This window comes from Paracoccus sp. (in: a-proteobacteria) (assembly GCF_030604785.1).
Lineage (GTDB): Bacteria > Pseudomonadota > Alphaproteobacteria > Rhodobacterales > Rhodobacteraceae > Paracoccus.
Genome location: NZ_JAUVVF010000004.1, coordinates 57,672 through 114,143 on the forward strand (window position 1 = coordinate 57,672; position 56,472 = coordinate 114,143).

Annotated in this window: 50 protein-coding genes (2 of these 50 running past the window's edge); 15 read left to right on the forward strand and 35 right to left on the reverse strand. The window is 68.1% G+C overall.

The window, feature by feature from the left end:
- The 3 genes in view from QAR72_RS02355 to QAR72_RS02365 are tightly spaced (at most 28 nt apart) and all read right to left on the reverse strand, a layout consistent with a single transcriptional unit that may run on beyond the window.
- Positions 1-1,871, reverse strand: the 5' portion of a protein-coding gene (locus QAR72_RS02355; RefSeq protein WP_304615756.1) for an exostosin domain-containing protein. The gene continues 1,432 nt to the left of window position 1, outside the view; 1,871 of the gene's 3,303 nt are visible here — the first part of the coding sequence; it begins with the start codon at positions 1,869-1,871; its stop codon lies beyond the left edge, outside the window.
- Between the two features lie 28 nt (positions 1,872-1,899).
- A complete protein-coding gene (locus QAR72_RS02360; RefSeq protein WP_304615757.1) occupies positions 1,900-5,061 on the reverse strand; it encodes an efflux RND transporter permease subunit in 3,162 nt (1,053 codons plus the stop codon).
- Positions 5,058-6,209, reverse strand: coding sequence for an efflux RND transporter periplasmic adaptor subunit (locus QAR72_RS02365; RefSeq protein ID WP_304615758.1), 1,152 nt, complete (start codon positions 6,207-6,209; stop codon positions 5,058-5,060). The genes QAR72_RS02360 and QAR72_RS02365 overlap by 4 nt, the downstream gene beginning before the upstream one ends.
- 170 nt (positions 6,210-6,379) lie before the next feature.
- Here QAR72_RS02365 and QAR72_RS02370 point away from each other — a divergent pair, with 170 nt between their 5' ends.
- Positions 6,380-7,012 carry a TetR/AcrR family transcriptional regulator gene (locus QAR72_RS02370; protein WP_304615759.1) on the forward strand — a complete coding sequence of 211 codons (633 nt, stop codon included), beginning with the start codon at positions 6,380-6,382 and terminating at the stop codon, positions 7,010-7,012.
- Positions 7,013-7,021: 9 nt separating this feature from the next.
- On the opposite strand, the gene ligD is transcribed toward QAR72_RS02370, so the two are convergent.
- From ligD to QAR72_RS02410, 8 genes are all read right to left on the reverse strand, one after another.
- A complete protein-coding gene (gene ligD, locus QAR72_RS02375) occupies positions 7,022-9,454 on the reverse strand; it encodes a DNA ligase D (protein ID WP_304615760.1) in 2,433 nt (810 codons plus the stop codon).
- Position 9,455: 1 nt separating this feature from the next.
- Positions 9,456-10,292 (reverse strand): non-homologous end joining protein Ku, encoded by an 837-nt coding sequence (ku, locus tag QAR72_RS02380; RefSeq protein WP_304615761.1) that lies wholly within the window; start codon positions 10,290-10,292, stop codon positions 9,456-9,458.
- 197 nt (positions 10,293-10,489) lie between these two features.
- Positions 10,490-11,257, reverse strand: coding sequence for a maleate cis-trans isomerase family protein (locus tag QAR72_RS02385; RefSeq protein ID WP_304615762.1), 768 nt, complete (start codon positions 11,255-11,257; stop codon positions 10,490-10,492).
- Between the two features lie 28 nt (positions 11,258-11,285).
- Positions 11,286-12,008 (reverse strand): GntR family transcriptional regulator, encoded by a 723-nt coding sequence (locus QAR72_RS02390; protein WP_304615763.1) that lies wholly within the window; start codon positions 12,006-12,008, stop codon positions 11,286-11,288.
- 56 nt (positions 12,009-12,064) lie between these two features.
- Positions 12,065-13,606 carry an amidohydrolase family protein gene (locus QAR72_RS02395; RefSeq protein WP_304615764.1) on the reverse strand — a complete coding sequence of 514 codons (1,542 nt, stop codon included), beginning with the start codon at positions 13,604-13,606 and terminating at the stop codon, positions 12,065-12,067.
- A gap of 44 nt (positions 13,607-13,650) precedes the next feature.
- Positions 13,651-14,466, reverse strand: coding sequence for an ABC transporter ATP-binding protein (locus QAR72_RS02400; RefSeq protein ID WP_304615765.1), 816 nt, complete (start codon positions 14,464-14,466; stop codon positions 13,651-13,653).
- Entirely contained in the window at positions 14,456-15,382 is a 927-nt protein-coding gene (locus QAR72_RS02405) for an ABC transporter permease (protein ID WP_304615766.1), read from the reverse strand. The genes QAR72_RS02400 and QAR72_RS02405 overlap by 11 nt, the downstream gene beginning before the upstream one ends.
- Entirely contained in the window at positions 15,382-16,455 is a 1,074-nt protein-coding gene (locus tag QAR72_RS02410; RefSeq protein ID WP_304615767.1) for an ABC transporter substrate-binding protein, read from the reverse strand. The genes QAR72_RS02405 and QAR72_RS02410 overlap by 1 nt, the downstream gene beginning before the upstream one ends.
- Positions 16,456-16,823: 368 nt before the next feature.
- On the opposite strand from QAR72_RS02410, the gene QAR72_RS02415 reads away from it, so the two are divergent.
- The 6 genes from QAR72_RS02415 (at position 16,824) to QAR72_RS02440 (ending at position 23,640) form a co-directional block, all read left to right on the forward strand.
- On the forward strand, positions 16,824-17,600 hold the full coding sequence (locus QAR72_RS02415; protein WP_304615768.1) for an aspartate/glutamate racemase family protein: 777 nt from the start codon (positions 16,824-16,826) through the stop codon (positions 17,598-17,600).
- Complete coding sequence (locus QAR72_RS02420; RefSeq protein WP_304615769.1) at positions 17,597-18,649, forward strand: serine hydrolase domain-containing protein; 1,053 nt, start codon at positions 17,597-17,599, stop codon at positions 18,647-18,649. The genes QAR72_RS02415 and QAR72_RS02420 overlap by 4 nt, the downstream gene beginning before the upstream one ends.
- A complete protein-coding gene (locus QAR72_RS02425) occupies positions 18,646-20,019 on the forward strand; it encodes an amidase (protein ID WP_304615770.1) in 1,374 nt (457 codons plus the stop codon). Before QAR72_RS02420 ends, QAR72_RS02425 begins: the two co-directional genes overlap by 4 nt.
- Positions 20,009-21,397, forward strand: coding sequence for a dihydropyrimidinase (hydA, locus tag QAR72_RS02430; RefSeq protein WP_304615771.1), 1,389 nt, complete (start codon positions 20,009-20,011; stop codon positions 21,395-21,397). Before QAR72_RS02425 ends, hydA begins: the two co-directional genes overlap by 11 nt.
- A gap of 239 nt (positions 21,398-21,636) precedes the next feature.
- Positions 21,637-22,647 (forward strand): hypothetical protein, encoded by a 1,011-nt coding sequence (locus QAR72_RS02435; protein ID WP_304615772.1) that lies wholly within the window; start codon positions 21,637-21,639, stop codon positions 22,645-22,647.
- 63 nt (positions 22,648-22,710) lie between these two features.
- A complete protein-coding gene (locus tag QAR72_RS02440; protein WP_304615773.1) occupies positions 22,711-23,640 on the forward strand; it encodes an alpha/beta fold hydrolase in 930 nt (309 codons plus the stop codon).
- On the opposite strand, the gene QAR72_RS02445 is transcribed toward QAR72_RS02440, so the two are convergent.
- The 9 genes from QAR72_RS02445 to QAR72_RS02485 all read right to left on the reverse strand — a co-directional run bounded on the left by QAR72_RS02445 (position 23,613) and on the right by QAR72_RS02485 (position 31,740).
- A complete protein-coding gene (locus QAR72_RS02445; RefSeq protein WP_304615774.1) occupies positions 23,613-24,185 on the reverse strand; it encodes a DedA family protein in 573 nt (190 codons plus the stop codon). The genes QAR72_RS02440 and QAR72_RS02445 overlap by 28 nt on opposite strands.
- A 76-nt stretch (positions 24,186-24,261) precedes the next feature.
- On the reverse strand, positions 24,262-24,606 hold the full coding sequence (locus QAR72_RS02450; protein ID WP_304615775.1) for an NfeD family protein: 345 nt from the start codon (positions 24,604-24,606) through the stop codon (positions 24,262-24,264).
- A gap of 3 nt (positions 24,607-24,609) precedes the next feature.
- Positions 24,610-25,464, reverse strand: a complete 855-nt coding sequence (locus tag QAR72_RS02455) for an SPFH domain-containing protein (protein WP_304615776.1) — start codon at positions 25,462-25,464, stop codon at positions 24,610-24,612.
- A gap of 136 nt (positions 25,465-25,600) precedes the next feature.
- The gene (locus QAR72_RS02460) at positions 25,601-26,266 is read right to left on the reverse strand and encodes a nucleoside/nucleotide kinase family protein (RefSeq protein WP_304615777.1); all 666 of its coding nucleotides are present in this window, start codon (positions 26,264-26,266) and stop codon (positions 25,601-25,603) included.
- A 14-nt stretch (positions 26,267-26,280) separates the two neighbouring features.
- Entirely contained in the window at positions 26,281-27,135 is an 855-nt protein-coding gene (locus tag QAR72_RS02465; protein ID WP_304615778.1) for a sugar phosphate isomerase/epimerase family protein, read from the reverse strand.
- A 42-nt stretch (positions 27,136-27,177) separates the two neighbouring features.
- Complete coding sequence (locus tag QAR72_RS02470) at positions 27,178-28,167, reverse strand: ABC transporter permease (protein WP_304615779.1); 990 nt, start codon at positions 28,165-28,167, stop codon at positions 27,178-27,180.
- A gap of 11 nt (positions 28,168-28,178) precedes the next feature.
- A complete protein-coding gene (locus QAR72_RS02475; protein ID WP_304615780.1) occupies positions 28,179-29,189 on the reverse strand; it encodes an ABC transporter permease in 1,011 nt (336 codons plus the stop codon).
- Positions 29,182-30,687 (reverse strand): sugar ABC transporter ATP-binding protein, encoded by a 1,506-nt coding sequence (locus QAR72_RS02480; RefSeq protein WP_304615781.1) that lies wholly within the window; start codon positions 30,685-30,687, stop codon positions 29,182-29,184. Before QAR72_RS02480 ends, QAR72_RS02475 begins: the two co-directional genes overlap by 8 nt.
- Before the next feature lie 57 nt (positions 30,688-30,744).
- Positions 30,745-31,740, reverse strand: a complete 996-nt coding sequence (locus QAR72_RS02485) for a substrate-binding domain-containing protein (protein WP_304615782.1) — start codon at positions 31,738-31,740, stop codon at positions 30,745-30,747.
- Positions 31,741-31,867: 127 nt separating this feature from the next.
- Between QAR72_RS02485 and QAR72_RS02490 the strand changes: the two genes are divergently transcribed.
- Positions 31,868-32,896 (forward strand): LacI family DNA-binding transcriptional regulator, encoded by a 1,029-nt coding sequence (locus tag QAR72_RS02490; protein ID WP_304615783.1) that lies wholly within the window; start codon positions 31,868-31,870, stop codon positions 32,894-32,896.
- Here the strand turns inward: QAR72_RS02490 and QAR72_RS02495 are convergent.
- The 8 genes from QAR72_RS02495 to QAR72_RS02530 all read right to left on the reverse strand — a co-directional run bounded on the left by QAR72_RS02495 (position 32,893) and on the right by QAR72_RS02530 (position 41,257).
- Positions 32,893-33,993, reverse strand: coding sequence for a Gfo/Idh/MocA family protein (locus QAR72_RS02495; protein ID WP_304615784.1), 1,101 nt, complete (start codon positions 33,991-33,993; stop codon positions 32,893-32,895). The genes QAR72_RS02490 and QAR72_RS02495 overlap by 4 nt on opposite strands.
- A gap of 3 nt (positions 33,994-33,996) precedes the next feature.
- On the reverse strand, positions 33,997-35,067 hold the full coding sequence (locus QAR72_RS02500; protein WP_304615785.1) for a sugar phosphate isomerase/epimerase family protein: 1,071 nt from the start codon (positions 35,065-35,067) through the stop codon (positions 33,997-33,999).
- Positions 35,068-35,080: 13 nt separating this feature from the next.
- Complete coding sequence (locus QAR72_RS02505) at positions 35,081-36,229, reverse strand: Gfo/Idh/MocA family protein (protein WP_304615786.1); 1,149 nt, start codon at positions 36,227-36,229, stop codon at positions 35,081-35,083.
- A gap of 3 nt (positions 36,230-36,232) precedes the next feature.
- Entirely contained in the window at positions 36,233-36,988 is a 756-nt protein-coding gene (locus tag QAR72_RS02510) for a sugar phosphate isomerase/epimerase family protein (protein WP_304615787.1), read from the reverse strand.
- A gap of 18 nt (positions 36,989-37,006) precedes the next feature.
- Complete coding sequence (locus QAR72_RS02515) at positions 37,007-38,119, reverse strand: ABC transporter ATP-binding protein (protein ID WP_304615788.1); 1,113 nt, start codon at positions 38,117-38,119, stop codon at positions 37,007-37,009.
- A gap of 3 nt (positions 38,120-38,122) precedes the next feature.
- Positions 38,123-38,968, reverse strand: coding sequence for a carbohydrate ABC transporter permease (locus QAR72_RS02520; protein WP_304615818.1), 846 nt, complete (start codon positions 38,966-38,968; stop codon positions 38,123-38,125).
- Positions 38,969-39,065: 97 nt separating this feature from the next.
- Positions 39,066-39,959, reverse strand: coding sequence for a carbohydrate ABC transporter permease (locus QAR72_RS02525; protein ID WP_304615789.1), 894 nt, complete (start codon positions 39,957-39,959; stop codon positions 39,066-39,068).
- Positions 39,960-40,018: 59 nt separating this feature from the next.
- Positions 40,019-41,257, reverse strand: coding sequence for an ABC transporter substrate-binding protein (locus QAR72_RS02530; RefSeq protein ID WP_304615790.1), 1,239 nt, complete (start codon positions 41,255-41,257; stop codon positions 40,019-40,021).
- A 176-nt stretch (positions 41,258-41,433) separates the two neighbouring features.
- On the opposite strand from QAR72_RS02530, the gene QAR72_RS02535 reads away from it, so the two are divergent.
- On the forward strand, positions 41,434-42,462 hold the full coding sequence (locus QAR72_RS02535; RefSeq protein ID WP_304615791.1) for a LacI family DNA-binding transcriptional regulator: 1,029 nt from the start codon (positions 41,434-41,436) through the stop codon (positions 42,460-42,462).
- A 35-nt stretch (positions 42,463-42,497) separates the two neighbouring features.
- Here QAR72_RS02535 and QAR72_RS02540 read toward each other — a convergent pair whose 3' ends face one another.
- A complete protein-coding gene (locus QAR72_RS02540; protein WP_304615792.1) occupies positions 42,498-42,980 on the reverse strand; it encodes a GNAT family N-acetyltransferase in 483 nt (160 codons plus the stop codon).
- Between the two features lie 176 nt (positions 42,981-43,156).
- Between QAR72_RS02540 and QAR72_RS02545 the strand changes: the two genes are divergently transcribed.
- Genes QAR72_RS02545 through QAR72_RS02565 form a run of 5 tightly spaced genes read left to right on the forward strand, consistent with a single transcriptional unit; the run spans position 43,157 to position 50,526 of the window.
- Positions 43,157-45,220: a TonB-dependent receptor gene (locus QAR72_RS02545; protein WP_304615793.1), complete on the forward strand. Its 2,064-nt coding sequence runs from the start codon at positions 43,157-43,159 to the stop codon at positions 45,218-45,220.
- Between the two features lie 35 nt (positions 45,221-45,255).
- Positions 45,256-46,104 carry an ABC transporter substrate-binding protein gene (locus tag QAR72_RS02550; RefSeq protein ID WP_331497639.1) on the forward strand — a complete coding sequence of 283 codons (849 nt, stop codon included), beginning with the start codon at positions 45,256-45,258 and terminating at the stop codon, positions 46,102-46,104.
- Positions 46,101-48,053, forward strand: a complete 1,953-nt coding sequence (gene fhuB / locus QAR72_RS02555; RefSeq protein ID WP_304615794.1) for a Fe(3+)-hydroxamate ABC transporter permease FhuB — start codon at positions 46,101-46,103, stop codon at positions 48,051-48,053. Before QAR72_RS02550 ends, fhuB begins: the two co-directional genes overlap by 4 nt.
- Entirely contained in the window at positions 48,050-48,817 is a 768-nt protein-coding gene (locus tag QAR72_RS02560) for an ABC transporter ATP-binding protein (RefSeq protein ID WP_304615795.1), read from the forward strand. Before fhuB ends, QAR72_RS02560 begins: the two co-directional genes overlap by 4 nt.
- An 8-nt stretch (positions 48,818-48,825) precedes the next feature.
- Positions 48,826-50,526 (forward strand): ABC transporter ATP-binding protein, encoded by a 1,701-nt coding sequence (locus QAR72_RS02565; protein ID WP_304615796.1) that lies wholly within the window; start codon positions 48,826-48,828, stop codon positions 50,524-50,526.
- A gap of 99 nt (positions 50,527-50,625) precedes the next feature.
- Here QAR72_RS02565 and QAR72_RS02570 read toward each other — a convergent pair whose 3' ends face one another.
- The gene (locus QAR72_RS02570; RefSeq protein WP_304615797.1) at positions 50,626-51,615 is read right to left on the reverse strand and encodes a siderophore-interacting protein; all 990 of its coding nucleotides are present in this window, start codon (positions 51,613-51,615) and stop codon (positions 50,626-50,628) included.
- Between the two features lie 150 nt (positions 51,616-51,765).
- On the opposite strand from QAR72_RS02570, the gene speB reads away from it, so the two are divergent.
- The gene (speB, locus tag QAR72_RS02575) at positions 51,766-52,740 is read left to right on the forward strand and encodes an agmatinase (RefSeq protein WP_304615798.1); all 975 of its coding nucleotides are present in this window, start codon (positions 51,766-51,768) and stop codon (positions 52,738-52,740) included.
- 107 nt (positions 52,741-52,847) lie between these two features.
- Here speB and QAR72_RS02580 read toward each other — a convergent pair whose 3' ends face one another.
- From QAR72_RS02580 to cysT, 5 genes are all read right to left on the reverse strand, one after another.
- Positions 52,848-53,156: a hypothetical protein gene (locus QAR72_RS02580; protein WP_304615799.1), complete on the reverse strand. Its 309-nt coding sequence runs from the start codon at positions 53,154-53,156 to the stop codon at positions 52,848-52,850.
- A complete protein-coding gene (locus tag QAR72_RS02585) occupies positions 53,157-53,972 on the reverse strand; it encodes a GAF domain-containing protein (protein WP_304615800.1) in 816 nt (271 codons plus the stop codon).
- Between the two features lie 308 nt (positions 53,973-54,280).
- Positions 54,281-55,000 (reverse strand): sulfate/molybdate ABC transporter ATP-binding protein, encoded by a 720-nt coding sequence (locus tag QAR72_RS02590; RefSeq protein WP_304615820.1) that lies wholly within the window; start codon positions 54,998-55,000, stop codon positions 54,281-54,283.
- An 11-nt stretch (positions 55,001-55,011) separates the two neighbouring features.
- Positions 55,012-55,905, reverse strand: a complete 894-nt coding sequence (gene cysW / locus QAR72_RS02595) for a sulfate ABC transporter permease subunit CysW (RefSeq protein WP_304615801.1) — start codon at positions 55,903-55,905, stop codon at positions 55,012-55,014.
- Positions 55,898-56,472 carry the 3' portion of a sulfate ABC transporter permease subunit CysT gene (gene cysT, locus QAR72_RS02600; RefSeq protein WP_304615802.1) on the reverse strand. The gene runs 268 nt beyond the window's last position, so 575 of the gene's 843 nt are visible here — the last part of the coding sequence; its start codon lies off the right edge, out of view; its stop codon occupies positions 55,898-55,900. The genes cysW and cysT overlap by 8 nt, the downstream gene beginning before the upstream one ends.

A 56,472-nucleotide genomic window follows, 5' to 3' on the forward strand; every position in this document is an offset into this window, starting at 1 on the left:
GGTAGCGCCGCGATGGCCTCGGGGGTCTCAGGGCAGAAGATCGCTGCCTGTTCCCAGAGCCGTCGATCACCAGGAGGCGCCCAGTCATCTGCAAGGATCACCGGGATCGTTCCCGCGGCCAGCGATTCCCACAAGCGGATAGAGTTCGGCCCCGTCCCCGACGGACATAGCGCGAAGACCGATCCGGTCAGGGCATCGCGGAACTCCTCGGACGCGGCAGCGTCTATCAGCGCCTCGGGCTGCTCCAAGGCATTTTTCAGGATTTGCCCGTCATAGACGACGCGCTGATAATGCCAGCCGTCGCGACCGCGGACATTCCCCCTCGGATCGTCGCCCAGAAGGTCGAGGATCCAGTTCCGCGACTGCGTCAGATACCACGAATTCGCTCGGGCGCCGATGAAGGAATAAAGATGCGGGCGCGGCGCACCGTCTGCCTCGGCCGAGGCCGCGGGCAAGGCGTCGGGCGTTTGAACCGGAAAGAGCGGAAAGGGATGAAACCGTATGTCCGTTCCGTGGGGCGTGTCGTCCCGAAGGTCCGTCAGCGTGGTGTGCGGCCAGAACACGTCCGCAATGCCGGCTTTGTCGAAGAGATACTGGTATTTCCGGGCGAAGATGTGCTGGCAGACTGTAAACTTGCGCCGCCCCTGCGTCGGGATGTTGCAGACACGCTCCAGCTCAGCCATGAGATCGTCCGCATCGGCGGCGCGAGTCTGCAGCTTGTCGATCAGCGTGGCCCAGGGAAAGGCCACATAGACCGGCGCGTGTGGCAGGTCCAGCCCTCTCGCCGCCAGGCAGCGGAAGGCGTGCTGTTCGGTGACAGCGGGGAATTGCCATTCCGCGTCCAGCCCAATGATGCCCGGCATCCTGATCAGCGGCCGCTGTGCGTCCGGCATCGGCGCGGAAGTTTCGGGTACGACGCCGGTCTTGACATGGGCGCGCGGTCGGGGCGCCTCGCCTTCGAACTTGGGCGGGGCTTCGCCGAAGCAGCTTCGATGGCGCGACACAGCCTCGTGTCGAGTGGATTCGTCAAAGAGGCTTAGCACGCCCTCCGGATAGCTGCTGCAGATCGTCCGCCGGATCACATCCTGTCCGGTCGCCAGCGCGCGCAAAGCCTCTTCACGGTCGGCAACGGAAACGACGCGCGCGATTTCGGCAAGATAGCTGTCGCGCTGACTAGCCGAAAGCTGCCCCTGCCTCAGACGGAAGGCGCCCAAGGGAATGTGCGCCTGGACCAGCAAAGCGTGTCCGGCAAAACGCTGCCACAACGCCCAATCTCCCGCCAGCCGGAAGGTCGGCAACAGCCTCTGTCCATCCACCTCATCCCAGAGCCAGCGGCGGAAGAACGTGCCCTCCTGCTGCACGAAGGGCCAATGCCGCCCATCGCACAAACCCGCAGCGACAGCCTTGGTGGGCAAGGGCCGGTCATGCGACTTTATGATCATGTCGTCCTGCATGATCGCCACGGCGCCGCCGAGCCACGAGACCCATTCGGACGAGAATTGGCGCTCGACATTGGCGACGAAGGCCAGTGCGCCGGTCAGCAGCAGGTCATCGGCATTGATCCAGGTCATGAACTGCTCGGGCGTGCCTTCGAGACGGCTGAGACCCTTTGCAAGCGCGTCATACATGCCCTCATCGCCCTCGGAGGACCATGTGAAGCTCACCTCGCGGCACTGGATCGGAAAGTCGCGGCGGCGCAGGCGCTGCTGCCAGCGTTTCAAAAGCTCAACCGTGCCGTCGGTCGAGCCGCCGTCCTGCACATGAAACCTTAGCGAGAAGTTTCCCGCTTGAGACACCACGCTCAGGATCGTCCGGTCGATGGTGTCGGCCGCGTTGTAGGAGGGGGTCACAACCGCGATTTCCACCGACATTTTCGCCCTTCCTGTACGATCGACTAGTCTAGGGATCACTAAATTGATCCACTGCCCTCCGCCTAGGCCATATACTCTCCCTCTGCAAGTTGACCGGCCTGTCGGAGTGAGCAAGGATCTCCCGCGCCTTGCGCGACAAGGTCAGCGCGAACATCTGCGGCGTGAAGGCGAAGGCCAGTGTTACCGACAGCGCGACGCCCCCGGCGACCGACATCGCGAAGGGCGGCCAAAATCCGCCTCCGCCAAGGATCAGCGGCAGGAATCCACCGACGGTCGTGATCGTGGTCGAGACGATGTGGCGGACCGATCCGGCGACCACATCGACCATCGCAGCCCGGTCGCCCGAGGCGGCACGGGGATCCTGCTGCAGGTCCGACAGCACGATCAGGGCGGCGTTCACCGACACGCCGATCGAGCCGATCACCCCGATGATCGCGTTGATCCCGAAGGGATAATCGAAAACCGCAAGGGCCAGCATCGACAGCCCCGCCGACAGGCCCGCCACGGTAAAGGCGATGGCCGTCAGCCTGAACGAGTTGAAGGTCAGCACGACCACCGCGATCGACAGCGTGATGATCAGCCCAAGCGGCGCGACCAGCGCCTGAACCGTGCTGTTGCGGGCGTCGGTATCGCCGCCGGTTTCCAGCCGGATGCCCTGGGGTGGGGCATAGCCTGCGGCCCGCAGCACCTCCATCGCCTGGGCCAGAGCGGTTGCGGGCAGCACGCCCGGCATCAGAAAGGCCTGCACATTGTTCACCCGTTCGCCGTTGCGGCGGGTGATCGTGCTTTCCGACGGCTCGAGCCGCAGCGCGCCAAGCGTCGAAAGAGGCACGGCGGGAAACTGGCCCGACGCCGCCAGACCGGCCGCGCCCGGCGGCTGGATCGGCATGTCGCCGACCGCCACCGGATCGCCCCGAAGACCCGCACCGAAGCGCACGCGCACGGGCAGTTCCTCTGTGCCCTCCAGCAGCGATCCGCCGGTCACGCCCTCGAGCCCCGCCTCCATCTGCCGCGCGATCTGGCCCAGATCGAGGCCCAGAAGCCGCGCGCGCGCCTCGTCGACCTCAAGGGTCAGCTTGGGGGCTCCGCCCGCGATACCGGTGCGGACCAGCGCGAACTGGGGCACCTGTGCCAGCAGGCTGCGCAATTCCTCGCCCGCACGGCGCAGGGCGTCGGTATCCTGCCCGACCAGACGCAGCTCGATCGCCGCGTCGACGGGCGGCCCCTGGGTCAGGCCCCGGATCACGAAGCGCGCCTGCGCAAAGGCGGGCGGCAGATCGGTCTGCAGCTCAAGCAGCAGCCGCTCGGTCGCGGCGGCGGACTCGGTGCGGATCAGCGCCTGGGCGAAAGCCGGGGCCTGATCGCGGTTGCCGACCATGTTGTAATAGAAGGCCGGCGCCGAGCGGCCGACCACCCAGGCGATATCGGAGATTCCTTCCCGGGCCGCAAGCGAGGCGTCGATCCGGCGAACGACGCGCAGCGTCTCGTCTATGCCGGTGCCGGGGGGCAGATCGACCTCGACATGGAACTGGTCACGGTCGACGCCGGGGAAGAATTGCGGCGTCAGGCCGGGCAGCGACAGGAAGCCCAGCACGGGCAGGACCAGCGCCAGCGTCACGCTGCGCCAGGGATTGGCCAGCGACAGCGACAGCGCGGCCCGCATCAGCCGCATCGCCACCCCGTCGCGCGCAGGCAGCCCGTCGCCGGCGCGCAACCAGTAGCCGGCCAGAGCGGGGGTGATGGTAACGGCAACGACCAGCGACCAGGCCAGCATCACGATGACCGAAATCGCAATCGAACCGACGAAATCCCCCGCAGGCCCCGGCAGCAGCAAAAGCGGCATGAAGGACAGGATCGTCGTCAGCGTCGAGGCCGCAAGCGGCATCGTCAGGCGCCGCACCGAGACGGACACCGCCTCCAGCCGGGACAGGCCCGCTCGCAGAAACTTGCCGATCTCGTCGGTCATGACGATCGCGGCATCCACCAGCAGGCCAAGTGCGACGATCAGCCCGGTGACGCTCATCTGGTGGATGGGCACGGCCAGCGCGTTCAGCGTGGCGACCGAGGCCAGCGAAACAACCGGCAACACCATCGCCACGATCAGCGCCGCGCGCGCCCCGAGCGTGACGAACAGCACCCCGACCACCAGCGCCACGCCAAGGGCCATGTTCATCCCGACTTCGGCCAGACGCTCGGTCGTGTAGCGGCTCTGGTCGAAGACCGTTTCCAGCGACAGACCCCATGGCAGGCCCTCGGCCTGGGCGGCGGTCGCCGCGCGGATGTCGGCCATCCAGCGATCCACCTGCAGCCCCTCGGCCAGCCGGGCCGAGATCAGGATCGCGGGCCGTCCCCTGTGCAGCGCAGCCTCGGCCAGCGGCAGGCGCGGGCCGCGGTTGATCTGCGCCACATCGCCCAGCAACGTCACGCGGCCTTGGGCATCCTCGCGCAGCACCACGGCGCGCAGCCGGTCCAGCGAGGTGATCTCGCCCGTCAGGCCCAGCACCAGATCGGCCCGCTCGCCCCGCAGCCGGCCCGCCTGCACCTTGGCATCGGCCGCACGGATCGCGGCCGAGACGGCGTCGGCCGTCAGCCCGAGGGCGGCGGTGCGGTCGGCGTCCAGCGTGACCAGCACCTCTTCCTCGGGCAGGCCATGCAGATCGACAAGGCTGGTCCCCGGCACCCGGCGCAGCCGGTCCGCCAGGGCCTCGGCCTCGCGCGCCGCGCGGGCCAGGGCAAATCCCTCGGGCATCGTCAGCGCGAAGATCGCGGCATAGCCCCCGGCGCTGTCGCTGTCGAATTCGGGCTCCAGTGCGCCGGCCGGGAAATCCCGGCGCGCATCGGCCACAGCGTCGCGCACCAGGCTCCAGACCTGTTCGATCGTGGCGGGGGGAACGGTCTCCTCAAGTTCGACGGCGACGACCGAGATGCCGGTGGCCGAGGTCGATTCGATCGTGGCGATCTCGGGAATGGTGCGCAGTTCGGTTTCGATCTTGGCGGTGACGAGCGCCTCGACCCGCGCGGGATCGGCACCGGGAAAAACCGTGGTGATCGTGGCGAAGATGTTGGTGATGGTGGGGTCTTCCTGCCGCCCGATGGACCACAAGGCCGAGGCCCCGGCGGACAGGATGACCAGAAGCGCCAGCATGACGAGGCGCGGCTGACGGAAGAACAGCGTGTCCATCGGGGTCATTCCTCTGCGCGGGCAAGCTGGTCCAGGACAAGCTGTCCCGGCGCGACGCGGTCCGGCGCCTCGGCGACGATGCGTGCACCCGGCGGCAGGTCGCCGCGGAGAAAGACGCGCGCGCCCTCGCCGTGGATCACCTCGACCGCAGCGGGCTGAACCCGATCACCCTCGGGCGCGGGCCTCAGCGCCATGACGGACCAACTGCCCTGCGCGCCGTCGCGCAAGGCGGCAAGGGGCGCCCAGAAGCCCGGCGTCTGGATCCTCTGCTCAAGGATCACCGAGACGGTTTCGCCCAGAACGGGGGCCGCCTCTTGCAGGGTCAGCACGACAGGGCGGCTCCGGGTCAGCGGGTCGAGATCGGGCCGCAGATGCAGGACCGTGGCAGCCCGGACGACGCCGCCAAGCTCGAGCGCCACGGGATCGCCCGGTTGCAGCGTCGCGGCCAGATCCGGGGGCAGGCCCACCCGCGCGCGCGCCGGGCCCGCCTCGAAGAGGACCAGCACCGGCTGTCCGGCCGCCACGGTCTGCCCGGCATCAATCTGGCGCGCACCGATCCGGGCCGCGAAGGGCGCCCGCAGGATCGATTTTTCCAGCCGCACATCGACACCGGCGATCCGCGCGGCCGTGGCGGCCATGCCGGCTTCGATCCGGGCCAGACCAAGGCGCGCCTCGTCCTGCGCCGCGACCGCGCGGAACCCGCGCTCGGTCAGCGCGTCCTGGCGCGCCAGCGTCAGCCGGGCAAGTTCGGCATCGGCCTGCAACGCGGCCAGCTCGGCCTCCAGCGCAGCGCGTTCCGGGATCAGCGCGCTGGTATCCAGCCGCGCCAGAACCGCCCCCTGGGCGACGACATCGCCCTCGGCGACCAGCAATTCGGCAAGCCGCCCGCCCAGTTCGAAGCCCAGATCGACCCGCGCGGCGGCCTCGATCTGGCCCGTGAAGCGGCGCGTGACAGCGTGGTCGTGCGTCGGGCGCACCTCGATCACGCGCACGCTGGTCAGCGGCGCGGCGGGTCCGGGCTCGGTGGCGCTTGCGGAAAGCAGGGCGTGTCCCGCCAGAACCGCCGCGCCAGCTGCCGCGGCGACCGCAAGCGTCAGGATCAGGGTCGCGGTGCGACGCAGGACCTTGGGGATGAAGCCGTCTGCACGCTTGATCATGGGCACGCCTCCGTGAAGTAAGCGTTACTTACATAAGTTAGAATCACTCACTTTGGCAAGCTGGAATGTAAGACACGTTTACATTTCACCGCCCGACCTGCCTTGTCGTCCGATGTAAGCGATGCTAACTTTTCGGAAAGCAGAAGAAGCGGCCGGAAAGGGCCAGCATCATGTCAGATCAAGCAGCCGAGGCGCCGGTGACGCCGAAAGCCGCCTATCACCATGGCGATCTTCGCGCCCAGCTGATCGAGGCGGTGCGCGATCTGGTCGAGACGCACGGGCCCGACGGCTTTTCCGTGGCCGAGGCCGCGCGTCGCGCGGGCGTCAGTTCGGCCGCGCCCTACAAGCACTTCAAGGATCGCCCCGACATTCTGCGCGCCGTGGCGGGCGAGGGGATGGACCGTCTGCGCGTGGCGATGGAACAGGCCGCCGCCGCGCATCCGGTCGGCTCGCTCGAGGCCGTGGCGGCGATCGGTCTGGCCTATGTCGATTTCGCGCGCACCGAACCGGGGGTGTTCCGGCTGGTCTTTGGCCTGACGGAAGGGCACGAGAACGCGCCGGATCTGCAGGAAAAGGGAGAATGCTGCTTCGGGGTGGTCGTGAAGGCGGTGGCCGACCGTCTGAAGCGGCCGACGAACGATCCGCTGGTGCAGCGCCGTGCCTATATGCTGTGGTCCTTCGTTCACGGCCATTCCTTCCTGCATATCGATGGCAAGACACGGGTCAGCGCCGCGCGGATCGACGACTGGCTCTATCTGACGGAAATCAGCAAGGGGGTTCTGGCCACCCTGCCCGGCGCGTGACGCACGGCCTCAGGTCTTGGGGCCGTCGGCGTTCAGCAGGCGCTCAAGCGCATCGACACGGGCCTTCGTCAGGGCCTGCGCATCGGGCGGGGTCACGCCCGCCCATCCCCGCTCAAGCGCGGCGTCGGTCGAAAATGCACCGGCCCGTCTGATCGCGGGCAATTCGTCCCACCCCACCGGGCAGGCCACCGGCGCGCCGGGGCGGGCGCGGACCGAAAAGGGGGCGATGGCCGTCGCGCCACGTTCGTTTCGCAGCCAGTCGATGAAGATGCGCCCCTCGCGCCGGGCCTTGGCCATCTGCGCGGTGAACCGGCGCGGCCAGCGCGTCTCGGCCAGATGCGCGACCCCGCGTGAAAAGAGCTTGAGCGTTTCCCATCCCGTCTGGCGCCTCAGCGGCACGATCAGATGAATGCCCTTGCCGCCCGACAGCATCGCCCAGCAGGCAAGGTCCAGTTCCGCCAGAAGATCGCGAAGGTCCAGCGCCGCCCGGCGGGTCGCGGCAAAGCCCAGCCCCTCGTCCGGGTCCAGGTCCAGAACCAGCCGGTCTGGGCGGTCCAGACGGTCGCGCCGCGCACCCCATAGATGGAACTCGACGCTGCCCATCTGCACGGCTCCGACCAGACCCGCCGCATCGGTGACATACGCATAGGGCGCGCTTTCGCCATCGGATTGCGGGATCTGCACCACCTTGACGGCAGAGGGAAAGCCCTTGCCCGGATGCTTCTGAAAGAACCGCTCGCCCTCCAGCCCCTCGGGCAGGCGCAGCAGGGACAGGGGGCGGTCGGCGATCTCCGGCAGCATCAGCGCCGCGGCGGCCTCGTAATAACGGGCCAGATCGGCCTTGGTCAGCCGGGGCTTGGGAAAGATCGCCCTCTCGCCGCTGCTCAGCGCGATCCCGGCAATCGTCTCGCGGTCGTTCATCGGCGCGGGCTCCTCATGCTGGATGGTCTCGGCGGGCTTGTCCTCGCGCAGGCCCAGAAACACCGCATGGCGCAGGCGCCCCGAGGCGGTGATCTCGGCATAATCGACCTCGACCGCAAAGGTGGGGCTGATCCAGCGCGCGCCCGACGTTTCGGATGACGGCGCGTCCAGCGGCGCCGTCTTGCGGGCCAGAGGCCGCATCCGTCGGGCCAGATCCGCCATGGCCTGCGAGTCGAACCCGCTGCCGACCTTGCCCATGTAGCGCCAGCCCTTCCCCTCCCGCGCCGCCAGCAGCAGCGAGGCGAAGGGGCGCGCGCGGCTGTCCGAGGGCTGCCAGCCCACGACCACATATTCGCCCCGACGCCTGCACTTGATCTTGAGCCAGTCCCGCCCCCGGCCGCTGCGATAGGGCGCGTCATGGCGCTTGGCGATCAGCCCCTCGCCGCCCTGCCCGCAGATCAGCGTCAGAGCCTCGTCCGCTGGACCCTCGATCACCGGAGAGAGGGTCAGCGGACCCATCGGCGGCAGCGGCTCGAACAGCGCCTCGAGTGCTGCGCGGCGCTTGCTCAGGCGCTGCGTCCTCAGGTCACGGCCGTCAAGCCGCAGAAGGTCGAAGCCCACGAAGCGGAACGGCCCCCCTGCCCCGATCGCGTCCTGCAGCGCGCCGAAACCGGACAGTCCCGCCCCGGCCACGATCTCTCCGTCGATCAGCGCGGATTTGCAGGGCAGATCGTCAAAGGCGGGCAGCAGATCGGCGAAGCGATCCGACCAGTCATGGCCCGACCGGGTGAAGATGCGCGTGCCCCCCGCGCCGATAGCGACCTGCGCACGATATCCGTCAAGCTTGAGCTCGTGCCAGACATCGTCCCCGGCGGCCGCCTCGTCGGTCAGCGTGGCAAGCTGCGGCGCGACCGGGCGCGGCGTCTGCCCCGCGCGCGCCGGCGCGACCGGCCCGTGACCCGAGGCGATCTGCGCCATTCTGCGCCCGGTCGCAACGCTGGTCCGGTGCCGCGCCACCGGGTCGGGACCACCCGCCGCCTCGTCCTGCTGCTTGATCAGCAGCCAGTTCTCGCGCCCCTGGTCCGAGGCGCGCCCCTTGATCCGCACGAGGTTCCAGTCGCCCGTCAACCTCCGCCCGTGCAGCCGCATCCGCAGATGGCCCTTGGCAAGCCCCCCTGCGGCCGGTTCCAGCGGCTGCCACCAGCCCAGATCCCACAGCATCACGCTGCCCGCGCCGTAATGACCCTGCGGGATCACGCCCTCGAAGCGCAGATATGAGATCGGGTGATCCTCGGTCCGCACGGCCAGGCGTTTCTCGGACGGGTCCAGCGAGGGGCCGCGCGTGACTGCCCAGCTCAGCAGCACGCCCTGCCATTCCAGCCGCAGATCCCAGTGCAGGCGCGTCGCGTCGTGGTTCTGCATGCTGTAGCGCAAGGCCAGCGCCGAGGGCTGGCCGGGATCCGAGGGCTCGGGCGTCGCCGCAAAGTCGCGCCGCGCGCGATATCGCTGAAGCCCGGCCATCTCAGGCCGACTTCTTGCCGCGACCGCGCGGTTTGGCGCCGCCATCCTTCTTGAGGCTCTCCTTCAGCGCCGACATCAGATCGACCACATTCGTCGCGCCTCCGCCGCGCGGCTCGTCGCCATCCCCCAGTTTGGCGCGCGGGGTCTTGCGGCTCTTGCGCTTGGCCTCGATCAGGGCGCGCAGGGCCTCGTCGTAATGGTCGCGGAACACGCCCGCGTCGAAGGGCGACGACTTGCGGCGGATCAGCTGGGTGGCGACATCCAGCAGGTCCTCGTCGCTGGTCTGGTCCTCGATCCCCGAGAACAGGGGCGCGGCCTCGCGGATCTCGTCCTCGTAGCGCAGGGTCTCCAGCAGCAGCCCATCGCCGCAGGGGCGGATCGCACACAAATATTCCCGCCCCCGCATCGTCAACTGGCCAAGCGCGGTTTTGCCCTCGGCCCGCAACGCATCGCGCACCACGCGATAGGCATCCTGCGCCAGATCGTCCGAGGGGATGACGTAATAGGGCCGGTCGAAATAGAGCGGCGAGATCTCGCCCTGATCGACGAACTGGACCAGTTCCAGCGTCTTGCGCGTTTCCAGCTTGATGGCGTCGATATCCTCGGGCTGCAACAGCAGGTAATCGCCCTTGCCCAGCTCGTAGCCCTTGAGGATCTCGTCCGACTTGACCGGTCCGACGCCGGCCACCGTCTTTTCGTAGCGCACCGGCTTGCCCGAAGGGCCGTGGATCTGCCGAAAGGACAGCCGTGCCCCGGATCGCGTGGCCGGGTGCAGTTCGACGGGAATGGCGACAAGGGACAGGCGAAGCTGACCTTTCCAGACGGCGCGTGAAGCCATGAGAACCTCCGTGGCGGTGTCAGGGCAACGCGGATCGGGGCGAACGGGTTCACGGGCCGGATGCGGATGGGCGTGGTCCGTCGCAGGGACGCACCGGCAACTGTCGGTGGCTTGCCGCGTCAACCACGATCACCGCCTGATGCTCCGGTCGGGCCCATGGCTGACTGAGTCGCCTTGCGCCCCAGCAGAACCTCCGATCAAGCCGGCTGCGGGCGCGGCAGGGTGAAGACCGAACCAAACTGCGCCAGCGGCCCGGTCGGGATGCCCAAGCGGGTCAGGCAACCCCACAGCGTCACCGCCACGCTGTCCAGAACCGGCACGCCCGTCTGGGCCTCGACCGCCGAAGCAACCATCGCGCCGCGCATGTTCGTGCAGACGATGGCCAACGCCTCGACACCGGCCGCCACGTCCCGGCACATCCGGGCGATCTGTTCCTCGGGCAGGGTGGAAAAGGCGAAATTGTCGGTCAGTCCGGCATGGGTCTCGGTCACGATCTCGATCCCGATCCGGGCGTAATTGGCGATGATGCGGGCCTGGACGTCAGCGGTGTAGGGTGTCACCAGCCCCAGCCGCCGGATGCCGCGCTGTTTCAGCCAGAGGTTCAGTTCAAGGATCGCGCTGGTCGCGGGCAATCCGGTGCGGCCGGTGATCTCGGCGCAGAGCGCCTCGTCGCGATCGAAACCCAGCCAGCTTGCGGATGTGCCGTTCCAGGCGATCACGGCGGGACGCGCATCGGCCAGCAGCTCGGCGGCGGCGAGGATCGGCTCTTGCCGGAATTGCAGGTCGGATGCGTCGCCAAGCGCGATCTGCGTGACCCGGAAGCGCGCGAAATGCGCGCTGACACGGTCCGCGACCGGCGTCAGCAGGGCTTGGGTCAGCGGTTCAAGGGCGCTGTTCGAGGATGGCGTGAGCATCCCCAGCCGGATGTCGGGAACCGAACCCGACAGCGTCATGTGGTCCTTCATGCGGTGATCCCGAAGAATGGCGTCAGGCCTAATGCGCCGCAAGGGCGGCGACGACCGAACGGCCGGTGGACAGAAGATGGTCGCGCCAGATCGCGGCCGCGGCATCCGGCGCGCCGGCGCGGATCGCGGCCATCAGCGCCTCGTGTTCGCGCATGGCCTGATCCCAACGCGCCTCGTCCATGATCGCCATGTAGCGGCCGCGCCGGGCGCGCAGCATCAGGCGGCGGTGGCTTTCGACAAGGACCGGATTGCCCGAACCCTCGACGATCAGGTCGTGGATGGTGCTGTTCGCGTCGAAATAGGCGTCCAGCTGGCGATCGTGATATAGCTGCGTCATGCGCTGGTGCAGCTGCTCCAGCCGGGAAACGGCGCCGGGATCGGCGCGCCTGACGAAGCATTCGGCGGCCATCGCCTCGAGCCTTGCGATCACGTCGAAGAGGCATTCGGCCTCGGCCGCTCCATAGGCGGCGACCCGCGCGCCCCGATTGCGGCTGATCTCGATCAGCCCGTCCTGGCGCAGGAGCTTCAGCGCCTCGCGCATGGGCGTCCGCGACACGCCCAGAGACAGGCAAAGCCGCCTTTCCACGATGCGTTCGCCCGGCTGCAGCTGGCCCCGGATCACCATGTCGCGGATCCGGGCTGCGACCTGTTCGGCCAGCGCATCGCCGCCGTCCGGGGCGTCCTCGGGCAGGTCATCGATCGGGGCGGCGGCAGGGGCGCCGAGGCTGTCGTCACTGTCATCGGCGCTCATGCCGCGCAGTATCGCAGCCCCCTGCGATGCAGGCAACAGCGTCAGACGGGGCCGCCTCACAGCCGCGAACTCTGGCGATAGAAGGGTTCATGCCGCGCGGGATCGATGTAATCGGCGTAGAAACGGCGCGCATGGGGCAGAAGCAGGCGCGACAGGTTGCGCCGTTCGGCCTCGTCATCAGAGAGCGCACGCGCCATGTCGTCATGCAGCGCCTTCAGCGTCCCGGCCTGATCGATGCGGGTGAAGCGGCCGTCCTGATACAGCGTCTCGCCGTCGCAGATGACGCGGGTGACGCCATGCGTCTTGGCGCGCTGGATCACCGCGTCCAGAACCGGTGTCAGCGGGTCCAGATAGGGATAGCTGACATGGCGCCAGTCGATCATCACCAGATCGGCCGCGCGCCCGACCTCGAGCCGGCCGATGCTGTCGCCAAAGGATGTGGTGCGCGCCCCGCCCTCGGTCGCCATGCGCAGAACTTGGGGCATGGTCGGCACGTCCTCGTCGATCATGCCGGGCACGCGGTGGACGCGGGCGACCAGCCGCATCTCGTTCAGCATGTCGCGGTCGTCGTTCACCCCGGCCTCGTCCAGCCCGATCGCGGTGTTGATGCCGCGCGCCTCGAGATGGTTCAGGGCCGCGATCCCCGAGCGAAGGCGGAAGTTCGACGAGCAATTGTGGCAGACGCAGGCACCCGCGGCCGCCAGCTTGTCCATGTCGCCTTCGTTCAGCCAGACGCCGTGGCCAAGCGTCAGGCGCGGCGACAGAAGGTCGAAGCGCTCGATGTAATCGACCGCCGTGCAATTGCCGCGCCGCCAAGCATATTCCTTCTGATAGGCCGTCTCCAGCAGGTGCATGTGCAGGGGCGCATCGTATTTGCGCGACGTGTCCGACAGCGCGCCGAGCGCCTCGTCCGAACACCAGTGCAGGTTCGCGGGCGCCAGCTGGATGCGGACGCGGGGCTTGTGGTTATGGGCCTCGTGCAGGTCGCGAAACAGCGACAGGCTGTCCTGAAGCCCGACCTGGAAGCGGCCGAACCAGCGCTTCATCGGCTCGCGCAGTTCCGGGGGCAGGCTGGCCACGAATTCGTCGTCATCCTGATAGACCAGCCGGTTCTGGTCGCGCACCGCATAGCAATACGACACGCGCATCCCGATATCCTCGTAGGCGCGGATCACCTGTTCCGAGAGCGCCTTGACCTCCTCCAGCGGGCCGGGCAGCCAGCCGTGAATATGCTGGACCGTGGTCGTCCCCGAGCCGATCATCTCGAAGGCGGAATAGAGCGTGTCCAGATAGAGGTTCACATTCCGCGTCACCATGCGGGTGATGAACCAGAGTTCCAGCGGCATGTCGGGCGAGCCAAGCTGAAGCGGCGTCAGCCCGACATGATGATGGCCGTTGACGAAGCCGGGCAGCACCACCTCTCCGCCCGTGCCGATCACCTCGGCGCCGGGATTGCGGTCCTTCAGGCGGTCGAAATCGTCGATGGCAGTGATGATGCCGTCCTCGACCAGCAGGGCGCCGCCCTCGATCTGGCCGATCTCGTGGCGACCCTGCGCGCCCGTGATCAGGGTATGGCTGCGGATGATGCTTGCGGTCACGTCATGTTTCCTGGCTGGAGATTGCGGGGTCGTCGGACGGGCGGTCAGTCGCCCATCCCCTCCTGTTCGGCGAAGGCGCGGTCCACCTCGTCGCGCAGAAGCGCGGTCAGCTGGCGGCGCAGCGCCTCGGCCTCGGGCGAGAACGGGTCGCGCGGGCGGGGCAGCGGGTTCTCGACGATGGTCTTGATGCGGCCGGGCCGAGAGGTGAAGACCACGACCCGATCCGAAAGGGCCACGGCCTCGTCAATGTGGTGCGTCACGAACAGGACCGAGGCGCCGCTTTCGCGCCAGACATCCTGCAGGAAATCCTGCATCTTCTGCCGCGTCTGCACGTCCAGCGCGGCGAAGGGTTCGTCCATCAGCAGCACCTTGGGCCGCATGGCCAGCGCCCGCGCCACGGCCACGCGCTGGCGCATGCCGCCCGACAATTCGTCGGGCCGCTTGTCCATCGCGCTGACCAGCCCGACCTCGCGCAGGGCCTCGAGCGCGGCGGCGCGGCGCTCCTCGCGGCTGGCGCCCCGGATCGACAGGCCGAAGGCCACGTTCTCCCAGACCGTCAGCCACGGATAGAGCGAGGATTCCTGAAAGATCAGGCTGCGGTCCGATGACGGCCCCTCGACCGGGTCGCCGAAGAAGTTGATCACCCCCTCGGTCGCGTCCTCTAGCCCCGCGATCAGGTAAAGCAGCGTGCTTTTCCCGCAGCCCGACGGCCCCAGCAGCACCACGAACTCGCCCGGCCGGATGTCGAGGTCGATCCCGGTCAGGGCCAGATGCGCGCGCGGCGTGTCCGGCGCCCAGGTCTTGCCCACACCTCGGCAGACCACCGCATCGCGGCTGGAGAAGCGGTAGTCAGAGGGCATGGCGGGTTCCTTTCTCGGGCAGCCAGTAAAGCAGCCGGCGTTGCAGGATGCGCAGGGCGTAATCGGTCAGGAAACCAAGCGCCCCGATCAAGGCGATGGTGAAGAAGACCAGCGAGGGGTTGAACGTGTTGCGCGCCAGCATGATGATCTGGCCAAGTCCGTGGCCCACGCCCGTCGTCTCGGCGACCAGCACGACCATCCACGCGCCGAACAGGTTCAGCCGCAGCACCATCAGCATCGCAGGCAGGATCGCCGGAATGATCACGCGCAGATAGACCTGCCGCTTGGTCGCGCCCATCGTGCGCGCGACATGGATCAGGTTCACCGGCACGTTGTCGATATGGGTGACGGTCGCCAGCACCATGTGGAAGAACAGCGCGATCACCACCATGAAGACCGCCGGGCCGTTGCCGATGCCGAACAGGAACACCGCAACCGGCAGCCATGCGATGGGCGAGACCGACGACAGCAGCATGATCGTCGGCATGGTCAGCCGGTCGAACAGCCGGAAATAGCGCGCCAGCACCCCCACCGACACGGCAAGGACGGAGGCAATGACAAGGCCCGCGATGACGCGCGCCATGGTGGACAGGACGGTCGTGACCAGCGATTGCAGGCCCGACGGGGCCTCGGCCTGCGAGACGCCGACCGCCCAACGGGTCGCCGTGTTGAAGAACTGGATCTGGTTGGGAATATCACCCAGAAAGATGTGCGGCGGCGGCAGCAGCTTGGGATCGGACCAGCCCATCAGCCAGCAGAATTCCCAGATCAGCGCGAAAAGGCCAAGCGAGGCGATGGTCCAGCCGACCGAGCGCAGTCCCGCGCGCAGCCGGTCCGGGGCGATGAAGGTCGGGCGCAGCCGGGCGCGCAGGGAAGCCCCGCGCGCACGGCCCTGATCGGGTGCGATCTCTGCCATCAGGCCGACTTGAACTTGAGCGAGCCGTATAGCTCGGGGTTTTCGGCGATGACCTCTTCCAGGAGGGACCAGTCGATCGCGTCGCGGCCGGGCTTGTTCTTGATGTAGCCCATCTCGGCCACGCTCTCGACGCGTTCCAGGATGAAATCGGTCTGGCTGCGGGCATCGACGACGGCGGGCTGCTTCTGCATCGCCACCCGCGCGTTTTCCATCGAGGTCTTGTAATAGGTGCCCACGACCTTGCCCAGAACCGTCTCGGGATCGGCCTCGGCGATCTGCTGTGCGCGCATCATGCCCTTGATCAGCGCCTTCAGCGCGTCGGGACGTTCGGTGATCAGATCGGTCCGCGCAGCCAGCACGCAATCGGTGTAACCCGGGCCATACATGTCCGTGCCGTCGGTCAGAAGATGCGAACCCGGCACGTCGTTCAGCAGGGCCGAGGCATAGGGCTCGATCGTGCAGAAGATGTCGATGGCACCTGCCTTGAAGGTCTCGGCCGCCTCGGCCATGCCGCCCAGATAGCGGATGTTGACGTCGTTGAACGAGATGCCGTGCTGCTTGAGGTAATCGTAGGGCATCACCTCCAGCGTATCCATCTGGAACGTGCCCAGCACCTTGCCCTTCAGCTTTTCGGGCGTATCGAGGCCCGGCTGCGAGACCAGCGCGCAGCCCTCGATTCCGCCGCCCGCGATGATCGTGACCGGCACGCCTGCGTCATAAAGCGCCATGAAGCTGGTATAGGGCGTCAGGCCGATATCGACCGCACCGGTCCCCAAGAACGTCACCTGATCGGCGAAGGTCGGCGTGTTGATGAATTCCAGATGCAGCCCGTCCTCGGCGGCCAGCTGCTCGGCATGGGTCAGGAACAGGTTGAGGTTGCAGAAACCCGCGCCATGGGTCGATTTCAGCTGCTCGCCCGCGGCCAGGGCCTTGCCTGCCAGCCCGCCCGCCACAGCCATGCTCAGCGTCATGGCGCCCGAGGTCTTCAGAAAGCCGCGCCGGTTCAGACGCGGTGCGCAGAGCCGGGCCGAGGCCAGTCCGTCGCGCGTGATCAAGCCGTGATGGTCGCACATTGGCATTGTCTCCCTGTCCGCGCCCGTTCTGTGCCAGGGCGCCTGTTGCGCTGTCGCGGGCGGTTCCCGCGACCGGTCGCCTCGGGGGGCGACAGGGACAGGCTTGCGACAGGATGGAATGCAATCCAAGCATAATTTGGCATTCCATCGGCAATTCCCGCCCCACCGGCCCGACATGCCGCCGATGCGGGCAGAGGGCGCGATGCGCTGGCTTTCTTGGCTAATTCTCGGGCAGACCAACGCTGCAACCGGACAATCGAGCGCCTTCCCGGCCTCGGCGCCGGATTGCAGCAACGCAGAATCAGCTTTGAGATTCAGATTTGGCATGCCAAAGTGACCGACAAGATCGAGCCCCTTTTCAGGTCATCATGCATATTCTGATCGTGAACCCGAATACATCCACCAGCCTGACCGAACGGATGGAGCGCGCCGCGCGCTGTCAGATCCCCGCCGATGTGACCCTGTCCAGCCGGACCGCGCCGCGCGGTTTTCCCTATATCTCTAACCGCGCCGAGGCGCAGGTGGCGGGTTCCGTCACGCTGGAGATGCTGGCCCGGCAGGGGACGGGCACCGATGCGGCCATCGTCGCGGCCTTCGGCGATCCGGGCGCCCGCGCGGCCCGGGACCTGAGGCCCTTTCCGGTCATCGGCGTGGCCGAGGCGGCGATGCACAGCGCCGCCATGCTGGGCGAGCGGTTCGGCATCCTGGCCTTCTCGCGCCAGATGCAGGGCTGGTATCGCGACTGCGTGCACCAGGTCGGGCTGGAGCGGCGCTTCGCCGGCTTCCGCGCCCCGGCCGTCGCGCCGCGCAGCCCCGACACCGCGCAGGAGGATCTGCACGACGCGCTGCTGGACTGCCTGCGCGATTGTCAGGATCGCGACGGGGCGGATGTCGTGATCGTCGCGGGCGCGCCGCTGGCCGGCTTTGCGACGCTGGCCGCCGGCGAGACGCGGCTGCCTCTGGTCGATCCCGTGATCGCGGCGCTGCATCAGGCGGTCGCCCTGTCCCGCCTGGCCGCGCGGCGGGGCAGGCATGAACGGGACGATCCCAAACCCTCGACGGGGCTCGATCCCGAGCTCGCGGCGCTGTTCCTGGCGGGCAGCCCGCATCCGCGCGCCAATGGCCGCGCAGGGGGCAATCCGTGAGCGCCCTCTTCGACCGGGCGCGCGACGAAGCCTGCGCGGCCGAATGCGCCTGGCCCCGGGACCTGCGCGCGGTGATCGAAAGCTGCAGCTTCGATCCGCCGCCCTGGAATGTCGTGCTGGGCCCGGTCTCGGATCGCGGGGCGGCATCGGGCACGGTGATGCAGGATGGCAGGAGCATGTCGGCCTGGGGGCCCTGCGACCGCGCGGACATGGCCTTCAGCGTGACGAAAAGCTATATCGGGCTGCTGGCCGCGTTGGCACTGGATCGCGGCCTGATCGCGGATTTCGACGAGCCCGTCTCGGCCCGGATCGGGGATGAGGCCTTTGCCGATGCCCGCAACCGGCGCGTGACATGGCGGCACTTGCTGGACCAGACCAGCGAATGGGGCGGCACGCTGTTCGGTATCCCCCATAGCGTCGACCGCGATCGCCAGCTTGCACCGACCGAGGATGGCAGCAGGATGAACCGCGCCACCCCCCTGCAGCAGCCGGGCAGCTACTGGGATTACAACGACACCCGGGTGAACGCGCTCTGCCTGGCGCTGACGCTGCTGTTCGGTCAGCCCCTGCCCGCGATCCTGGCGGGACTGCATCCAGCCTTTGCGGATCGGTCGCGCTGGCATTGGGACGGATACGGCTCCCGCAGCACGATCCCGCTGAACGGCGCGGCGGTCGAGATCGTGGTCGGCGGGGGACATTGGGGCGGAGGCATGGTCGCGGCGGTCGATCATCATCTGGCGCTTGGCGGCATCTTCCTGGGCGGCGGGCAGCATGACGGCCACCGCGCCGTGACGCCCGAGGCGCTGGAGGCGCTGCTGCGGCCCTGCCCGTTGCAGCCTGTCTATGGCGGGCTCTGGTGGCTGAACGACAGGCGGCGGCTTTATCCGGACCTGCCCGGCGACAGCGTTCTGGCGATGGGCGTCGGAGCCAACGTCATCTGGGTCTGCCCGTCGCTCGGGCTGGTCGCCTGCCTGCGCTGGCTGCGCCCGGACGCGGTGGCGCCGGTGCTGGGGCAGCTGGCCGAGGCCGCCGAACGAGGCAGCGCATGAACGCGATCCCGGATCTGGTGGCGCGCATCCATGCCGGCGACGCCGCGCCCGACGAGGCCGTCCGGGCCGCGCAGCAGCGGATCGCAAGCCTGAACCCGACCCTGAACGCCATCGTCGATCACGACCCCGACGTGGTAGAATCTCAGGTCGCCGCGCTGTCCCTGCGGCTCAAGGCCGGCGAAAGACCAAGGCTGGCCGGGGTTCCGGTCACGGTCAAGGATCAGTTCCATGTGGCGGGCTGGCGCGTCACCGAGGGCTCGGCGCTGCTGGCCGATCGTGTCGCGCGGAGGGACGAGCCGATCATCGCCAGGCTGCGCCGGGCCGGGGCCATCATCCTTGGCCGCAGCAACATGTCGGAATTCGGCTGCAAGGGCGTCACCGACAACCGGGTGCACGGCGCGACGCGGCATCCGCTGGATCATCGCCTGACGCCCGGCGGATCGTCAGGCGGGGCAGCGGTCGCCGTGGCGACAGGGATGGGTCTGCTGGCACTGGCGGCGGATGGCGGCGGGTCGATCCGACGGCCCGCGGCGCATGTGGGCGTGGTCGGCTTCAAGCCCTCGACGGGGGCGCTGCCACTGGGGACGGGGCTGTCCCATACCGCCGTTCCCGGGCTGATGGCCAGCGACGTGGCCGGAATCGTCACGGCCTTCGACGCCCTGCGCGGCGCCGAGGCGCTGGACCCGGTCTCGGTCGATCTGCCGGCACGGGGCGGAGGTCCGATCGCGCTGACCTTTGGCTGGGCGCCCGACCTGGGGCTTGGCATCCGCCTAGACGACGCCGCGCGCCAGGCCGCCGAACGGGCGCGCGACAGGATCGCGGCAGCGGGCTACCGGCTGCGCGCCATTCCGCCCCGCTGGCCCGAGGGCGCCTGCGAGGCCGCACTGATGCCGCTGCAACATGCCGCGCTGGCCGCGCGGTGGGGCCGCCAGTGGCAGAATACGCCGGACCTGTTCGATCCCCATATCGCCGAGCAGATCGAGGCGGGGCTTGCCCTGAGCGGCTGCGATCTGGCCCGTGCCGACATGCTGAGCCGCGACATCGCCCGCGCGGCGGCAGGCTATTTCGCGCAGGGGCCGGGCCTGCTGCTGGCGCTGACCGCGCCCTGCGCGGCATGGCCGCTGGACCGGCTTGGCCCGGCGCGGATCGGCGGCGCGCCTGCGGGACCGCGCGATCATGCGGCGCTGACGCCTCTGGTCAACCATGCCTTCCTGCCTGCCATCTCGATCCCGTGCGGGCGCGATGCGGCGGGACTGCCCTTCGGGCTGCAGATCATCGGGCCGCGCCTTTCGGACCTGACGGTCCTGCGGGCCGCGATGGCACTGGCGCCACTGGTCGATGATAGGGAAAGGACACGCGATGAAGCATGACCTGCTTGTTCGGGGCGGCACGGTCGTCACCGCCTCGGACATTCAAGAGGCCGACATCGCGATCCGCGACGGCGTGATCGTCCAGATCGGCCGCGATCTGGGCCCGGCGGCGCGGATCGTCGATGCCCAAGGTTGCCACGTCCTGCCCGGCGCCATCGACAGCCACGTCCATCTGGCCCAACCTTCGGGCGACGGGATCGTGATGGCGGACGGCTTTGCCAGCGGCACCCTGTCGGCCCTGTGCGGCGGGACGACGACGGTCATGCCCTTCTGCCTGCCCGCGCCGGGCCAGTCGCTGCGGGCGGCGCTGGCGGATTATCACGCTCTGGCGGACGGCAACCTGCACACGGATGCCAGCTTTCACCTGATCCTGAACGATCCGACCGAGGCTCAGCTGGGTCAGGAGCTTCCCGCCTTGATCGCCGAGGGATACCGCTCGATCAAGGTGTTCATGACCTATGAGGGGCTGCGCCTGCGCGATGACCAGATCCTGGCCACGATGGATGCCGCCCGCGCCGCCGGGGCGGTGGTCATGGTCCATGCCGAGAACGAGGACGTGATCCGCCATCTGGCCGACCGGGCCGAGCGGATGGGCGATCTGGTGCCTGCCGCCCATGCCCGCACCCGCCCTGTCGCCGCCGAACGCGAGGCCACGCATCGCGCGCTGACCCTGGCCGAGGTGACGGATGCGCCGGTGGTGATCGTGCATGTCTCGAACGGCGAGGCCATCGAGGAAATCGCACGTGCCCGCGCGCGCGGCGTCAACGTGACCGCCGAGACCTGTCCGCAATATCTTGTCCTGACCGCCCGGGATCTGGAGTCGATGGACTGGTCGGGCGCGAAATATGTCTGCTCGCCTCCGCCGCGGGACGAGGCGCACCAGCAGGCGGTCTGGCGCGCGATCGAGACGGGCGTCTTCGACCTCTTTTCGTCGGACCATTGCCCATTTCTCTATGACAGCCCGACCGGCAAGCTGAACCGCCGCGGGCGGCAATCCTTTCGCCACGTGCCGAACGGCATTCCCGGGATCGAGACGCGTCTGCCCATCCTTTGGACGCTCGGCGTCATGGGCGGGCGGATCGACATGATGCGCTTTGTGGCGCTGACCGCGACCAACCATGCGCGGACCTACGGCCTTTACCCGCGCAAGGGCAGCATCGCGATCGGCGCGGATGCCGATCTGGCGATCTGGGACAGCCGCATCCGGCGCACGATCCGTCATGCCGATCTGCACGACGCCTGCGATTACAGCCCCTATGAGGGATTTCGGGCGCAGGGCTGGCCGATGACGGTGATCCTGCGCGGTGCGGTCGTGGTCGAGGACGGACAGCCCGTCGGGGGACCCCGAGGCCGTTATCTGGGCGATCGCGGGGCCTGATCGGCGGATGCGCCGCACCGATGACGGACAAGAGACTGGCCATCCGGGCCGCGATCGACCATGCTTGACGCCCATCCGACGCGCATTCCGCGCCTTCCGACCACGAGACAGCGAAACCCGAGCATTTGACCTATAACCGAGACCCGCGCCCGCCCGCCCGCACCAGACCGCCCGCCATGCCGTTGCGCCCGTCTCCGGGTCCGACCTATCCGGTGTTCAAGCGCTGCATCCCGGAACGGGTGTTCTATATCCTTCCCGCGCTGATGTGGCTGGCGCTGGCCCTGCGCCATGGCAGCCTGACCCTGCCAAGCGCGGCCAATCCCTCGCTGGATGCCGGGGGTCTGTGGGGCGAAAGCAAGTCGCAGGGTCTGGACCTTTTCGGCGCGACGGGGCAGCGTTTCCTGCCCGGCTTCGCCACGGTCGATTGCGATGATGCGAGGGATCGGGCCGAGGATGCGGCGCGGGCCATGCGGGCCGCCGAACTGCGATTTCCGGTCGTCGCCAAGCCGGACCGCGGCTATCAGGGTTGGGGCGTGCGGCTGCTGGCCTCGCAGCCCGAACTGGCCGAATACATGGCGCGCCAGCCGCATGGCGCGCGGGTTCTGCTGCAGGCCCTGATCGACATGCCGGGCGAGGCGGGGATCTTCTACATCCGCGACCCCGACCAGGAACGCGGCAGGATCGTTTCGATGGCCTTCGTGCATCCGCCCCATGTCATCGGCGACGGCACCCACAGCGTGGCGGAACTGGTCGCGGCCGACCCGATCCTTGCGGCCAATGCCGCGATCTATCAGGAACGCAATCCCGAGGCCTGGAACAGCATCCCGGAACCGGACGCATTCCACATGCTGACGAATGCCCGCAGCGCGCGGCTGGGGGCGGTCTATCGCGACGCGCTGGACCAGGTCACGCCCGAACTGGACGCCGTGATCGACCGCATCTCGCGCGAGATCCCCGATTTTCATTTCGGCCGCTTCGACATCCGCTTCCGCAGCCTGTCCGAACTGCGCGAGGGCCGCGCCTTCTGCATCGTCGAACTGAACGGCGCCGGGGCCGAGATGCTGCATATCTGGGCCGGGAACGGCACGCTCGGGAACGCGTGGGCGACGTTGTGGCGACAATATCGCAGGCTTTTCCGGATCGGCGCGCAGATGCGCCGGCAAGGGCATCAGCCTGTCGGGCTGCGCGGCATGATCCGTCTGCAGCGCCAGCAGGAACGGCTGAGGCGCGGCTATCCGCCCAGTTCGTGAATGTGACTTGCCGCAGAGCGGGCGCCGGTCGATCATGGCGCGGCACAAGGCCCGGACTCCGTCATGATCGCTGACCTACCCTCTTGCCCGGCACCGGGCGCGATCATCGAGATCGCCGCGCCGGAACAATCGCTTGCGGGCGGGGCGCTGACCTTCATCCTGGAGCCACTGCGCCCGCTGCGCGAGCCGTTGATCGCAATGACGGGGATCGGACTGGATGCCGAGATCGAGGGCGATGCCTCGACCATCCGCCGCTACAACCTTCCGCAGGCCGGCGCGGATCACGGCCTGTCCGTTCTGGCCGCGGGCCAACCGATGGGACGCCGGGTCGTCTTCATCCATGGCAGCCCCGGCCTGGGCGAGGAATGGATGCCCTTTCTTGCCGATGTGCCGCAGGGGCGCGTGCATCTGGCGCCCGACCGGCCCGGTTTCGGCGAAAGCGGGACCGAGCCCGTGACAGAGCTTCAGCAGCAGGCCGATGCGCTGGTGCCGCTGCTGGGATCGCCGCTACAGGCGCCGGTGGTTCTGGTCGGCTATTCCTATGGCGGTCCTGTCGCCCTGCGCCTTGCGGCGGATCACCCCGAACGTGTTGCAGGATTGCTGCTGATCGGCGCGGCCGCCGATCCGGGGCTGGAAGAGATCCACCCCCTGCAAGAGGTCGCGGCGGTCGAATTCTTCCAGGCGCTTCTGCCGACCGAACTGGCCAATTCCAATGCCGAACTGATGGCCCTGCGCGACGGGCTCGAGGATCTGGCAGATGATCTGTCGCGGGTGCGGATGCCCGTCACCGTAGTTCAGGGCACGGCGGACACGCTTGTGCCGCCCTCGAACGCGGATTTCCTGCGCGAGCGCCTGCCCGTTCCCCCCGCCACGATCATGGTCGAGGGCGAGGGGCATTTCCTGCCCTGGACGCATGGGGCGCTGCTGACAGCCGCGCTGGATTGCCTGATGCAGGGAGCGCAGGCTCAGTTGTCGGCGCCGCCCGAAAGATAGCGGCGCGTGATCCGGCGCCCCGCCCAGAGGATGGCCAAGAGCAGCACCGCCCCGACCAGCCATGCCCAATGGCCCATCCGCGCCAGCAGGATCTCGTAAAGGCCGAAGGCGCCGTAGAAGACCGCCATCACATAGACGAGTGCGATGCCCAGATTGATCAGCGCAAAGCGGCGAAAGCCGACGCGCAGGAAGCCGCTGGCGGTGAAGATCGGAAACAGCAGCCAGGGCACCAGCCGGGCCAGCAGTCCGGCCGCAAAGGTGCTGCGATGAAGCAGCTGCCGCCCCTGTTCAAGCCGCTCCTCCGAGACCCAGGCCGCGATCCCGCGATGCCGGATCGCCAGTGCGCCAAGGGCATAGAGACACCAGTCGCTGACCACCATGCCCGCGGCGACCGAGGCCAGCGCGAGGGCCGGGCTCATCTCGCCCGCAGCGGCCAGCCCCGCCGCCATCAGGATTGCCGCTTCCTCCAGCACGAAGGTCGCGCCGAACAGGATGACGGCCAGCAGCAGCGGATTGCCAAGATAGTGTTCGACAAGCGTTTCCATGACGATCCGGGTCTGTCAGCAAGCGCCCCGCCGCGCAAGGGATCACCGCGCGGGACCACATAAACTGTTCGGCAGGTCACTTGGGCGGGCGGCCGTCGCGGGGGCGCAGGGCGTCGCGGCGGGCGCGGTCGGACGGCGGCAGCGAGGCGACGGAATCGAAATCGTTGATGTCGCGCCGCGCCAGGCGCCGCATCCGGTTCCAGCGAGACAGGACCAGCCAGACCCCCAGCCCCGCCGCCGCCCAGATCAGCGCCTGCAGAAAGACATGCAGCCCCGGAAACACCATCACGACCAGCGCCACGACTGCCGCGCCGATGGCAAATCCAAGCGCGACATAGGCCGTGGTGATCATTTCCAGCGCCAGAAGGACGGCCCCGATCAGGCCCCAGATGATCCAGTCCGGCAGCGCCAGAAGGTCCATGCCTCAGATCTCCTTGAGGATCGCGGCGGCCTCGCGGAACGCGTTCGAGGGACCGCCGGGCAGCATGATCAGCTTGGCATTGGGCGATTTCGACAGGCCTTCCAGCGCCTCGACCTGCATCCGGGCGGTCTGGAAGGTCAGCGCCTCGCGCGTGTTCTCGCCCGCGAGCGAGGCGGCGATCATGCGGTTGGCCTCGGCATTGGCCTCGGCGATGGCGCGGATCGCGTCGGCGCGGCGCTGCGCCTCGTAAAGCTCGGCATCGGCGTTCAGCTCGGCGGCGCGGCGCTGGCCCTCGGCGCGGGTGATGGCGGCGCGCCGTTCGCGTTCGGCCGCCAGAACCTCGGCCATGGCGGTCTGGGTGGTGGCGTTCAGGCGCACATCGGTAATCTCTGACCGCGAGATGCGGATGCCGTAGGTCTTGCCCGCATCCTCGAGCGCCTCGAGCAGCGCGACGTTCAGCGAACCGCGATCGGATTGCACGGCGTCCAGTTCGACCTTGCCCAGTTCAGAGCGAACCAGCGACTGGACCAGCCCGATGACCAGCGCGTTGATCGAATTGACGCGGAACACGGCGGCCTCGGGGTTCTCGATTCGGTAGACGACAAGAAGCTGCGCGCCGAAGACGACGTTGTCGGCCGACACGACCTCCAGCTCGATGTCGCTGAGCACCTGATCGTTGACCGGCACCTTGGAATGCACGCGGTCCAGGAATGGCACGATGACGTTCACCCCCGCATCCAGCGTGCGGTGATAGGCACCCAGCCGCGTGACCACGAAATTCTGCGACTGCGGCACGATCTTCAGCCCCAGCAGCACGATGAGGACCAGGACGCCCACAAGCGCGAGAACAAGTTCCATCTGTGTCTTTCCTCGAAACGGGTCGTTGAAAAAGGCCCCGGCCGCCGGGACGCGCCGACCAAGGATTGCCGCGTGCGGCCCCGTGATCAACCCCCTTCGCCGCCCGTTCGTTCCCCGCCACCCGGGCGGGGCGGGATCAGCCGCCCCCCTGCACCACCAGATCGGCCATGCGCGAGGTTGACACGACCAGCCGGGCATTGGGCAGGTCATTCGCCTCGACCTTTTGCCGGGCCTCGGCCTCGGGCAGGTCGCGCCAGCGGCGTAGCAGCCGCCGTTCCAGTTCCGACAGGGGCACGTCCAGTGCGACCGTCAGGTCGAAATGGGCGGCCAAGGGGCGCCATTCGGGATCGTCCAGCAGCAGGTAATTCCCCTCGACCAGAACCAGCCGGATGGCGGGGTCGATGATCCGGGCGCCGGCGCGGGCGATCTCGATCGAGCGGTCGAAGACCGGCACGGCGACCGGCCCGTCATCGGCGCGCAGGCGCGCCAGCGTCGCCGCGAAGCCCCGCACGTCAAAGGTGAAGGGCGCGCCCTTGCGCGGCCGCAGGCCCTGCGGCTCGAGCCAGAGATCATCGTAATGAAACCCGTCCATCGGCAGGATCGCCACCCGGCCGGGATAGAGGCGCGACAGATCGGCCAGCAGCGCCTCGGCCAGCGTGCTCTTGCCCGCGCCGGGCGGTCCCGCCAGCGCCACGAAGCGTCGGGCGGGGCCTGCGGCCAGGGGTGCAAGTCGATCGGTCAGCGCCGCACGGGTGATGGCGGCGCATCCGGTCATGGTGGCATCGGCGGATGGTTCGGTCATGGCGGGCCTTTCCTTCAGATCAGCCCATATTGCCGCGCTTTCATCTTGAGGAAAGACAGGCCGTCGGTCAGCACCTCATCGCGCGAGGGGGCGACATCGCGCCAGACCGACAGCGCGTCGGCGATCTGCGGCGGCACGGTGATGAAGCTCTCCATCGCCATGCCCCCCTTGAAGCCGATGGCGGCCAGCGCGCCGAACACCTCGTCCCACTGAATCGTGTCCATGCCGGGCGTGCCCCGGTCGGACGCGGACAGGTGGATGTATTTCAGATGCTCGCGCGCGCGCAGGATGCCGTTGGCCAGGCCCTTTTCCTCGATGTTCATGTGGTAGGTGTCCAGATGGACAAAGACGTTCTCGGCGCCCACACGCTCGCACAGGCGGACCGCCTGATCGGCCGAGTTCAGCAGGTGGTTCTCGTAGCGGTTCACGGCCTCCAGCCCGAAGCCCAGCCCCTTGGTGCGAGCATAGGCGGCGGCCTTTTCGACCACGCGGGCGGTGGCGTCGTATTCGGCCTCGGTCGGGCGCTTGCCGGTGCGCTGGCCGATGCCGCCGTAAAGGACGCCGCTCATCGCCTCGGCCCCGATCGAGGCGGTCACGTCCAGCGCCATCTTCAGGAAGTCCAGCGCGCCCTCGGGGTTGTTCGTCGGCAGCCGGTCCAGCGGCAGCCCAAGCGAGGCCACGCAGGCGACCTGATGGCGTTCCAGCAGCGCACGGGTATGGGCCGCATCGACGCCTTCGGGGTCCAGCATGGTGATTTCCAGGAACGAGATGTCGTGGCGCACCGCCTCGGGGATGGCATATTCCGCAGCCTCGCGGTTCCATTCCATCGCCCACATCGCGGTATGCACGCCAAAGCCGCTGATCGTCATGTCACTGTCCTTGCAAGGTCATTCTGTTTTCGGAAAAGGATTTCATCGGGCCGCCCAACGGCCCCAGAGATGGCGCGCGACCATCACCGCGATCAGGATCGCCCCCCACAGCGCGGTGGCCAGATGCTGGTTCGTGCCGATCAGGTTCAGCCCCGAGCCGATCACCTGCAGGATCACCAGCGCCAGGACGACCGGCATGACCCGGCCAAAGCCGCCGAACGGATCGACGCGGCCCAGAAAGCAGGCCAGCACGGTGATCAGCAGATAGGCCTCGCCATGACCGACCCGGACCGAATTGAAGCGCGCCGCCATGATGATGCCCGCCACCGCGCACATCAGGCCCGACAGCACATAGACCATCGTCAGTGCGCGGCGGGTGTTCACGCCGGAATAGCGCGTCGCTTCCAGGTTCGAGCCGAGCTGATAGATCGAGAAGCCCAGCCGCGTCCGGTTCAGGATCACCGCCCAGAGGATCGCGCAGAGGCCGAAGACGATCAGCGGCACCGGAACGCCCGCCACCTGCCCCTGCCCCAGCCACAACAGCGCGGGCGGGAAGCCCGAGACGCTGCCGCCCCGCGTCAGGAATTCGCCCAAGCCCCGCAGGAAGATCATCATCGCCAGCGAGGCAAGGATCGGATGCGCGCCCGTCCGCGCGACGACCACACCCAGAACCCAGCCGATCAGCGCCCCGCCCGCCAGCGCGGCGACGATCGCGGCGACCAGCACGACCGGCCCCGCCGCCGCGCCCCCGCCCCAGATCAGGACCGATGCCAGAAGAAGCCCCGCGATATTGGCCGAAAAGGTCGCGGCCAGGTTGAAGCCGCCGGACAGGATCGGGATCAGCATGGCCAGCGTCAGCAGGCCCAGTTCCGGCAGCTGATAGCCGATCGACGAAAAGGTCGCCCTGGTCAGGAACCGGTCGCTGAGCGACGCGAACAGCAGGACCAGCACCACCAGCACCGCGACAAGCGCCATGTTCTCGCGCAGGGCCGGGGTCGTCTGACGGCCGGCGGGTGACAGAAAACGCGTCATCACGGCGCCTTTCATGACTGTGCCTCGCGGATGCGGCGGCGGCGCAGGCCCTCGGTCAGGCCGCGCAGGGTTTCCGACGACATGCTGATGGCGATCAGGATGATCAGCCCCACGATCATGCGGAAGGCAAAGGGCGACACGCCCAGAAGGTTCAGCCCGTTCTGCGTGATCGAGACCAGCGCAAGGCCCAGCACCGCACCCAGCAGCGTGCCGCGCCCGCCCCCCAGCCGCGCCCCGCCCAGAACGACGGCGGCCAGAACCTCCAGCTCTCGGCCATAGAGGGCGTTGGGCACCACCTCGCGCGCATAATGGACCTGCATCAGCCCCGCGATGCCGGCGCAAAGACCCAGCCAGCCATAGGCCAGATAATGCATGGCGCCCAGATTGATGCCCAGCCGCCGCGCGCCTTCCGGATTGTCGCCCATCGCGAAAAGCTGGCGCCCGAGGTTCAGGCGGCGCAGCATGAACCACGTCGCGGCCAGCATCACGACCATGACCAGAACGGGCAGCGTGATCTCGGCCCAGCCCGAGGCGGTCTCGTGTTCGAACAGGATGATGCGGCGGCTCAGCCAGCCCGGCAGCGCATAGATCGAGACGCCGCCCGTGAAGAACATCAGCAGGCCGAAGAACAGGTTGAAGGTAGCGATGGTCACGACGATCGAGACCAGGCGGAAATGATAGATCAGCGCCGCGTTGATCGCGCCCAGGCTGAAGCCGATCAGACCGGCCAGCAGCAGCCCGATGGCCCAGTTGCCTCCGCCGATCTGCATCAGGATCGTCACGACCAGATATTGCACGACCGAGGCCGCCACCGCGAACGAGATGTCGATCCCGCCCGCGATCAGAACGACAAGAAGCCCCGCCGCAAAGATCAGGTTCACCGCCGAATAGTTCAGCAGATCGAACAGGTTGACCAGCGTCAGGAACGTGTCCGTGGCCAGCGACAGGCCAAGGCAGATGACCACGATCACCACCATCAGCCACCGTTCGGTCGCGCCGACAGAGCGCAGGATCTCAGGCATGGACGGCCTCTTCCAGTTCGGCCAGCGTGCTGCGGGCGGGGGTGAATTCCTCGATCAGCCGACCCTCGCGCATGTGCAGGATGCGGTCGGCGTTGAAAAAGACCTCGGGCGCCTCGTCCGAGATCAGCAGGATCGCCAGACCCTGACGCGCCAGCTCGTCCACGATGGCGAAGATGCCCGCCCGGGCGCCGACATCGACGCCGACTGTGGGGCTGTCCAGGATCAGGAGCTTCGGCGCGGTCGCCAGCCACTTGGCCAAAACCACGCGCTGCTGGTTGCCCCCGGACAGGGTCGAGACCGCATCCGTGGGCTGGCCGATCTTGACGCGCAGCTGCGTCAGCCAGTCGCGCACCAGCCCGGATTTGCGGGCGGGCGAGATCAGGCCCAGACGGCCCAGCACGCGGTCCAGCACCGTCACCACGGTGTTGTCCGCAATGGATTGCGGCTGCACGAGGCCAAGCGACAGCCGGTCCTCGGACACATAGGCGATGCCCATGCGGATCGCGTCGCGGTTATGGCGCATCCGCAGGGGCTGGCCCTGCCACATGATCGTGCCGGCATCGGGGCGGGTCATGCCGAAGAGGCTCAGAGCCAGTTCGGTGCGCCCCGAGCCGAGGCGCCCGGTCAGGCCGACGATCTCGCCCGGGGCGATGGTCAGGTCGATGTCGTGATATTCGCCATGCCGCGTAAGGCCGCGCAGTTCCAGCAGGGGTGCTGCGGGCCGCGTTTCGGGGCGGGGCGCGTAGTCGAAGCTGGCCCCGGTCATCAATTCGGTCAGCCGCGCCTGCGTCATGCCCGCCGTCGGATAGGTGCCGACCAGGCGGCCGTCGCGCAGCACGGTGACGCGGGTGCAGATCTCCAGCACCTCCTTCAGACGGTGCGAGACGAAGACGACCGCGATCCCCTGCGCGCTGAGGCGGTGGACGATGGCGATCAGCGCATCCGTCTCGCGCTGCGACAGGGATGCGGTCGGCTCGTCCATGAAGACCAGCCGCGCCTCGGCCACTAGGGCGCGGGCGATGGCGACAAGCTGGCGGTTGGCGATGGACAGGCGCCCGACGGGCATCGACAGCGGAATGTCCACGCCCAGCCGCGCCAGCACCGCGGCTGCCTCGGCCCGCATGGACTTGCGGTCCACCAGACGCGGCCGCGCGCCGAGATTTCGTTCAAAGGCGATGTTTTCGGCCACGCTCATCTCGGGGAAAAGCGCCTGATCCTGCCAGATGACCTGGATGCCAAGCGCGCGCGCCTCGGAGGGGGTCAGGCCGCTGATGTCGCGCCCGTCCCACTCCATCACGGCGCCGGGTTCGGGGCGATGGACGCCGCTGATCACCTTGATCAGCGTGGACTTGCCGCAGCCATTCTCGCCGGCAAGGCACAGGACCTCGCCGGGGCGGACGTCAAAGGCGATGTCGTCCAGCGCCTGCACGCCACCGAAGCGTTTCGAGACATGGGCCAGCCGCAACAGGCTTACACCCTGCGGATCGGGTTCGGGCATCAGACCCTCCGTCGGACAAGGGAAGGGCGGGACCGGCACGGCCCCGCCCGATGCGGATCACAGACCCATCGCGGCCAGATCGTCGACCGTGTCGGTGTTGATCTCGACAAGCTGGTCCACGATGATGTTGCGGCCCTCCGGCTCGATCACGCCTAGCCCCTCGATCTCCATGCCTGCCTCGATCGGCTCGTCATTGGCCAGCATCGTGCCAAGCGTCACGAAGACCTCGCCCGCCTGTTTGGGGTTCCACATGTAGCCGCCCGACAGGATGCCGTCATGCATCAGCGTGCGGCCCTGTCCGGGCGAGAACGGCCCCAGAACGACGACCTCGCCGCCCCGGCGGCGTTCCTCGACGGCGCGGGCCGCGCCGATCGGGCCTTGGCTGCCGAAGGCCAGGAAGCCGCGCAGGCCCTCATGCGCGCGCATCAGGTCCAGCGCCGTGCGGCGCGAGGCATCCACATCCTCGGCCACGCCGAACCGGTCGCCGACCAGTTCCATGTCGGGATGGTTCGCCTCGATCCAGGCAATGGCGGCGTCGGCCCAGGCGTTGTGCAGCGGCACGGTAAGCCCGCCGACAAAGACGGCATATTGCCCCTCGCCGCCCAGCATCTCGGCCAGCTGCTGGCCGTAAGCCTCGCCGAAGCCCACCGCCGAGGCCAGTTCGAAGTTCCAGTCCACGTTCTGCTGGCCGGGCGATTCATGGGTGACGACCTTGATCCCCGCCGCCTGCGCGCGGGCCAGCACCGGCTCCAGCACGTCAGCATCGTTCGGGACCACGCCGATCACATCGACGCCCTGAGCGATTAGGTCCTCGATGGCCCGGACCTGAAGCGCGGGGTCGGCGCTGGTCGGCCCGATCATGAAGGCGTTGACGCCCAGTTCCTCGGCGCGTTCGCGGATGCCCGCCTCCATCGCGTTGAACCAGGGAATCCCGCCGATCTTGACCACCACGCCGATGGTTGTCTGGTCGTCGGCCAGCGCGCTCTGCGCCAGCAATCCGCTTGCCGCAACAGCGCCCAGAAGGGCGCGCCTCGTCAGAGTCCAAGACGACATTCTTTCCTCCCATGATGTGACGCCGACCTGTCCTCCCCGGCCGGTCAGGGATTTGCTAAATCCTTTTAGCAGGTGACGTCAACAGGGAATGCGTCTATTTCTTCTCGGGGCGACATCAGGGGGACGAATGGCCAGAACGGGACGGAAGCCCACGATCAAGGATCTGGCGCAGGCGGCGGGAACCTCGCCCGCGACGGCAAGCCTGGTGCTGAATGGCGGCTGGAGGAACCATCGCATCAACCCCGATACCGCCGAACGCGTGCTGCAACTGGCCCAGAGCCTGGGCTATCGGCCCAATCAGCGGGCGCGGGCGCTGCGGCTCAACCGGTCCTCGCTGGCGGGGCTGATCGTGCCGCATCACCGCAACCGGTTCTTCGCCGGACTGACCGAGCATTTCGAGGCCGAATCGCATGCGCGCGGCCTGATCCCGCTGGTCGCCAGCACCCAAAGGGATGCGCGGATCGAACAGAAGCTGGCCGATACCATGATCGCGCAAGAGGTCGAGTTTCTGGTCCTGGCCGGAACCGAGGAACCGGCCCGCATCAACGCGCTCTGCCGCGAGGCGGGAATCCGCTGCGTGAACGTGGACCTGCCCGGCGGCACGGGCTTTTCGGTGGTGACGGACAACCATGGCGGCGCGCGCGACCTGACGCGGCGGCTGATGGCGGGGCTGCCGCCCGAGACCGGGGCGCTGTTCCTGGGCGGCCGGCGCAACGAATACGCGACCGAGGCGCGGATCGACGGCTTTCGCACAGCCTTGGCCGAATCAGGGCGCGATCCCGATGTGGCGGCGATCCATTGCTGCGGCTACAGCCCCCAGGCCGCCTGCGAGGCGATGGGCGCCATCCTCGACGGCGGCGCCACGCTGCCCAAGGCGATCCTGGTGAACTCGATCACCGCCTTCGAGGGCTTCGCGCGCTTCTGGCAGGGCCATGCGGCGGACCTGCCCGATCTGCGGGTCGCCTGTTTCGACTGGGACCCGTTCGCCGCCTGCCTGCCCATCGAGACGATCATGCTGCGCCAGGATGTCGAGACGCTGATCGCCCGCTGCTTTGCATGGTTCGACGGCACGGCCCTGCGCGACGGCGAGATCGAGGTCGTCCCGGCCAAGGTCGTGGTGGACGATACCCGGCCGGGCGCGACAGGGGCGCTCTAGGCACCCAGATCCTGCCAGATGCCGCCCTGCCGGCTGGATCGGATGCAGGCGTGAATGAAGCGCATCCCTTCCAGCCCGCTCTGCAGGCCCGGCAGCCCGTCGGGCATCCGGCCCGCGATGATCGCGTCGGCGGCGTCGGTGTAGATCGAGGCGAAAGCCTCCAGATAGCCTTCGGGATGCCCCGAGGGGACGCGCGCGCTGCCCTGAAAGCCCGGCCCGCCGCGCGACAGGATCTGCGACGGCTCGCCCAGACGGGTCAGGCGCAGGCGGTTCGGATCGGCATGGGACCAGTCCAGCCCGGCCTCGTCGCCCATTACGCGCAGCCTGACCTCGTTTTCCGAGCCCGAGGCGACCTGGCTGGCCCACAGCATCCCGCGCGCGTGTTCGCCAAGGCGCATCATCACATGGGCGTTGTCGTCAACCGCGCGACCTTCGACAAAGGTGGTCAGTTCGGCGGCGACCGACCGGATCGGCAGCCCCGAGACGTAATGCGCCAGATGCGCGGCATGCGTCCCGATATCGGCGATCGCGCCGCCCTCGCCCGACTGCGCGGGATCAGCGCGCCAGTCGGCCTGCTTGCTGCGGCCGGGACGGGCCAGCCAGTCCTGCGCATATTCGACCTGAACCAGCCGAATGCGGCCCAAGGCGCCCTCGGCCACCATCCGGCGCGCCTCGCGGACCATCGGATAGCCCGCATAAGTATGCGTCAGGATCAGCAGCGCCTGCGAGGCGGCGGCGATGCGGGCCAGTTCCTCGGCCTCGGGCAGGGTCGCGGTCAGCGGCTTGTCGCAGATCACATGGACGCCCGCGCGCAGAAAGGCCCGCGCGATGGGCATGTGCAGGTGGTTCGGCGTCACGATGGACACGGCACGGATGCCGTCGGGGCGGGCGGCCTCGGCTTCGGCCATGCGCTCGTAATCGTCGTAGCTGCGCGGCAGGCCGATCGCCTCGGCCGAGGCCTGGGCGCGATCGGGGTTCGAGGACAGCGCCCCGGCCACCAGCGTGAAGCGGTCGTCCATGCGCGCGGCGATGCGATGGACCGCGCCGATAAAGGCACCCTGCCCGCCGCCCACCATGCCAAGGGGAATGCGTTCCATGATCTACTCCAATCCCAGCATATGCCGCAGCGCGCATCGGTCGGGGGCCGATCCTGCGGCGAAATCGTCAAAGGCGGTCGCGGTCGGCTCGATCAGATGCGCCTCGATGAAGGGCGCGCCCTCGGCCGCGCCTTGCGCCGCCGACTTGATGCAGCATTCCCATTCCAGCACCGCCCAGCCCCGATAGCCGGCCAGCGTCAGGCGCGAGAAGACGCCCGCGAAATCGACCTGCCCGTCGCCGAGGCTGCGGAAGCGCCCCGCCCGATCCGTCCAGCCCGAGAAGCCGGAATAGACCCCCTGCCGGGCCGAGGGCAGGAACTCGGCATCCTTGACGTGGAAGGCACGGATGCGGCTGGCGTAGTGGTCGATGAAGCCAAGATAATCAAGCTGTTGCAGAAGGAAGTGCGAAGGATCGTAATTGATCGCCACGCGGGCGTGGTCGCCCGTCGCCGACAGAAAGCGCTCGAAGCTGGCGCCGTCCATCAGGTCCTCGCCGGGATGCAGCTCATAGGCGTAATCGACGCCTTGGTCCTCATGCGCGTCGAGGATCGGCTTCCAGCGGCGGGCCAGCTCAGCGAAGGCCTCGTCGATCAGCCCCGCCGGCCGCTGCGGCCAGGGGTAGAGGTAGGGCCAGGCCAGCGCGCCGGAAAAGCCGACCTGCACGTCGAGGCCGAGATGGCGCGAGGCGCGGGCGGCCTTGATGACCTGCCCCGCCGCCCATTCCGACTGCTCGCGCGGCTTGCCCCGCAGGGCGGCCGGCGCGAAGCCGTCGAACTGCGCGGCATAGGCCGGATGCACGGCAACCAGCTGGCCCTGCATGTGGGTGGACAGCTCGGTGATCTCGACGCCTGCCTCGCGGCAGGTGCCGGCGATCTCATCGCAATAGTCCTTGGACTCGGCGGCACGGTCCAAGTCGATGAACCGCGCGTCCACCGGCAGCTGGATGCCGCGATAGCCGAGACCCGCCGCCCACCGGGCGATGTTCGGCAGCGTGTCGAAGGGCGCCGCGTCCCCTGCGAACTGCGCGAGGAAGATGGCGGGGCCCTTGATGCCCCGCTGGTGCTCGGTTGCCATGATGGCTCCTTTCTCAGGCCGGGACGGACTGGCTCGCCAGAAGATGGGCCGCCGCCTTGGGGTCCAGCGCCTCGGGGCGGGCGCAGGTGGTGGTCATGGGAACAAAGCGCCCCTCCTCGCCCGATTGCAGGATCGCGGTCATCACCTCGACCACGTGCAGCGCCAGCTCGTCATTGCAGCGGTGCGGCCGCCCCTCGGCGATTGCCATCGCCATGTCGGCAAGGCCCGAGGCGCGGTAGTCGGCCACGCTCTTGCCGTTGTTCAGCTCGCGGTTCGGAGGCCCGAGCGGGTGATCCCAGTCCGGCAGCGCGGCGGGCTCGGCGCGCTTGGTCATGCGGACCTCGCCGTCGAAGAAGTTCGGGTCCGGGATGTGCAGCGTGCCTTCGGTGCCGTAAAGCGCCATCGGCTGCAGGTCGTGCTGATGGACGTCCCAGCTGGACTGGAAGCTGATGACGGCGCCGTTCTGGAACTCGAGCAGGGCGTGGATGGTGGTCGGCGTCTCGACCGGCACCTGCTCGCCCTTGCGGGCGCCCGAGCCGATGGTGCGCGTCAGGCCAGGCATCGATGCCAGCGCGGCGACGCGCGCGACCGGCCCCAGCAGCTGCACGAGGTTCGAGATGTAGTAGGGCCCGAGGTCCAGCACCGGCCCGCCGCCCTTCAGGAAGAAGAAGTCCGGGTTGGGGTGCCAGCTTTCCATGCCGCTAGACATGACCGCGCAGGTGCCCGAGGTCACGCGGCCGATGGCGCCGCTGTCCACGATGTGCCGCGCCAACTGGTGGCTGGTGCCAAGGAACGTGTCGGGGGCCGAGCCGACGCGCAGGCCGCGTTCGGCCGCGATGCGCGCCAGCTCGCGCCCTTCGTCCAGCGTCAGGACATAGGGCTTTTCGGAGTATACGTGCTTGCCGGCCTCCAGCGCGCGTTTCGAGATGTCGAAATGCGCCGCCGGGATCGTCAGGTTCACGATCAGGTCGATGTCCGGGCTGGCCAGCAGCGCATCCACGCTGCGCGCCTCGATCCCGTATTCCGCGGCCCGCGCCTCGGCGGCGGCATGGTTCATGTCGGCGACGGCGACAAAGCGGATGCCCGCGAAATGCGGCGCCCGGCCGAGATAGGAGGCCGAGATGTTGCCGGCCCCGATGAGGCCCAGTTTCAGATCGCTCATGGTTCAGCCTTTCAGGTTCTGCCAAGCCGCATGGGCCTGGGTCGCGAAGCGCTCGAAGTCGGAGGGCTTGTCATGCTCGGCCACCAGCACCTCGACGCGGGCATGGCTGCGCAGTGCTTTGATGATTGCCGGCCAGTCCATCGTTCCGGTCGCAGGATCGGCCCAGCCATCTTCATCCGCTTTCTCACCTTCCGGCGCGATGTCTTTGAAATGGGAGGCCGAAATACGCTGGCCGTATTTCTCGATCCAGGCCAGTGGGTCGCCGCCGCCGCGCACGATCCAGGCGATGTCGGCCTCCCAATCGATCATGGGCGCCTCGTCGAGGATGATGCCCATTGGGGTCTCGCCGCCGGGCAGGGCGTGGAATTCGAAGTCGTGGTTGTGCCAGCCGAAGGTCAGGCCGCGTTCGGCCATCGCCTCATGCGCGGCGGCCAACCGGGCGGCGAAGGCGCGCCAGCCATCCGCATCCACCGGGCGCTGGTCCGCGGCGATATGGGGGGCGAAGATCATGGTCGCGCCGACCTGCTCCGCGATCTCGGCCACGCGGTCCGGGTTCTCCTCGACGATGTCCAGCGAGACATGCAGCGAGGGCATGGTCATGCCCGTCTCGGACAGCGCCTCGGCGATGGCGGGCAGCTCGTCGAAGACGCCGCCGAAGCCCTCAGCCGCGTCATAGCCCGTCGCGCCCAGACGGCGGATCACATCGGCATAGGGGGTTGCGAAGCGGGCCGAGTAGAGTTGCAGGGACAGTTTCATCATCTTCTCCGTGGGAAAGTCTTACAGCCGCGTCTCGGAGGCGGCGTCGAAGAGCGACAGGCTGGCGGGGTCGAAGCCGATGGACAGCCGGTCGCCGGTGCGCACGCGGGACTCGCCGTCCATGCGGACGCGGAAGGGGGTCTGCCCCAGCTGCGCCCAGACCAGGGTGTCGGCGCCCATCGGCTCGACCACCTCGACCAGCGCCTCGGCGCGGATCGGCAGGGCTTCGGCGGCGGCGCCGGTGCGGACATGCTCGGGGCGGATGCCGAGGACCACCTCGGGGCCGCGCGGGCGGGTGGTGAAGTCGTAGCCGGTGACATCGGCGACAAGGGGGCCGGTGAAGCGGTTTCCTTCCAGCCGGCCGGGCAACAGGTTCATGGGCGGCGAGCCGATGAAGCCGGCGACATAGAGGTTCGCGGGCTTGCGATAGATGACGTCGGGGCTGGCAAGCTGCTGGATCTTGCCTCCCCGCATGATGGCGATGCGGTCGGCCAGCGTCATCGCCTCGATCTGGTCATGCGTGACGTAGATCATCGTGTTGCCTAGGTTCTGGTGCAGGCGCTTCAGCTCGACCCGCAGCTCGGCGCGAAGTTTCGCGTCGAGGTTCGACAGCGGCTCGTCGAAGAGGAACACGTCCACGTCACGCACCAGGGCCCGGCCGATGGCGACGCGCTGGCGCTGCCCGCCCGAGAGCGCGGCGGGCTTGCGCTTCAGCAGCGGCTCAAGCTGCAGCGTTTCGGCGGCGCGGGCGACGCGGCGGCGGATCTCATCCTTCGGCACGCGGGCGTTCTTGAGGCCGAAGGACAGGTTCCCCTCGACCGTCATCTGCGGGTAAAGCGCGTAGGACTGAAAGACCATGCCGATGCCGCGCTCGGAGGGCTCGGCCCAGGTGACGTTCTGGCCCGAGATGAATATCTGCCCCTCGGTCGCCGGTTGCAGCCCGGCGATGCAGTTCAGCAGCGTAGACTTGCCGCAGCCCGAGGCGCCCAGCAGCACCAGGAACTCGCCGTCCTGCACGTCGAGATTGAGATCTCCCAGCACTTCGACCGAGCCGTAGCTGAGGGAAAGGTCACGGATCGAGACCGAGATGCCGTCCAGTTCGGTGGGCGCGGCGGCGCGGAGTGCTTGTGCCATGGGTCAGCCTTTCACGGCGCCTGCGGCGATGCCGCGGACGAAAAGTTTGCCAGAGAGGAAGTAGATCGTCAGCGGGACCAGCCCGGTCAGCAGGGTCGCGGCCATGTTGACGTTGTATTCGCGCACGCCCTGGACCGAGTTGACGATGTTGTTCAGCTGCACGGTCATCGGGTAGCTGTCGGGCCGGGTATAGATCACGCCGAACAGGAAGTCGTTCCAGATGCCCGTCACCTGCAGGATCACCGCGACGGTGAAGATGGGCAGCGACATCGGGACCAGCACGCGCAGGAAGATGCCCCAGAAGCCGGCGCCGTCGACGCGAGCGGCCTTGAACAGCTCGGGCGGCAGCGAGGAGAAGTAGTTGCGGAAGAGCAGCGTGATGATCGGCATGCCGAAGACGACATGGACCAGCACCAGCCCCCAGACCGAGCCCATCAGCCCCATCTCGCGCAGAATGATGACGATCGGGTAGATCATCACCTGATAGGGGATGAAGGCGCCGAAGATCAGGATGGTGAAGAACACCTCGGAGCCCTTGAAGCGCCAGTTGACCAGCGCGTAGCCGTTCACCGCCGCCACGGCGATGGAGAGGATCGTCGCCGGCACGGTGATGGCGACCGAGTTGAAGAACCCGCGCGAAAGCCCGTCGCAGTTCAGGCCGGTGCAGGCCTGCGACCAGGCCTTGACCCAAGGCTCGAAGGTGATCTCCATCGGCGGGGCGAAGATGTTGCCCATGCGGATCTCGGGCATTCCCTTCAGCGAGGTCATCACCATGACCCAGAGCGGCAGGAGGTAATAGAGCGAGAAGACGATCAGCCCGCCATAGACCATGATCCGCTTGGGGTTCATGCGCCGGGTCGGTGCCACGCCGGCGGGACCGTCCAGAAGTCGGCCGCGTGGCGCGGCGGTGCGGGCGGGGGTTGCGGCGCGCGCGGGAAAGGCGGCGTCAGACATGGCGTTTCCTTCCAAGCCGGAACAGCGCGAAGGGGATGATGATTGCCAGCACCGCGGCCAGCATCATCGTCGAGGCCGCGAAGCCCTGGCCCAGGTTCTGGTTGCCGAACATGTAGTCGTAGACGTATTTCGCAGGCACTTCCGAGGCGATGCCCGGCCCGCCGCGCGTCAGGGCGACGACAAGGTCGTAAAGCTTGATGATCCCGGCCGAGATCAGGACGATGCAGGTGGCGAAGACGGGCTTCATCATCGGCAGGATGATGAAGATATAGGTCTTCCACGTCGCGATGCCGTCCACACGCGCGGCCTTCCAGACATCCTCGTCGATGCCGCGCAGGCCGGCCAGCATGATGACGGTGGTCAGGCCTGCGCCCTGCCAGATGCCGGCGGCCAGAAGTGCCAGGATCACCAGGTTCGGATCGTTCAGCGGATCGAAAGTGAAACCCGAAAAGCCCATGCTGCGGACGATGTGCTGCAGGCCGAAATCCGGGTTCAGGATCCACTGCCAGACCACGCCCGTCACGATGAAGCTGAGCGCATAGGGAAACAGGATGATGGTCCGGAACCCGTCCTCGAACCGGATCTTCTGATCCAGAAGGACGGCCAGCAGAAAGCCTATGGCCAGCGTCAGGACCAGCGCGCAGATGCCGTAGATCGCGAGATTCTCGATCGAGACCTGCCAGCGGGGCGTGGACCAGAGCCGCTCGTATTGCGAAAGGCCGACGAAGTCGAGCCGGGGCAGCAGGCGCGAATTGGTGAAGGAATAGACCACCGTCCAGAGCGAACAGCCAATGAAGACCACAAGGGCCGTCAGGATCATCGGCGTGGCGGCAAGCTTGGCCTGCCAGTTCTGGAAAAGGCGGAGGGGCGGGCCGGAACGGGCCATGGCAGTGCCTCCGTCGATATGCGGGTGCCCGGCCCCTGACGCGGGGCCGGGCGGCGGGCTTACATCTCGGACATCACGATCTGGACGTAGCGGTTATGCGCGTCTTCCGCGCTGAGGCTCGAGCCGAAGAACTCGGCCGTCAGGTCCTCGATCTGGCCGCGCGTATCCGAGGACAGCAGCATGTCGACCGAGGGGATCGTGTTGCCGGCGGCAAGGGTTTCGAGCCCCTGCTGCGTGCATTCGTTGACCTCGGCCAGGTCGATGTCGCCCCGGATGGGCAGCGAACCCTTGGCCGCGTTGAAGGCGACCTGCGCCTCGGGGCTGACGATGACCTGGGCCAGCGCCATCTGCGCCTCGGTCACGGCGTCGTTGTTGTTGACGGGGAAGTAGATCGCGTCGCCGCCGGTGGCGATGTAGGGCTCGCCGCCAAGGCCGATATTGCAGCCGTAATCGGTGCCCGCGGATTGACCGGCCACGGCGAATTCGCCCTGCGCCCAGTCACCCATGACCTGCGCGGCGGCGGTGCCCTCGATCAGGCGGTTGGTGGCCATGTTCCAGTCGCTGAGATTGCCGCCCTGCGACAATTCGCGTGCGATGGCCAGTTCTTCCCAGATCTGCCGCATCGTGTCGCTGGTCAGCGTCTCTTCGTCGCGCGCCTCATAGGCCGCCAGATAGAAATCCGCCCCGCCGATCCCCGAGATCATCGCGTTCAGCAGAAGCGAGGTCTGCCAGCCCTGCATCCCCTGCGCCAAGGGCAAAATGCCCGCCTCGCGCAGCGCGGGGGCGGCAGCCTTCAGTTCTTCCCAGTTGGTGGCGGGCTCGACGCCCGCGGCCTCGAAGGCGGCATGCGAAGTCCACATCCATTGCGGCGAGTGGATGTTGATCGGCGCGCAATAGATGCGGCCGTCCAGCGTGCAGGCTTCCAGCAGCGAGGACGGGTTGATGAAATCGGCCCAGCCATTCGCCTCGGCCACCTCGGTCAGGTCCTGCATCAGCCCCGCCTCGACCAGTTCCTGCGCCTGACGGCCGTGGTTGAACTGCGTGGCGCCCATCGGATCGCCGCCGATGATACGCGAGACCATGATCGGCCGCGCCGTCGAACCCGAGCCAGCGATCGCGCCGTCAACCCAGGTGTGGTCGGTCTGTTCCTCGAAGATGCGTGCCAGTTCCTGCACCGCAGCGGCCTCGCCGCCCGAGGTCCACCAATGCGTGACCTCCAGATCGGCGGCCAGCGAAGCGGCAGGCAGCAGCGTCAGCGCAGCGCCCGCCCGCAGGCGGCGCATCAGGATCTTGCTCATTGTCATTCCTCCCTGAAACGGCTGCCCGTCGGTTCGCGGACAGCGGCAATCGCCTTCACCGGGGGCTCCTCCGGCCGATGTAAACGATTGCCATGAGTCATCTCACGCCGATTGCAATCCGTCAACGGTAAATGTAATCGTTTACCCGGGCAGGTGTGCAGAAAGGACCGGCTGTAATGAAGGCCATGGGAATTAAGGACATCGCCCGCCTTGCCGGTGTCTCGACCGCGACGGTCAGCCGCGCGCTGTCCAATCCCGACCGCGTGTCCGACGCGACGCGCGCGCAGGTCATGGCCGTTGTGCAGGCGCATGATTACAGGGCGAATTCGCAGGCGCGTTCGCTGCGCGTCCAGCGCACCGACACGGTCCTGGCGCTGGTGCCCAATCTTGGAAACCCGTTCTTTTCCGAAATCATCGCCGGCATCCAGGACAGTCTGGCCCCGGCCGGCGTCGATCTGCTGGTCGCCGATACCCTGACGCAGCAGGCGCGCAGGCAATCTGCGGTCAGCCATCTTCAGGCCGCGCGCGCCGACGGGCTGATCTGCCTCGACGGGGCGCTTCCGGCCGATTCGCTGGCCGATCTGTCCACCCCGGCAATGCGCCACCGGGTCGTCTTTGCCTGCGAATGGCCGATCGGCCGCGATTTTCCAAGCGTCCGCAGCGACAATCGCGCGGGGATGCAGCTTGCGGTCGCGCATCTGCTGGAGCATGGCCACCGCGACTTTGCGCTGCTGGCCGGTCCGCCGGGCAATGTGCTGACCCGCGAACGGCTGGCCGGCGCGCGCGAGGCGCTGGCGCAGGCGGGCATCGATCTGCCCGAAAGCCGCATCGACGGGCACAGTTTCGAGATCGCGGACGGTTTCGCCGCCGCAGCGCGACTGATGCAGGGACCCAAGCCGCCGACCGCGATCCTGTGCCTGTCGGACCAGTTGGCCATCGGCTGCATGTCCGGGCTTGGCCGGATGGGGATCAGCGTGCCGGGCGACGTCTCGGTGATCGGCTTTGACGATATCGCGCTGGCGGCCTATTCCAGCCCGCCCCTGACCACGATCCGTCAGGACCGGCGCGGTCTGGGGCGCATCGCGGCGCAACGGTTGCTGGACGGGCTGAGCGGCCGCACAACGGACGAGGCGCCCGCCCCCCGGCCCACCGTCCTGCCCATCACGCTGGTGCAGCGCGGATCGACCGCCAGGGCGAAGCGCTAAGCGCCGGCGACTATAGCAGACCTGTCTGGAACCCGTCAGCCCAGCCGGTTGTAGCGGATGAAGGGGGTTTTCGTGGCCACCTGATCGTAGAGCATCCGGCCCCGATAGTTGAATTCCTGCGTCAGCCACCAGACCGACGGGCAGCCTTCGGCATCGGCGGCGCAATAGACGGCCTCGATCAGGGCGCGGGCGACACCCTGACCGCGCACGACAGGATCGGTATAGAGATCCTGCAGATAGCAGACATTCTCGATCTTCCAGCAATGCCGGTGAAAGAGGTAATGCGTCAGCCCGACCGGCACGCCATCCCGCTCGGCGACAAGACCGCGGAATTCGTTCTCGGCGCCGGACAGCAATCGGGCGAACGTGGTGGCATAGACCTCGTCGGGAACGGTGGTCTGGTAGTAATCCAGATAGCCGGTCCAGAGCCTGCGCCAATGCGCCTCGTCCCGCGCTTCGAGAGGGCGGATCACGGGCTCGGTCCGCGCGTCCGCGGCGAATGCCTCAGTGTGGTTCATGGCAAGCCTTTCCTACCGATTACGCGGCAGGAAAGCAGATGAAATGCAGGCCGGTCCAGCACTTTCTGGCAGCGTGTCGGGATCGGCACCCAATCCTGAATTTTTAACTCAGGTTATGATTGACAAACCTTAGTGAAATAGTCGATCACGCGCCGTCCCTCTCAAGCAGCGAAGCCATGACCCTCTTGCGCAAAGCCCTTCTTGCCGCCGCCGCCCTTGCGGCCCTGACCCATCCCGCCCTGTCCCAGGACGAACCCGTCTATGTGCTGGGCGGCATCACGCTGACGCTCGACGACGTGTCGGGCTATGTCTCGCCCGGCGCCCAGATCGGCAAGTCCTCGACCCGCCTCTCCGAGACGCAGCAATCGGTCTCGGTCGTCACGCGGCAGCAGATCGAGGATCAGGGCGCGCGCAATCTGGGGCAGGTCCTGTCCTACACGGCGGGCGTGGTTGCCCAGCCCTTCGGCACCGATCCGCGCTTTGACAGCCCCGTCATCCGGGGCTTCGACGGCAGCCGGGCGCAATATGTCAACGGCCTGCGCCAGCTGCGCGATCTCGGCGCCCCGACCTACGAGACCTACGGCTTGCAACAGGTCGAGGTGCTGCGAGGGCCGTCCTCGTCGCTCTATGGGGCGGGATCGCCGGGCGGCATCATCAACCAGGTTCAGAAACGGGCCCGTTCGGGCGATTTTTCCGAGGCCGGGTTCGGCTTTGACAGCAATGGCAGCCTCCGCGCCTTCATGGACCTGAACCGCAGCCCGTCCGAGACGCTGTCCTGGCGCCTGACCGGGCTTGGCAGCGATACCAGCCAGCAGATCGAGGAACTGACCAACCGGCGCGGTTATCTGGCGGGCGCGGTGCGCCTGACGCCGCAGGACGGGACGGTGATCGACCTCATGGCCTCGACCATTCAGGACGCACCGGTCACGCCGGCGCAAGTGCCTTATGCCCTGACGCAGATCGGCAATTCGGCATCGCTGCGTAAGCTGCATGCGGGCGAGCCATCGTTCGAGGGCAGCGACCGCAACCTGATCGATGCGGGCGCCGAGATCAGCCACCTGATGGACAATGGCTGGACACTGTCGCAGGGCTTCCGGGTCGAACGACTGGACTGGGATTATACCGGGCTCTACGTCACCGGCCTGACCGGGGACCAGATCACGCGCGGCATCATCGCCCAGGACGAATCCAGCGACAGCATCAGCCTCGATACGCGCCTGACCGGCGAGATTGTCACCGGCGCCGTCACGCACCGCATCCTGGCCGGTCTGGACCTGCGCCGCTACGAGGCCAGCGCCGATACCCGCTTTGGCTCGGCGCCGTCGCTGGATTGGCGCAATCCGGTCTATGGCGTCGCCATCGACCCGTCCTACTGGTTTATCCGGGACCGCGACGTGACGCTGCGCCAAGCCGGGATCTATGTGCAGGACGAGATCGAGGCCGGCGCGTGGCGCGGCAATCTGGCGCTGCGCCATGATTGGGCCGAGCAGACCGGGCGCAGCGTCGACAATTTCGGCACCGATGCGCGCATCGACCAGCGCGACAACGCGACGACCGGGCGCGTCGGTCTGGGCTATGTCTTCGCTAATGGGGCGATGCCCTATCTGAGCTATTCGACCTCGTTCGATCCCGAGATCGGCGCCGATATCGATGGCAACGCGCTGCGCCCGACCGAGGGGCGGCAGGTCGAATTGGGCGTGAAATACAACCCTTCCGCCTGGACCGGGCTGGTCTCGGCCGCGCTTTACGACCTGCGCCAGACGAATGTCAGCCGCACCGTGACCGAGGGCGGCATGACCGGCCAGCGCCAGTTCGGCGAGGTCGCGTCGCGCGGCCTCGAACTAGAGGCGACGGCGGAACTGGCCGAGGGCTGGGCCCTGCGCGCCAGCTATGCCTGGAACGAGACCGAGCAGAAGGGCGGCGCCACGGCGGGCCTGGCCCTTCCCAACGCGCCGCGTCATGTCGCGGGGCTGTGGCTGGACCGCGATCTCGGCAACGGCTGGCGTCTGGGTGGTGGCCTGCGCCATGTGGGTAATCGCTTCGGCGATGCCGAAAACACCCTGCCTTTGGAGGGAGCGACACTAGCCGATCTTGGCGCAACCTATACGAGTGGCGCGTTGACCGGCTCGGTCAACATCCGCAATCTGGGTGACAAGGCGTGGTTGGCCAATTGCGGCGCCTTCGGCTGCACCTATGCCGATGGCCGGACTTTGGATGCGCAGGTGACATGGAAATGGTAGATGAGGGGGGCCATGCGCAAGGCCCCGACCGCCGAATGATCCTGACCGCCGCCGGCGCCCTGCTGGCGGCGGCTTTGCCTTGGCCCGCCAGCGCGGCCCCCGCCGCGCCCCGGATCGCGGCGATCGACTGGGCGATGCTGGAAACCGCCATGGCGCTTGGCCATGCGCCCGTCGCTGCGGCCGAGCTGATCCAGTTCCGCCGCGTCAGCGGCACTGTCCTGCCGCCCGCCACGGTGGATCTGGGCCTGCGGGGTGCGCCCAATCTAGAGGTGCTGCATCTCTCGCGGCCCGATCTGATCCTGTCCTCGTCCTATTACACCGCATTCGAGCCCCAGCTTGCGCGCATCGCGCCGGTCCTGTCGCTGTCGCTGTTCCAGCCGGGCGTTCCGCCCCTGCCCCGCCTGATCGAGGCTCTGGACGTCCTTGCCCTGCGGCTGGAGGATCCCGCCGCCGCAGGCCGGGCCCGCGCGCGGGCCGAGTCGCGGCTGGATGCGGCGGCGACGCGTCTGGCGGCTCATGCGGGACGCCCGATGGCTCTGGTCGATATCGGCGATCAGCGCCATTTCCGCGCCTTCGGCGCCGACAGCCTGTTCGGATCGACGCTGGATCGGCTGGGGCTGGTCAATGCTTGGGCGGGCGACACGGCCTACAGCTTTCTGGCCCCCGTCCCGCTTGAGCGCCTTGCCGATTTCCCCGAGGCCAGTCTGGTCCTGACCGGTCCGATGCCGCCTCAGGCTGCGCGGGCGCTGTCGGAAAGCCGTCTGTGGACGGCGCTGCCACAGATCGCGGCGGGCCGCATCCATCGCCTGCCGCGGGTCAACGCCTTCGGCGGGCTGCCCTCGGCGGTGCAATTCGCGGAAGCCCTTGCCGAGGCGATGGCATGAGCCGCTCGGTCCCCCTGGGTGCCGGCGCGGTCCTGCTGGCGCTGTGGCTGCCGGTCCTGCTGACCGCGGACTGGCCCGCCTGGCCCTGGCGGGTCGAGGCGATGAGCATCGAACAGATCATGCTTGCCCATGGCCTGCTGCCGCGCCTTGCCGTGGGCCTTCTGGCGGGGGCGATATTGGGTCTGGCCGGCGCGCTGCTGCAGATCGTCCTGCGCAATCCCGTGGCCGATCCGACGACGCTCGGCATCACCGCCGGGGCGCAGCTTGCGCTGGTCCTGGCGACGCTTCTGGCCCCCGCCATGATCGAGACCGGACGCTGGCCCGTGGCGGCCTCGGGCGCGGCGGCGGCGGCGACGCTGGTCACGGCCATCGGCGTCCTGCGCGCGTTCCACCCTGTCACGATGGTGATCGCCGGTATGCTGGTCGCGCTGACCGCCAGCGCGGTGACGGCAGCCCTGGTTCTGGCGCAGGGAGAATACCTGCTGTCGCTGGTGGTCTGGAACGGCGGCTCTCTGGTGCAGCAGGACTGGTCCGGCGCCGAAGCCCTGACGATGGTCCTCGTGCCTTCGGCCGTTCTGGCCGCGTTTCTGCTGCGTCCGCTGGTGGTTCTGTCCTTGGGCGGCGAAGTCGCGCGCGGGCTTGGCCTCAATGTGGGCTGGATCAGGCTGGCGGCGATTGCGCTGTCGGTTCTTCTGACGGCGGCGGTCTCGGCCGAACTGGGGCTCATTGCCTTCGTCGGGCTGGCCGCGCCGGCTGTGGTCCGTGCCTTGGGCGCGGTCGATGCGGCGCGGCTGCTGGCGCTGTCGCCTCTGGCCGGGGCGGTGATCCTGTCGCTGGCCGATGCGCTGGTCCTTCACGGCGCGCGGCTGGCGGGCGAGATGTTCCCGACCGGGGCCCTGACCGGGCTGATCGGGGGGCCGCTGCTGCTGTGGCTGCTGCCGCGCCTGCGCGGCGCCACCCCGCCGGGGCTGGAAACCCCCGCCGCCGCCACGCGCCGTGCGCGACACCCGCGCCGCATGCTGGCGGGTCTGGCCTTGTTGCTGGTTCTGGGCGGGGCGGGGATGGTCTGGATCGGCCGGGTTCCGGGCGCCTGGGTGATCCTCGACCCGGCACAGGCGGGCCAGTTCCTGCCCCTGCGCCTGCCGCGCCTGATCGCGGCGGCGGCGGCGGGCGCGGCCCTTGCCATGGCCGGAGCGATGCTGCAACGGCTGACCGCCAACCCGCTGGCATCGCCCGAGATCCTGGGCGTATCGGGCGGCGCGGCACTTGGCTTTGCCGTCTCGGTCTTCACGCTGACCGCGCCGGGATTGCTGATCCAGACCGGGGCGGCGATGGCGGGCGCGGCCTTGGCGCTGGCGCTGCTGCTGGCCTTCGCGACCAGGCGCGACCTGCCGCCCGAGCGTGTGCTGCTGGCCGGGATCGCGGTCTCGGCGCTGGCCTCGGCGGTGCTGACGGCCATGATGGCGGTGGGTGACATGCGCGCATTTCGCGTGCTGGCCTGGCTGTCGGGCTCGTCCGCGCATCTGGGCATGGCGCCGGCGCTGGCCCTGGCCGCAGTCGCAGCGGGCGTCTGGCTGGCCGGGCAGGCGATGACGCGCTGGCTGGCGATCCTGCCATTGGGCGGAGGCGTCGCCTTGGGGCTGGGCATGCCTGCGAACCGCGCGCGTCTGTCCGTGATCGGGCTGGCAGGGCTGGCCACGGGTGCCGCCACCATGCTGGTCGGCCCGCTATCTTTCGTCGGCTTGATGGCGCCGCATCTGGCGCGGCGCGCGGGGCTGATGCGGCCCGATGACCACCTGACCGGCGCCGCCCTGATCGGTGCCTGCCTGATGCTGGCCGCCGATTTCGGCGCGCGGATGGCGGGCTTTCCCTATGAACTGCCGCTTGGCCTCTTTGCGTCGCTGATCGGCGCGCCGTGGCTGATCTGGCTGATGCTGAGGCGCGCATGACCCTGTTCTCCACCCGCCGCCTGACCGTGGACGTGCCCGGCCGCAGGCTTCTGCACAATCTTGACCTTGACCTGCCGCAGGGGCGCGTGACGGCGCTGATCGGGCATAACGGCTCGGGCAAGTCCACGTTGCTCAAGGCGCTGGCGCGCCAGATCCCCTATGGCGGGCGCATTACCTTCGAGCGTCGCGCGCTCGAGGAATGGCACGCCCGCGCGCTGGCCCGGCGGCTGGCCGTCCTGCCGCAGGCGACGCCGCCAGCCGAGGGGATGACCGTGCGCGAACTGGCAGCCCTGGGCCGGTATCCGTGGCATGGCGCCCTTGGCCGCCTGCGCGCCTCGGACCGGACCACCATTGCCGCCGCGCTGGCCGAATGCGGGCTGGAGCCGCTGGCGGACCGGCTGGTCGACACGCTGTCGGGCGGCGAGCGACAGCGCGCCTGGCTGTCCATGCTGGTCGCGCAGCAGGCCGCGACGCTGCTTCTGGACGAGCCGATCAGCGCGCTGGACATCGCCCACCAGGTCGAGGTGCTGGCGCTGGTGCGCCGGATGTGCCACAGGCAGGGCCGCAGCGCGGTCGTGGTGCTGCACGATGTCAACATGGCCGCGCGCTTCTGTGACCATATCGTGGCGCTGAAGGAGGGCCGCGTCGTTCTGGAAGGACCGCCAGCGACCCTGATGGACCCGGCGGCGCTGCAATCCGTCTATGGCCTGCCGATGCAGGTCCTGACGGGCCCGGACGGCACCCCGGTCGCCATGCCTGCCTGAGAGGCCCGATGCTGAAAGACTTCTTTTCCTATTACCGCCCTCATATGGGCCTCTTCTGGCTGGATTTCGGCTGCGCCGTCCTGTCGGGTCTGCTGGAACTGGCCTTTCCGCTGGCGGTCACGGCCTTCATCGACCATCTGCTGCCGCAGGGCGACTGGTCGTTGACGCTGGCTGCGGCGGGGGGATTGCTCGCGCTTTATGCCGTCAATACGGGGCTGCTGTCGGTGGTGATCTACTGGGGCCACAAGCTGGGCATCAATATCGAGACGGCGATGCGCGCGCGGGCCTTCGACCACCTGACGCGGCTGTCCTGGCGCTGGTATGACCGCGCCCGCACCGGCAAGCTGGTCGCCCGCGTCACCCGCGATCTGGAAGAGATCGGCGAGGTCGCCCATCACGGCCCCGAGGATGCCTTCATCGCGCTGATGACCTTTGTCGGCGCCTTCCTGCTGATGTTCTGGATCCATCCGCAACTGGCGCTGATCGTGGCCTTGATCGTGCCGGCCATGCTGGCCCTGGTCATCGTCTATGGCGGCCGCATGACCGCCACCTGGCGGGCGATCTATTCGCGGGTGGGCGACTTCAACGTGCGCCTGGAAGAGGCGCTCGGCGGGGTCCGCGTCGTGCAGGCCTTCGGCAACGAGGCTCATGAAAGCCACCTCTTTGCCGCCGACAATGCCCGTTACCGGCAGGCCAAGCTGGATGCCTACCGCGTCATGGCGGCCTCGACGGCGCTGCAATATATGGGCCTGCGGCTGGTTCAGGTCGTGGTCATGGTTCTGGGCGCGGGCTATGTGCTCAGCGGCGACCTGACCACGGGGGGCTTTGTCGGCTTCCTGCTGCTGGTGGGCGTCTTCTACCGGCCGCTGGAAAAGATCGCCGCCGTGATCGAGACCTATCCGCGCGGCATTGCCGGGTTCCGCCGCTACCGCGAACTGCTGGCCACCGATCCCGAGATCGCGGATGCCCCGGACGCCGTCGAGGCGCCCGAGCTTCGCGGCGAGATCCGGTTCGAACGCGTGGGCTTCGCCTATCAACCCGACCGTCCGATCCTGTCGGAGATCGACCTTTCGGTCAGCGCGGGCGAGACAGTCGCCTTCGTCGGGCCCTCGGGGGCGGGCAAGACCACGCTTCTGGCGCTACTGCCCCGCTTCTACGAGCCGACCAAGGGCCGGATCACCATCGACGGGCTGGCCCTGCGGCAGATGCGCCTGCACGGCCTCCGCCGACAGATCGGGCTCGTCAGCCAGGACGTGTTCCTGTTCGGAGGCAGCCTGCGCGAGAACATCGCCTATGGCCGTCTGGGCGCCAGCGATGCAGAGATCCTCGAAGCCGCGCGCAAGGCGCAGCTGGGCCGCCTGATCGAGGATCTGCCCGAGTGGCTGGACACGATCGTGGGCGAGCGCGGCGTGATGCTGTCGGGCGGACAGAAGCAACGGGTGGCGATCGCCCGGGCCTTCCTGAAGAACCCGCCCGTCCTGATCCTGGACGAGGCGACCAGCGCGCTGGACAGCCAGACCGAGCGCGAGATCCAGTCGGCGCTGGACGCGCTGTCGGTCGGGCGCACGACTCTGGTGATCGCGCACCGGCTGGCCACGATCCGCAATGCGGACCGGATCGTCGTGATGGACGAGGGCCGGATCGTCGAGATCGGCACGCATGCCGAATTGATGGCGCGCGGCGGCACCTATGCCCGGCTGGCCGCCTGAGCCGCAACGGGCCGGAGAAGGGAAGCCTTCAGGCCCCCCATCGAGGGGGGCCTGAAGGCTGCGGGGCCCCCGAACCCCCGCCTGCGCGTGGGATCGGGGTCAGCTCCAATAGGCGGCAGCGGTGACGGATTTGCGGCCGAGCCCGCGCGCCGTCAGTTCATCGCGGGCCTGACGCGCGTCATCGGCGTGACCCGCGAACCAGACATGCGCGGCCTCGGGCAGAGGCGCGGCCCGCAGGGCGCCCAGAAGGTCCGGCACGGCCGTGATGCGCGGGTCCGACGCCAGACCAACGAGATCGGCAGAATCGACGCGAAGCCATGCCCCCAGAATACGGCTTTCGGGCGCGCAGAGCGGCTGAAGCTGCATGATCCGCCGGATCGCGGGCAGCGCCGTCTGGTCTCCGAACAGCAGGATCTGCGGGGCCTCGGGCAGCCAGCCGCCACCGGGGCCCATGATGGCGACGTCGCTACCCTCGATCCCCGACATCGCCCAGTCGCAGGTCGGGCTGCCGGGATGGCGGTAGATGTCGAAATCGAGCCAGTCGCCCTGTTGTGCGGCGACGGTGTAGACCGGGCGATGCAGGGCGTCGGCGGCCTCGGGCCAGATCGTCCGCCCCGTGGGGCCGATGCGCGGCCAGACCGGCACCCGGCCCGGCGGCGGCAGCAACAGGCGGAAATGCAGGCCCCCCTGACCGAAGCGCCCGGCTTCGGGACCGCTCAGCCGGATGCGCAGGAAACCCGGGCTGAGACGCCGGACCGAAGCCACGCGCATGACCGCGAGGCCGGGGGCGAGGGCGCCGACATCCACATGATCCCAGGCGACGCCCAGCCCGGCCTCGGCCAAAGCTTCGCTGACCATGTCCTGCAACAGCCCGATCTGGCGCCGTTCGGGGCCGTGCAGCTCGATCCGCAGGCTGTCGCGCTCCGGGATGAGGCGAAGCTCGCCGCCCCACAGGCTCCAGACCAACCGGTCGGCGGTCTCGAGAATTGGCATCTCCCACTGCGCGGCCCGCGCGCGCAAAGCGGCCGCTGCCGCGCCAGAGGGCGATGCCACCTCGCCCGACAGGCGGCATGCGAAATTGCGTGACATGATGCGATCCTCCGGAAGACGCCCCAGAAATCGGACAACCTATCAAATTTGTCAAGAATTCGCGCGGACCTGCCATCGCGCCACGACAGGGCTTGCCTCGGGCGCGGGGTCGCGGTGAAGTCGGGCCAGAGCCGACATTGAGGGAACACCATGCCGACCCATCACCAGCCCGTCGACGCCGCCGAGGTGCCGCGCTTCGCCGGCCCCGCGACCTTCATGCGCCTGCCCGCCGTCGAGGATGCGACCGGCCTCGACATCGCGCTGGTCGGCATCCCTTGGGATGGCGGCACCACCAACCGCGCGGGTGCGCGGCACGGACCGCGCGAGGTGCGCAACATGTCCAGCCTCATGCGCGGGGCCCATCACGTCTCGGGGGTGGCGCCCTACCGGATCGCCAATGTGGCCGATCTGGGCGACCTGCCGGTGAACCCGATCGACCTGCAGGACGGGATGGCGCGGATTGAGGCCGGGATGGCGCGGATCGTGGCCACCGGGGCGCTGCCGCTATCCGTCGGAGGCGACCATCTGACGACGCTGCCGGTCCTGCGCGCCGTCGCGAAAGGGCCGCGCGGGCGGGGAAAGCCGCTCGGCATGATCCAGTTCGACGCGCATTCGGACACGAATGACAGCTATTTCGGCGGCAACCGCTATACCCATGGCACACCGTTCCGCCGCGCCATCGAGGAAGGCATCCTCGATCCCCGGCGCATGGTCCAGATCGGTATCCGCGGTTCCGTCTACGATCCGGGCGAGCATGACTGGGCCAAGGCCCAGGGCATCCGCATCATCTATATCGAAGAGGTGCTGCGGCGTGGCGCGGACGATGTCATGGCCGAGGCCTGCGCGATCCTCGGCGACGAGCCGAGCTATGTCACCTTCGACATAGACGCGATCGACCCCTCGATGGCGCCGGGCACCGGCACGCCCGAAATCGGCGGCCTGTCCACGCGCGAGGCGCAGCAGATGCTGCGTCATCTCGAGGGCGTCACCATCGCGGGGGCGGACGTGGTCGAGGTCGCACCGCCCTTCGATATCGGCGGGATGACCGCGCTGGCGGGCGCGACGATGATGTTCGAACTGCTCTGCATCATGGCCGCGCAGGTCGGGCGCACGAGGCACGGCTGACGCATCCGGGCGGCCGTGCTTGCGGGCCGAGCGGCGCTGTCGCGACGGCATGCCGGAGGCCATCGTGGCGGGCCGGGCGCAGCCGCCCGGCCCTGTTGCAGAGGTCGTCAGATCGTGGTCGCAGCTTCACGGTCGAAGGTGAAGACCGCGACCGAGGCCGTCTCGGTCAGCCGCAGCGGGAATGACTTCTTGAGACTTTCCAGCGTCGCGCTCTTGCGGCGGGTGAAGTTCTTCATCTCCTCCATCGTGTCGAAGCGCACCATCACGGTGATGCTGCCCTCCTTTTCCAGCAGGATGTTCGCGCTGGCGATGTCATGGTCCGCAATGGCGCTGGCGATTTCCTCGGACAGGAAGGACACGGCGACCTTGGCTTCCGTCAGCGACGGAAACCGCAGCGTGTAGAGCTTGGTGAACAATTATCCCTCCAGCATTTCGAACATCTGGTCCAGCACCGCCTTGTCGCGCAGCGGCGAGGTGCGAACACGGAAGGACGAGGGTCCGAGACCCCTGCCCGTCTTGAGGCTGCGCCCGCTCGAGGACAGGCTGACGCCCTCGGGTCCCGTCTGGATCAGACCCGTGCCCATCAGCTGGGGATCGGGCCGGGTGACGGGATGTTCCAGACAGAGGTCCAGGAAATCGCGCGCGGCATCGACGCTTGTCACACCCGAAGCCTTCAGATCTTCGAGCACGGCCTTGGTGCGGTCGGCCAGCGCGTCCTGCTGGTCGGTCTGCAGACGGATCGAGATCGCCATCGCCTCGGCCACGCCGCGCATCAGGTCCACCTGCGCCTCGTCCAGCTTGCGCGGCTCGAAATCCACCGCGCAGAGCGTTCCCAGAACCAGACCGTCCGGCGTCACGAGGGGGAAGCCCGCCCAGAAGACCCACCACGGATCTCCGGTCACCAGTGCGTGCCGGTGGTAGATCGGATTGACGCGCAGGTCGTCGATGATGATCGGCCGCGTGTCGCGCAGCGCATACTGGCAGATCGTGTCCTCGCGCGCGACTTCGCGCCGGCCCGTCATGCAGCCGGTGAAGTTCTCGGACAGGAAGTATTGGCGCGCCTCGTCGATCAGCCCCGTATAGGCGATCGGCGTCCGCGCGATCTCCCTGAAGAGACGGGTGTAGATGTCGAACCGCGATATGTTCTCGCTGTCCATAAGTCCGCTGCGTCGCACGGCGGCAAGTCTGGCAGCCTCGTTTGCCGGGGGCAGTGCGGGTATGAATCCGGTCATTGTGACTCCTTCGTGGCGTGACAAATCGCTTTGTCGACAATTCCGACGACCGGGGCGCGCGTGGTCTTACATGCCAGATTGCCGCAGCGTCAGCCTTGAACCCGAACGGGGCGCGCAGCGCGCCGCAAACGGGTTCGCGTGACGGTGCCGTGCGATCATCCTGGCCGGTCGATGAACGGACTTTCAGCCAGCCTGCACAGGCCGCAAGGCGATTTCCCGTGGCGGCGCGCTTCAGAACGTCTGTCCCGGCGCACCAGACGCCGGGCCAGTGACGGCAAACATTTATCAGCCGGGAAAATGCCCGTCTGTCAGGCTGTTATGAAGGTTCTGACGAATTCGGTCGCGGGTTTTGCGCGGATGTCGGCGGGTTTGCCGATCTGCTCGATGCGGCCCATGGACATGACGACGACCAGATCGGCCAGCTCCATCGCCTCGTCCTGGTCGTGGGTGACGAAGACGGTGGTCAGGCCCGTCTCGTCATGGATGTCGCGCAGGCCCTGGCGCAGCTCCTTGCGGACCTTGGCGTCCAGCGCGCCGAAGGGCTCGTCCAGAAGCAGCATGCGCGGCTCGATGGCCAGGGCGCGCGCCAGGGCCACCCGCTGGCGCTGCCCGCCCGAGAGCTGGCTGGGATAGCGCGCACCGATATGGGGCAGCTGGATCAGGTCCAGGAGCTTCAGGACGCGCCGCTCGATCTCGGCCTTGGTCGGACGGGTCGCGCGCGGCCGGGCGCGCAGGCCATAGGCGATGTTCTCGAAGACCGTCATGTGCCGGAAGAGCGCGTAGGACTGGAAGACGAAGCCCGCGCGGCGGTCCTGGACGGTCAGGCCCGTCGCGTCCTGCCCGTTGAACAGCACCCGCCCCGAGCTGGGGAATTCCAGCCCGCCCAGCAGGCGCAAGAGCGTCGTCTTGCCCGAACCCGACGGCCCCAGAAGCGCCACCAGCGCGCCCGAGGGGATCGAAAGGCTGACCGGGTGCAGCGCGGTGGTGGCGCCGAATTCCTTGGCGATCTCGTCGATCTGGATATGCATGGACATGCCCCTCAATGGCGGCGGGTTGCGGCAAGCTGGTCTGCATGGCGCAGCTCCAGCACGGTTTTCAGCATCAGGGTGAAGAGGGCAAAGCCCGTCAGCAGCGCGGCCATCGAGAAGGCCGCGACCGAGAGATATTCGTTGTAGAACATCTCGATCGTGATCGGCATCGTGGCGGTCTGGCCGCGGATCTTGCCCGAGACGACGGCGACGGCCCCGAACTCGCCCATCGCGCGGGCGGTGCACAGAAGCGTGCCGTAAAGCAGCGCCCACCGGATGTTGGGCAGCGTCACGGTCAGAAAGACCCGCCAGCCCGAGGCGCCGAGCGTCAGCGCGGCCTCCTCTTCGGAGCGGCCCTGCTCGATCATCACGGGGATCAGCTCGCGCGCGACGAAGGGGAAGGTCACGAAGACGGTGGCCAGCACGATGCCGGGCACCGCGAAGACGATGGGAAAGCCGTTGGCCACCAGCCAGGCGCCCATGGCCGAGTTCGCCCCGAAGAGCAGCACGATGCACAGGCCCGCCACGACCGGGCTGACGCTGAAGGGCAGGTCGATCAGCGTGATCAGGAACGCCTTGCCGCGAAAGTCGAACTTGGTGATGAACCAGGCCGCGGCGATGCCGAAGACCGCGTTCATCGGCACGGCGATGGCGGTGATCAGCAGCGTCAGGCGGATCGCGGCCATCGCGTCGCGGCTTTGCAGGCTGGCGACGGCGGCGGCCCAGCCGCGCGCCAGCGCCTCGACGAAGACGATGACCAGCGGCGCGCCGACCAGCAGCATCAGTCCCCCCACCGCCACCGCGATCAGCACGATGCGGGCCGGGGCGGCCTCTTCGGTGGGGCGGCGGAAGGGGCGCGCGGGACGGCCTGCGCTGCGATGCAGGTTCAGGGCGGCGTCAGACATGACCGATCCTCCGGCGAGACCAGATCTGGATGAGGTTGATCGCCAGCAGCATGGCGAAGCTGATGACCAGCATGGCGATGCCGATCGCGGCGGCGGCGTCGTAATTGTATTCCTCGAGCTGGATCACGATCAGCAGGGGCGCGATCTCGGTCCGCAGCGGAATGTTGCCGGCGATGAAGATGACCGATCCGTATTCGCCCACCGCGCGGGCCAGCGCCAGGGCAAAGCCCGTCAGGGCCGCAGGCATCAGCATCGGCAGGATGACATGGCGCATCGTGTGCAGCCGCGAGGCGCCGAGCGTGGCCGAGGCTTCCTCGATCTCGGCCTCGATCTCCTCGATCACGGGCTGGACGGTGCGGGTCACGAAGGGCAGGCCCACGAAGACCAGCGCCATCCAGATCCCCCATTGCGTATAGGCGATCTGCCAGCCGATCTGGTTCGTCAGGCTGCCGAGGACACCGTTCGGGGCGTAGAGCGCGGTCAGCGCGATCCCCGCCACCGCCGTGGGCAGCGCAAAGGGCAGATCGACGGCCGCATCGATGATGCGCTTGCCCGGAAAGCGGTAGC

Bases quoted from the DNA above. Each gene is read 5' to 3' on its own strand.
- QAR72_RS02520 (WP_304615818.1), bottom strand. From the start codon at position 38,968: ATGAACCCCAAGCGGATCATGGTCTATGGCGGGCTGATCGTCTTCTCG.
- ku (WP_304615761.1), bottom strand. From the start codon at position 10,292: ATGGCTTCACGCGCCGTCTGGAAAGGTCAGCTTCGCCTGTCCCTTGTC.
- QAR72_RS02400 (WP_304615765.1), bottom strand. From the start codon at position 14,466: ATGCCCTCTGACTACCGCTTCTCCAGCCGCGATGCGGTGGTCTGCCGA.
- QAR72_RS02425 (WP_304615770.1), top strand. From the start codon at position 18,646: ATGAACGCGATCCCGGATCTGGTGGCGCGCATCCATGCCGGCGACGCC.
- QAR72_RS02505 (WP_304615786.1), bottom strand. From the start codon at position 36,229: ATGAGCGATCTGAAACTGGGCCTCATCGGGGCCGGCAACATCTCGGCC.
- QAR72_RS02485 (WP_304615782.1), bottom strand. From the start codon at position 31,740: ATGTCGTCTTGGACTCTGACGAGGCGCGCCCTTCTGGGCGCTGTTGCG.
- QAR72_RS02540 (WP_304615792.1), bottom strand. From the start codon at position 42,980: ATGAACCACACTGAGGCATTCGCCGCGGACGCGCGGACCGAGCCCGTG.
- QAR72_RS02440 (WP_304615773.1), top strand. From the start codon at position 22,711: ATGATCGCTGACCTACCCTCTTGCCCGGCACCGGGCGCGATCATCGAG.
- QAR72_RS02450 (WP_304615775.1), bottom strand. From the start codon at position 24,606: ATGGACCTTCTGGCGCTGCCGGACTGGATCATCTGGGGCCTGATCGGG.
- QAR72_RS02410 (WP_304615767.1), bottom strand. From the start codon at position 16,455: ATGTGCGACCATCACGGCTTGATCACGCGCGACGGACTGGCCTCGGCC.
- QAR72_RS02565 (WP_304615796.1), top strand. From the start codon at position 48,826: ATGCTGAAAGACTTCTTTTCCTATTACCGCCCTCATATGGGCCTCTTC.
- QAR72_RS02405 (WP_304615766.1), bottom strand. From the start codon at position 15,382: ATGGCAGAGATCGCACCCGATCAGGGCCGTGCGCGCGGGGCTTCCCTG.
- fhuB (WP_304615794.1), top strand. From the start codon at position 46,101: ATGAGCCGCTCGGTCCCCCTGGGTGCCGGCGCGGTCCTGCTGGCGCTG.
- QAR72_RS02465 (WP_304615778.1), bottom strand. From the start codon at position 27,135: ATGACGATCAGCGGCTTTGGCGTGCATACCGCGATGTGGGCGATGGAA.
- hydA (WP_304615771.1), top strand. From the start codon at position 20,009: ATGAAGCATGACCTGCTTGTTCGGGGCGGCACGGTCGTCACCGCCTCG.
- QAR72_RS02590 (WP_304615820.1), bottom strand. From the start codon at position 55,000: ATGCATATCCAGATCGACGAGATCGCCAAGGAATTCGGCGCCACCACC.
- QAR72_RS02455 (WP_304615776.1), bottom strand. From the start codon at position 25,464: ATGGAACTTGTTCTCGCGCTTGTGGGCGTCCTGGTCCTCATCGTGCTG.
- speB (WP_304615798.1), top strand. From the start codon at position 51,766: ATGCCGACCCATCACCAGCCCGTCGACGCCGCCGAGGTGCCGCGCTTC.
- QAR72_RS02370 (WP_304615759.1), top strand. From the start codon at position 6,380: ATGTCAGATCAAGCAGCCGAGGCGCCGGTGACGCCGAAAGCCGCCTAT.
- cysW (WP_304615801.1), bottom strand. From the start codon at position 55,905: ATGTCTGACGCCGCCCTGAACCTGCATCGCAGCGCAGGCCGTCCCGCG.
- QAR72_RS02490 (WP_304615783.1), top strand. From the start codon at position 31,868: ATGGCCAGAACGGGACGGAAGCCCACGATCAAGGATCTGGCGCAGGCG.
- QAR72_RS02415 (WP_304615768.1), top strand. From the start codon at position 16,824: ATGCATATTCTGATCGTGAACCCGAATACATCCACCAGCCTGACCGAA.
- QAR72_RS02530 (WP_304615790.1), bottom strand. From the start codon at position 41,257: ATGAGCAAGATCCTGATGCGCCGCCTGCGGGCGGGCGCTGCGCTGACG.
- QAR72_RS02510 (WP_304615787.1), bottom strand. From the start codon at position 36,988: ATGATGAAACTGTCCCTGCAACTCTACTCGGCCCGCTTCGCAACCCCC.
- QAR72_RS02445 (WP_304615774.1), bottom strand. From the start codon at position 24,185: ATGGAAACGCTTGTCGAACACTATCTTGGCAATCCGCTGCTGCTGGCC.
- QAR72_RS02545 (WP_304615793.1), top strand. From the start codon at position 43,157: ATGACCCTCTTGCGCAAAGCCCTTCTTGCCGCCGCCGCCCTTGCGGCC.
- QAR72_RS02385 (WP_304615762.1), bottom strand. From the start codon at position 11,257: ATGAAGGACCACATGACGCTGTCGGGTTCGGTTCCCGACATCCGGCTG.
- QAR72_RS02570 (WP_304615797.1), bottom strand. From the start codon at position 51,615: ATGTCACGCAATTTCGCATGCCGCCTGTCGGGCGAGGTGGCATCGCCC.
- QAR72_RS02390 (WP_304615763.1), bottom strand. From the start codon at position 12,008: ATGAGCGCCGATGACAGTGACGACAGCCTCGGCGCCCCTGCCGCCGCC.
- QAR72_RS02480 (WP_304615781.1), bottom strand. From the start codon at position 30,687: ATGCCCGAACCCGATCCGCAGGGTGTAAGCCTGTTGCGGCTGGCCCAT.
- QAR72_RS02365 (WP_304615758.1), bottom strand. From the start codon at position 6,209: ATGATCAAGCGTGCAGACGGCTTCATCCCCAAGGTCCTGCGTCGCACC.
- QAR72_RS02470 (WP_304615779.1), bottom strand. From the start codon at position 28,167: ATGACGCGTTTTCTGTCACCCGCCGGCCGTCAGACGACCCCGGCCCTG.
- QAR72_RS02535 (WP_304615791.1), top strand. From the start codon at position 41,434: ATGAAGGCCATGGGAATTAAGGACATCGCCCGCCTTGCCGGTGTCTCG.
- QAR72_RS02525 (WP_304615789.1), bottom strand. From the start codon at position 39,959: ATGGCCCGTTCCGGCCCGCCCCTCCGCCTTTTCCAGAACTGGCAGGCC.
- QAR72_RS02585 (WP_304615800.1), bottom strand. From the start codon at position 53,972: ATGACCGGATTCATACCCGCACTGCCCCCGGCAAACGAGGCTGCCAGA.
- QAR72_RS02475 (WP_304615780.1), bottom strand. From the start codon at position 29,189: ATGCCTGAGATCCTGCGCTCTGTCGGCGCGACCGAACGGTGGCTGATG.
- QAR72_RS02495 (WP_304615784.1), bottom strand. From the start codon at position 33,993: ATGGAACGCATTCCCCTTGGCATGGTGGGCGGCGGGCAGGGTGCCTTT.
- ligD (WP_304615760.1), bottom strand. From the start codon at position 9,454: ATGGCCGGGCTTCAGCGATATCGCGCGCGGCGCGACTTTGCGGCGACG.
- QAR72_RS02500 (WP_304615785.1), bottom strand. From the start codon at position 35,067: ATGGCAACCGAGCACCAGCGGGGCATCAAGGGCCCCGCCATCTTCCTC.
- QAR72_RS02550 (WP_331497639.1), top strand. From the start codon at position 45,256: ATGATCCTGACCGCCGCCGGCGCCCTGCTGGCGGCGGCTTTGCCTTGG.
- QAR72_RS02360 (WP_304615757.1), bottom strand. From the start codon at position 5,061: ATGACCCCGATGGACACGCTGTTCTTCCGTCAGCCGCGCCTCGTCATG.
- QAR72_RS02560 (WP_304615795.1), top strand. From the start codon at position 48,050: ATGACCCTGTTCTCCACCCGCCGCCTGACCGTGGACGTGCCCGGCCGC.
- QAR72_RS02460 (WP_304615777.1), bottom strand. From the start codon at position 26,266: ATGACCGAACCATCCGCCGATGCCACCATGACCGGATGCGCCGCCATC.
- QAR72_RS02515 (WP_304615788.1), bottom strand. From the start codon at position 38,119: ATGGCACAAGCACTCCGCGCCGCCGCGCCCACCGAACTGGACGGCATC.